Source organism: Flavobacterium sp. T12S277 (assembly GCF_048514875.1).
Taxonomy (GTDB): Bacteria; Bacteroidota; Bacteroidia; order Flavobacteriales; family Flavobacteriaceae; genus Flavobacterium.
This window is the reverse complement of record NZ_JBLYEG010000009.1, coordinates 1-57,671: the sequence shown is the minus strand read 5'-3', so window position 1 is coordinate 57,671 and position 57,671 is coordinate 1. Positions and strand designations below refer to the sequence as shown.

The following is a 57,671-nucleotide window of genomic DNA, read 5'->3' as shown; positions in this document are numbered from 1 at the left end:
CATTTCTGTCGACCTTGGCCACTTTTGCCGCCGGATTTGTTGTACGTCCTTTTGGTGCATTATTTTTTGGACGACTTGGTGACATCATTGGGCGTAAATATACTTTTATGGCTACTTTGTTATTAATGGGTGGTTCTACTTTTTTAATAGGCTGTATTCCGGATTATGATACTATTGGCTTTCTGGCTCCTCTGTTGGTTTTAATCCTTCGCTTACTGCAAGGTCTAGCTCTTGGAGGAGAATATGGCGGAGCGGCTACTTATGTTGCAGAACATGCTCCTGCTAATCAAAAAGGATATTGGACTTCCTGGATTCAAACAACAGCAACCGTTGGTTTGTTTATTTCATTAATGGTGATATTAGCGACAAAAAACATTCTCTCGCCCGAAGATTTTGATTCGTGGGGATGGCGTGTTCCGTTTTGGGTTTCTATTGTTATGGTAGGAATTTCGTATCTGATTCGTAAAAATATGGACGAATCTCCTGTCTTTGCCAAAGCCAAAAAAGAAGGAACAACAAGCGCCAATCCGCTGAAAGAAAGTTTTGGAAACCGATACAACCTGAAGTTTGTTTTACTCGCTTTGTTTGGCGCTACCATGGGCCAAGGGGTAGTTTGGTATACCGGACAGTTTTATGCGATGAGCTTTATGAAAACGGTAATGAATGTTGACTCTTCTCAGGTGGATGAATTATTGGGAATTGCCTTATTACTTGGAACTCCGTTTTTTATATTTTTTGGATGGCTGAGCGATAAAATTGGAAGGAAACATATTATGATGGGCGGAATGCTGCTTGCCATTTTATTTTACAGACCCATCTATAAAACGATGTACAATACTACTGATCTGAGCCACAAAACCGAACTCATTTCCAAAACCACGCAATCGATTGAAATAACAAAAAGTAGAGACTCGATTTACACTACTTCTAAAGAATATAGCGACGGCACTACCTCGCTGGAAAAGAATACTCATTTTAAAAACAAAAAAGAAGCTCAAATCAATACCACGGTTACGATTAATTCTGATGACAAATGGACTTTAATTTTTTTCGTTTTCATCCAGGTTTTATTTGTTACGATGGTGTATGGCCCAATTGCAGCCTTTTTGGTAGAAATGTTTCCCACTAAAATCAGATATACTTCGATGTCGCTGCCTTATCACGTAGGAAACGGAATTTTTGGGGGCTTACTGCCTGCGATTTCCACTTATTTTGTCACACACGCTAAGGAGGCCGGCAAACCGGATTTTTATCTTGACGGACTCTGGTATCCTATTATCATTGCCTCTGTCTGCTTTGTCATTGGAATGATTTACATCGATAATAAAAACAAAACGAATCACCTTTAATATTATAACTATGAATACGATCAAACAAATTTTAGGTGTTTTATGGATTATCCTTGCTATTGCAGCGGCCTATTTTTGCATTTTTGAATTTGGATTACCCAAGCTGCTTTCGGACAAACAGGATGACTTGGTCTTTGGGACCATCATTCTTTTTATCCTCACCCCGTTAATTGTTTTAGGACTGGGAACTTTTGGCTACTTCTCTGTAATCGGAGAGTACAATAAAGGAAAATAAGGGGTGAAAAAGGAAAGGGCTGTCTAAAAACAGACAGCCCTTTCGCACCACTAACAAAACCAAAATCTTTTACTTGTCAGGTATGTTCTTCGTTTATATCGATAAAATTATTTCTTAATGAGTTTCATTACCTGAGTTGCCCCCTTCTGGTCAACCGCTTTTACAAGGTATAAACCTGTTTTCAGATCGCTTACGCCAAACTGAAAATCGGGATTTCCATTGGTAGTAAAACTTTTTACCAATTGTCCTGAAATCGCATAAATCTGAACTTTTGAGGTTGACACATTTAAGGTAAAATAATTCGAAACCGGATTTGGATACAATCGTACCGAGTTTTCTTTTTCAAAATCGGCTATGGCTAAACTTGCGGGTTTGTTGCCATAAATTCTGAATTCTCCCGCCGGAAGATTTAAGGGCGCATTGACATCGGTAACAGTAATAGTTGTGTTGTCCATTAAATTGTACCAGGCACCGGCATATTGAAAACCTGTTGGAACATTTTGGGCCGTAACATCAAAATTAGCTACGATCAAAACATCTTTTAACTCGGTTGAGGATAAAGCACTATTGGTAATCTTTATATTTACAGACAGTGAATTGGCGTTTGCAATTACAGGATCTCCCAAAAACACAGGTTCTTTTATTTTTAGTGCAATCATCTTCGCCCAATCGTTGTAAATTTTATTTCGACCTGAATTGCCCAACCAATTGTTTACCCATTGCGGCTGTGGTTTTGTATCTAATTTACAATCGCCCGCAACGCCATCAAAATCGGTATTGACCGAATTATCATTACAGGTAAAAATAGAGTTCTCCCATCCTAATTCTCCAAAATGCCAAATCATTTTTGGCCCCGGAACCAATAGCGAAACCGCTCCAATTGCTGACATTCTGGACAAAGCTGTATCCAGTGTTTTTACATTGTAACCTCCGCCAGAGTTTCCGTATTGTATGTTTTTATACATCAAACGTTCTTCATCGTGACTTTCGGCATATCCCATTAATCGGTTGGCTGTAAAACCGTGGTTGCTGCTGGCCATTCTCGAAATGTTACTCTCATTTGCATACCCCATTGATAACTGATTGTATGCCCCTGTCATTTTTCCCCACATCATTACTCCTTTAGACGGTGTTTCGGCAATTCTGTAATTGGCCCATTCCTTCTCCTCGGTATCTGACCCCAGGTGCTCAAAAATAGTATAATGTGTAGGATCGAGACTCCACGAATAATCAGCATATTTCTTTAATACATCTACTCGGTCTTGCTGGTACGCATCTGTACATGCGCCATCAGAAGCGGTACAATTTTGTGTAAAACCTTTAGTCAAATCCCAACGAAAACCGTCAATTTTATATTCTTCGATCCATTGTTTAACCACACGTTCGACATAATTTTGTGTTTTTAAGGCCTGATGGTTAAAATCTTCTCCCACATTGTACGCATGTTTGGCAACTGTATTAAAATAAGGATTTTCGGCGGTTGGTGAACCAAAACCGTCTCCGTCAGGATCGTTCATCCACATTCTCACCATAGGATTTCTTCCGAAAGCATGGTTTAAAGCAACATCCAAAATCACAGCAATTCCGTTTTGGTGACACAAATCAATAAATTCCTTCAACTTGTCTGAAGTACCGTAAAATTTATCCAGTGCCATATGAAACGAGCTGTTGTAGCCCCAGCTTTCATTGCCTTCGAACTCCATTACGGGCATTAATTCGATCGCATTTATCTTAAGGTTTTTAAAATAATCGATACGGTCTATTAAACTTTGGTAATTTCTGGCCGCATCAAAATCGCGAACCAAAACCTCATAAACGACTAATTTCTCTTTTTGTGGTTTTACAAAATTGGTCACCTGCCAATTGTATGGGGTTTGTCCGGTTTTCAAAACGGTCACTTCAAATTGCTGTCCTGCCGGATAAACGGGCATATTAGGGTAAGAAGCTGCAGGAATGGAAGGATCATCGTAAGGCGACAATACTAAAGTAGAATACGGATCGGCCGTTTTTACTAAAGCCGGAGAGTTAGCCAGCGGCGTAGTATCTACCACCCAATATTGATAGGTATAAGTAACTCCCGAAACCAATCCGGTTAATTCCAGCCAGAATTTTCCCGAAGCAGGATCTTTTTTCATGGTATAAGCCAAAGTGGGCTGCCAGTTATTGAAGCTTCCGGCAACGTAAACAAAATCTTTTAAGGGAGCATCTAAAACCAAAGTCGCTTTTGTAACATCAGCTGAATTGTAATTAATTCCATCAACCAATCCTGCCGGCATAACCTGCGAAACGGTATTTGGGTTTATGACAACCGAAAACTTTTTTACAATCGTGGTCCCGGCCTGAGTGATGCTCAATTCGTAACTCTGATTGCTGGTCACACCAACATGGGAATACGAATAGCTTGCTGTACTTGAATTGGTATGGATAACTGCCCCGTTTGCCTTTAAGGAATAACTTGCCGCTCCATTTGTATTGGTAGCTGCAATATCAAAATTAGCTCCCGATGCTATAATTGACGCACTGTTTTCTATCGGTGAAGTCAGAGCGACCTGAAAGCTGCCCACTTCTACTAAAATATCCTGCGATTTTTTATTGCCTGTTCCGTTTTTGGCTTTTACCAAAAAACCAATTCTTCCAATGCCTGTGGTATTGTAATAAACTGTTGGCGTAATGGTTTTAGTATAGGTATCTGTACCCGAATTATAGGTAAACTTGCTCGCCTCGCTTGAGGCATCCCAGGAACCATTATCCGGAGTTCCTTTTTGAGAAGTGTCGTTGGTATCAAAAGCCCAAGCCCACATATACAAGGAATGGTCGGTAATTCCCCAGCTATTTTCATCAACGCTTGTACCGTTAATGGTGATGGTAATGGGTGTAGTCTCTTCAAAAGTTGACGGACTTACGGAGTGGCTTATGGTTTGCGATTGGGCAAAAGTAGCCACAGACCACAAAAATGTGATCCATAGTAAAGTTTTTTTCATAATGTGGTTGATTGGTTGGTTAGTTAGTCTGACTAAAAAAAGGGCTATCTTCTAACAGATAGCCCTTTTGATTTCAGTAAAAAATTATTCCTGATTTGGAATCATTAAATAGCTTCCGTCTAAGTCATTAAAATAAATAACATATTTAGATTTTGCTACTGGTATGTTGTCACCGGAACCCCCTCCTGAGAATGGAGTATTTCCTCCCCATGAAACGTCCCATTTATCATCAGCTCTAAATTTAAGTCCGCCATCTTTCAATGCCGTTACTCCCAAAGTCCAGATATGATCGTTGAACGTAGATTTTTTCATAGCTGTCGATGTATTCCAGCCTCCTGGTGTACTGTCGCCAATGATACCAACTGTTCCATACGTTTTAGCAGCAGACGCATCATACGGAGTTAGTTTGTACGTTAGTTTTTGCACATCGATTTTAAAGGTGTAATACCCCTGAGTTGCAATTACAAAACTAGCCGGATCAGCGTCAGATTCTTTTCCTCTGTACACTAAAACATCACCTGCACCACCATACATTGGAGCCCAGCTGCCTAAAGTACTAATGGTTTTAAAAGCACCCGCTTTAAAGAATCCTGTAAAAGTATATTCGTTAGGATTTTTTGGATTTCTGAATAAAATTTGGTTTCCTTTATTATTATCCCATCCTGAAACTGTTGCATCACCAACTAAGTACCATTCTGTAAATTTGTAATCTACTTTTCCGGTATAAGGCGTTACACTAATTGTGATTATTGTTTTAGAAACCTGTGGAACTCCGCCTGAAACACTTGAAGCTATTTTTACATCAAATAAAGAGGCTACTTCTGTTGGAGCTCCAAGATCAATTGCTGCCTGGTTCAAATCTTTTGCAAGTACTGCAACCTCGGCTATATTTGTGGTTCTTTCAAGCGTAACTGCTTTCGAAAAATCACCTCCTTTTTTATCAATCAACAAGGTATAACTTACTACTACAGGAGCAGAATAGGTTGCTTTAGACCATGTAAATTTGGCCACTTCCTGTGAAGGTTTATCCACATCTAAAACAAATGCTTTTCCTGTTGCAGGTGCCGTAATTTCAGGTGTTGCAACAGCATCAACAATTTGTCTGTTCTCTACATCATCGGCATTACACGAAACAGCTAAAACACCAATAAATGCGATTAAAATTTTATATATATTTTTCATTTTAATGTTTTATAAAGTTAATACCCAGGATTTTGTTTCAATGTTGGATTGGCTTGGATATTTCTTGCAGGAATTGGCATTAAATCTCTGAAAGATGCAGTTGCTGCTCCCGCCATAATTCCGCCTTTCCATTGCCAGATTTTAGATCCTCCGCTAAATTTACCAAAACGAATCAAATCGGTTCTTCTGTGACATTCCCAAAACAATTCTCTTCCTCTTTCATCTAAGATAAAATCAAGTGTTAACTGTGGAAGTGTAATTGCCGGTGCACCCGCTCTGCCTCTAATTTGGTTTATATATCCTAAAGCTGTATTAAGATTACCGCTGGTAGCTCCTCTAAGAGTAGCCTCAGCATACATTAAATAAGCATCTGTTAATCTGAACATTGGGAAATCAATATCCGGAATATCATTTCTTTGTGCTGCAGAACCATCAGCATTTTTATTGATGTATTTTGTTACCGCATAACCATCTGTAAAGGTCGATACATTATTGATGTCTAACGATTGTCCATCGGTATAGAATGTCCCTCTTTTATCTCCTGTTGCCGTTGCATCAGGAAAAAGAGCTACAAACTCTTTACGAGTTCTAATCCCTTGCCATCCACCATCCATTCCTCTGGATGCTGCATCCATGCTACCTCCGATAGAAGCGTGCATGATAAAACTCATTCCTCCACCAGTTGCTCTAATGGCATTACCATCACTAACAATTGGGAAAATAACTTCTGACTGAGCGCCATTTCTATTATTATCTGCAGAGAATAAGTATCTGTACGGAACATTTGCGAAAGTATAACCTGAACCCGTAATAATTTCATTACACAATGTTGCAGCTTCATTGTTCTTGTCTACACCAATGTATACTTTTGCGTTCAAATAAACCTGAGCCAATAAAAATTTAGCAGCCGTTTTATCTACTCTTCCATATTCATTTGCTTTTGCAGCAACTAAACTATTGTCTAAGTCCTTCAATTCAGATTCAACAAAAGCAAAAACTTCTGCTCTTGTTTTTTGTTCCGGGTAAAAGAATCCAACTGGGTCTTTTTCTGTTGTAATTGGCACATTCCCGAACAAATCCATTAAGTTGTAATAAGAGAAAGCTCTTAAGAAACGAGCCTCAGCTCTAAAGTTAGCGATATCAGCTTTCAGCTTGGCATCAACATTTCTTGACGCTAATTTCTCTTCTGTTGTTTGTCTTAAAAACTCATTCGCAACACTGATGTGGTAAAATGCTCTTGAAAAAGTTCCTTCCAAAAACTCATTTGCAGGAGACCATGTCTGTGCATTCAAAGTTGGTAAGGTACCATCAGCCCAGGCAATAATGGCTTCATCTGTGGTAAATTCCTGTGTTACAAAAAGTAATCTTAAGTAACTGCTAAAGTCACCCCCAAGTCCAGCGATATCAGGGCTTTTTCCAGGTATAGCCGCGTCACCATCACCATCATTACCTCCAACATACAAACCTGCGTATAATTTAGCTAAAACTTGTTTGTACGATGCCGGATCTTTAAAAAAGGTTTCTGATAAAAATTCATCATCATCCTTTGGCGTCACGTTTAAGTCGTCCGTACACGAAGTAAGCGTCATACTTAATCCTAAAACGAATAGGAAAAAATAAGATATATATTTAAATGATATTTTCATTTTGTTTGTTTTTAAATTTGTGATTTTCAGTCTACTATTAGAAATTCGCATTTACACCAAACAAGAATGTTCTTGCTCTTGGATAAACGTTATTATCAATTCCGTTGAATTTCTCAGGATCTAAACCATTGTATTTTGTTAGAATGAAAACATTCTGAACTCCAGCTGTAAATCGTAAAGAAGCACCTTTAATGACCGTTTTATCAAAAGTATATCCAAGTGTTACGTTGTCTAATTTGATAAAAGAAGCATCTTTCACAAAATAGTCAGACAAGTAACGTGATGTACCATTGTCTTCAAAAGTGAAACCAGTATTGTAGTAATCTGAACTTACGTTAGACAAATCTGTTTGTCTTCTTAATCCCGCGTCAGAATAACCTAAATTAGAACTTACGTTATCAAAAATCTTATTGCCTACACTTGCTCTCCAGTTCATTGTAAAGTCAAACTTTTTGTAGTTTATGGTAGAGAACAATCCAAAAGTATAATCCGGTGCAGCTTTTCCAGCTCTGTAACGGTCAGCCGTATCAATTTTTCCGTCTCCGTTTCTGTCTACATAAGCCCCTGCAATTGGTCTTTTGTTTGCATCGTATAATTGCTCGTATACAAAAAATGAATTTGGCGCATAACCTACTGAATTAATCAGGATTTTATTTCCGTTTCCTCCGGCGATGTTATCTCCCGTTAAGTACCCTTGAAAACCAGGAACTGTAATTCCTAATTCCGAAATATTCTGATCAATATAAGTCGTATTAAAAGCTACATTCCAAGTCAGATTATCGTTTTTAATAATATCAGAGGCAATACTAAATTCAACCCCTTTTGTTCTTACACTTCCAATATTAAAGAAACCTTGATTTCTAATATTAGCACCATCAGGAACTGCAATATCCGCTAACAAATCAGATGATTTTTTATCAAAATAGTTGATAGATCCTGTAATTCTGTCATTGAAGAATCCGTAATCGATACCGATGTTAGATTCTGCCAATTCTTCCCATTTGATATTTTCGTTATATCCTTCTGGTCTTGCAGTTGGATAGATGGTATTACCAAAAATGTATTGTGAGTTAATTGTCCCCAAAGTTACCCTTTGTAAATAATCATACTGAGCAGAGATATCCTGTTGCCCTGTTGTTCCGTAACCCACTCTTAATTTTAAACTGGAAACCGTTGAATTCCCTTTTAAGAAAGCTTCTTCAGCAACATTCCATGCAAAAGCACCTCCTGCGAAATTCCCCCATCTGTTGTCTTTAGAAAAACGGGAAGTTCCGTCTCTTCTATAATTTAAAGTCAGTAAATATCTGCTGTCATACCCTAAATTCAAACGTCCGAAGAACGATTGTAAGTTCACATCCGGATCTGTAGCTACGTCCTCATTAGGATTTGGCTGTCTTGTTTCTCCAGATGAATATTTTTCTTTTTGAAACAATTGGTAGTTATAACCTGCCGTTGCATCAATTTTAATTTTTCCTAAATCTTTAGTATAATTAAAATAAGCATTTAAGTTTTTATTTTGAAGTGCATCCGTATATCTTGAATAGTTTCCAAGATTTACATAACCCGGATCGCTAAATGCTTTTGGCTGAAATCCTAAAATACTTTGTGTACTTACTTCGGTAAATCCGCTACTGTCAAATCTATCGATACCTGCTTCCGCAACAACTCTTAAATCTTCAAAGAAGTGAAGTTTATAATCTACTCTAACATTCCCCCATTTTCTGGTTGAAGTTGCTCTTCTGTTGTCCTGATTTAATCTTGCTACAGGGTTTCTTGCTGGTAACAACGGTAAATTTCCGTTTGGCTCCAACCATTCAAAGTATCCTCCATAACGAGAACCTGTCTTATAAACCGGTTGCGTAGGATCAAATCCGATCGCACTTCCGATAACTCCACCTTCATCCTGAAATTGATTTTTACCGAAAGCTAAATTTCCGCTAATATCGATTTTTAAATGATTGTCAAACAATACCGGATTTAACGATATCGATGTCGTAGTTCTTTCAAAAGAAGTGTTTCTTAAGATTCCAGGATTATCCACATTTCCAACAGATAAACGTACCGGTAATTTATCAAATAAAGAACCGCTTACAGAGATATTATTGTTGGTTGTCAAGGCTGTATGAAAAATTTCATCCTGCCAGTTTGTATTTGCATTCCCTAGTAAAGCCTGTTGTGCAGGAGTACCTTTGGTTTTTACCAATTCTCTGTATTGATCAGCACTCATTACATCCACTGTATTGGCTACTGTATTAATACCAACCTGAGAGCTGAAGTTCACTTTTACACCACCTTTTGCTCCTTTTTTAGTTGTAATTACGATTACACCATTTGCAGCTCTTGATCCGTAGATTGCAGCAGCAGATGCATCTTTAAGTACTGTAAAAGATTCAATATCATTAGGATCAATTGTAGATAAAATACTGGTAGAACCGCTTGGAACCGCATTGCTTAACGGAAGTCCGTCTAAAACAATTAACGGCTCATTTGAAGCATTTAAAGAAGATCCTCCACGGATTCTGATATCCGCTTTAGCTCCCGGTGCTCCACCTCCTGTTACATTCACACCTGAGATACGACCGCTAATTAAACTCTCCGGAGTAACGTTAATTCCTTTGTTAAAGTCTTTTGCTGCAATTTGGGATACAGAACCTGTAGCATCCTTTTTCTTAACAGTACCATAACCTACTTGTACCACAACTTCTTTAAGCTGGTTCGTATCTTCTTCCAGAGAAACGTTTAGTGTTTTTTGACCATTATAAATCACAGTTGACGTTTTATATCCAATAAATGAAACCAAAATTTTGTCCCCATTTTTTACGTTAGATAACTGAAATTTACCGTCAAAATCTGTTGATGTTCCACCCGGAGCACCCTGTACATTTACATTTACTCCCGGGATTGGTTGTCCCGTTGCCAGGTCGGCAACTGTTCCGGTTAAAGTGCTTTGAGCTAGCACCGTAAACGGCAACAAGAGGAATAAAAATAACAACTTTTTGTAAATTGTTTTCATACTTTTTGTTTAAATTAGTTTGAGTTTTTGATTGTTAGTTAAGTTTTTAATTTTACTTCGAATTTCAAAATTAGGAATTAATTAACATGCTCAACCAGTTGCCTTTTTTATAGGTTTACGAAAACGTGGTAGTGTTGAAAACTTTCTATTTTTTGTAATCTTTTAAGTCAAAAATTGTTGATTATAAAAATATAAGATACCTTTATTAACAATTAGATTTTTTTCAAATAACAACTATGAAACGTAAAATAACCCTAAAGCAGATCGCAAAGGAACTTGACGTCTCTATCTCAACTGTCTCAAAATCACTCAGAGACAGTCTCGAAATAGGAGAAGAAACCCGTGCAAAAGTGCAGGCATTTGCAAAGTTTTACAACTACAAGCCCAACAATATTGCCCTTAGTTTAAAAAATCGAAAAACCAAAAGTATTGGTATTATCATTCCGGAAATTGTACATCATTTTTTCTCTACCGTGATCAACGGAATCGAGCAGGTAGCCAACGAAAATGGTTATAGTGTTGTCATCTGTTTGTCTGATGATTCCTTCGATAAAGAAGTACTGAATATGGAGATGCTGGCCAACGGAAGTATCGATGGTTTTATCATGTCGCTCTCTAAAGAAACGCAATACAAAGGTGACTTTCACCACATTACCGAAGTCATCAATCAGGGAATGCCGGTGGTCATGTTCGATCGTGTCACCAATGACATCCTGTGCGACAAAGTAATTATTGATGATAAAGCTGCTGCCTATGAAGCTGTACAAAGTTTGATAGACAATGGCCGCAGAAAGATTGCTCTGGTCACTACCGTAGACTACGTAAGTGTGGGAAAACTCAGAACCGACGGTTACGAAAAAGCGCTTCTCGACAACGGATTGCCTTTTAATGAGGATTTAATCATTAAAATCGAAGATGTAGACACTTGCGAAATCACCATCAGCCAGCTTTTACACGACCGTGCCTTTGATGCCGTTTTTGCTGTAAATGAGCTTTTTGCCGTAACCATTATCAAAACAGCCAGCAAAATGGGGCTAAAAGTTCCCGAAGATCTAGCCGTAATTGCCTTTACTGACGGAATTATTTCCAAATACTCCACTCCGACTATTACAACCGTAAGCCAGAGCGGTGAAAAAATGGGGAATAAAGCCGCTAAAATGCTGATCGAAAGACTCGAAGCCGAACACGATGACGACGAAGAAGAAAACGAAAATTACACCACAGAAGTCATTGAAACACATCTTATAAAACGAGAATCTACTGACTAAAAACCTAAAAATCAACATTTTCTAAAGTCTTAAATAACATTTATGACTTTTTTGTTAGCGTATTTAAAAAAATAATTAATACTTTTACGCCTGCTCAAAGCTTTTACTTTTACTTCGAAATAATAAGTAAGTTTTGATAAGCAAAGCGCTTATCGTCTAATTAATTTTTTAATTACGATAATGGAAAAGCGTAAATTAAGTTTCTGGGAAATTTGGAACATGAGTTTCGGTTTCTTGGGAATACAGTTTGGTTTTGCACTGCAAAACGCAAATACTTCAAGAATTTTTGAAACTCTGGGTGCTAAAATTGACGAAATTCCAATTTTATGGATTGCGGCTCCGGTTTCAGGATTAATCATCCAACCCGTAATTGGTTATTTTAGCGATAGAACCTGGACTCGTTTAGGCCGACGCCGCCCCTATTTTTTAATTGGAGCCATCTTGTCTTCTATTGCCCTATTCATCATGCCCAACTCTCCAACTTTATGGATAGCTGCAGGTACTTTATGGATCATGGATGCCTCGATTAATGTTTCGATGGAACCTTTTCGCGCTTTTGTTGGCGACAATTTACCCGAAAAACAACGTACTTTAGGTTTTGCCATGCAAAGTTTCTTTATCGGAACCGGTGCGGTTGTAGGTTCTGTTTTGCCTTATCTTTTTACCAATGTTTTTGGCGTAAGCAATACTGCCGCGGAAGGAATTATCCCGGACTCTGTTAAATGGTCCTTTTATATTGGTGGAATTGTTTTCCTGCTTTCTGTTTTATGGACTGTTTTTAAAACAACCGAATATACACCCGAAGAGCTTCATGCTTTTGAAGTTCAAAGCAAAAAAGACAAGGAAGATCTTATTCTCAATCCCGAAACAGACTCTGAAAGCAACATTAAAAGACAATTGTTTTTAGGAGTATTATTGACCGTAATTGGAGCATTGGTTTCCTTTTTAATTTTTGAAAACAGTCTGGCGAAAGAACTTTACATTCTTTTTATCGGTTTGGTTTTCATGGGGGTTTTATTCATGATTGCTTCCCAATTACGAACTTCTAAAGTTCACAATGGCTTTACGATAATCATGACCGATTTATTGAACATGCCAGCCACTATGAAAAAACTGGCCTGGGTTCAGTTCTTCTCCTGGTTTGCCTTATTCTCCATGTGGATTTATACTACACAAGCGGTTACACAACATATTTTTGGCACAACAGACACTACTTCTAAAGTATACAATGATGCCGCCGACTGGGTTTCGGTTTTGTTTACCGTTTATAACGGAATTGCCGCAGCAGTTGCTTTTTTATTGCCGGTCATTGCCAAAAAAGTAGGCGTCAGAGCAACACATTTATTGGCTTTATGTGCCGGTGGTGTTGGTTTAATCTCTATTTATTTTATTGGCGACAAACAAATGCTGATCCTTCCTATGTTAGGCGTTGGTATTGCCTGGGCAAGTATACTGTCGATGCCTTATGCCATGTTATCCGGAGCTTTACCGGCAGCAAAAATGGGGTATTACATGGGAGTTTTCAACTTCTTTGTTGTGATACCGCAAATTGTAGCCGCCACTATCTTAGGATTTGTTATCAAACAATTCTTTCACAACGAACCCATATACGCCTTAATTATCGGAGGAGTATCTATGATATTTGCCGGATTACTTACCCTTAGAGTAAATAGCAGAACTAAAATTGAAATTCATGAATAACAAAAAAGCATTCATCTTCGATCTTGATGGAGTGATCGTTGATACCGCTAAATACCACTTTTTAGCCTGGCAGAAAATTGCAAAGGCCTTAAACATAAATTTTACACACGAACACAACGAATTACTGAAAGGAGTAAGCCGCGTGCGTTCGTTAGACATAATTCTCGAGCTGGGAAATGTTCAGGCCTCGCAGGAAGACAAAGACAAATGGCTCATTCAAAAAAACGAAGATTACTTATCTTATTTGGTTGACATGAATGAAAGTGAAATTCTTCCCGGAGTTTTTAAAATTCTGCAACTCTTAAAAGAAAAAAATCAGGGAATTGCCCTGGGTTCTGCCAGTAAAAACGCCCGTCCAATTCTGGAGAAAACCGGAATTCTTTCGTACTTCGATGTTATTGTAGACGGAAACGACGTTACCAACGCCAAGCCGGATCCCGAAGTTTTCTTAAAAGCAGCGCAATTGCTGCAGATTAGTCCCGAAGATGCTATTGTTTTTGAAGATTCAGTTGCCGGAGTTCAGGCCGCTAATATTGGAAAAATGACCAGTATCGGAATTGGTTCAAAAACAATCCTGCACGAGGCACAGTATATCTTTGAGGACTTCACCTTAATAGATACCCCTTTTATCGAATCATTAATTAGCAAATAAGATCAATCAATCACAAAATGAATCAAGATTACATTAAACCAGACAATTGGTCCATCATCGAAGAAGGCTTTGATTCTGAAAGAGTAAAATCATCGGAAAGTCTTTTTAGCATCGGAAACGGCGCTATGGGGCAGCGTGCCAATTTTGAAGAAACCTATTCAGGCGAAACTTTTCAGGGAAGTTACATCGCCGGAATTTATTATCCGGACAAAACAAAAGTAGGCTGGTGGAAAAACGGATACCCTAAATATTTTGCCAAAGTACTAAACGCTCCAAACTGGATTGGAATTGACATTCAGATCAACGAAGAAAACTTAGACTTGAACCAGTGCACTGCCGTGAAAAATTTCCGCAGAGAGTTGAATATGAAAGAAGGCTGGTACAATCGTTCTTTTGAAGCGACCTTAAAAAACGGAACCGAAATTGCCGTAAACATTCGTCGTTTTCTCTCTTTAGATTTGGACGAAACCGGAATTATCAAGTACGAAATCACCCCTTTAAACAAAGATGCTAAAATTGTTTACAAACCTTATATTGATGCAGGTGTAACCAATGAAGATGCCAACTGGGACGAGAAGTTCTGGGAACCTCTTGAAGTGAAAAAGGGAGCAAATGAAGCTTTTGTCACTGCACAAACGTTTAAAACGCATTTTAAAGTAACGACTTTTATGCACAATACGATTTTTGCAAACGGAGAAAACGTAAACATTTCGCCTTCAACAATCGATTCAACTGCCGATAAAATTCAGTTTACATACGGAACCATAATCGCAAAAGGGCAAACCTCATCGATCCAAAAAATTGGTGGGTATACCGTTTCTTTAAACCACGAAAATACGTTAACGGCAGCCGAAAAATGTATTAAAACTGCTGTAGCACTGGGTTATGATACATTACTTCAGAACCAAATCGAGGCCTGGAGCAAAATCTGGGAAATGTCAGACATCACCATTGATGGAGACGTAAAAGCACAACAGGGAATTCGCTTTAACATCTTCCAGTTAAATCAAACCTATTTAGGAAAAGACAGCCGTTTAAACATTGGCCCTAAAGGTTTCACCGGAGAAAAATACGGCGGATCTACTTATTGGGATACTGAGGCTTACTGCATTCCGTTTTACATGGCCACTAAAGATCAGCAGGTGGCCCGTAACTTACTGACTTACCGTTTCAACCAACTGGATAAAGCAATTGAAAACGCCAAAGACAATTTAGGTTTCAAAAACGGTGCTGCTTTGTACCCAATGGTAACTATGAATGGCGAAGAATGCCACAACGAATGGGAAATCACTCACGAAGAAATCCACAGAAATGGAGCGATTGCCTTTGCCATTTACAACTACCATCGTTTCACCGGAGACTACTCTTATATTCCTGAAAAAGGTTTAGAAGTACTGATCGGGATTGCGCGTTTCTGGCATCAGAGAGCTTCATTTTCTAAAGAAAAAAATCAATACGTTATTCTGGGCGTTACAGGGCCAAATGAATACGAGAACAATATCAACAATAATTTCTACACCAATTATATTGCAAAATGGTGTATTGATTATGCGGAAGAACAAATTAAAAAAGTAGCTGCTGAATACCCATCAGACCACAAACGAATCATCGAAAAAGTAACGCTTTCGGCAGCTGAAATTGCGGAATGGAAAAAAGTAGCCGGTAATATGTATTTCCCAACTTCTGAAGAATTGGGCATTTACCTGCAGCAGGACGGTTTCTTAGACAAAGATTTAGTTCCGGTAAAAGACTTAGACCGCTCGCAGCGTCCGATCAATCAAAAATGGTCGTGGGATCGCGTTTTACGTTCGCCTTATATCAAACAAGCCGACGTTTTACAATGTTTCTATTTCTTTGAAGATCATTTTTCTAAAGAAGAATTAAAACGTAATTTTGAGTTTTACGAGTCTTTTACGGTTCATGAAAGTTCATTATCGCCATGCGTACACTCTATTCAGGCGGCTGTTTTAGACAAAATGGATATGGCTTATACTTTCTATTTAAGAACCTCCCGTTTGGATCTTGATGACTATAACAAAGAAGTGGAAGAAGGTTGTCACATTACCTCAATGGCCGGAACGTGGATGAGTATCGTGGAAGGTTTTGGCGGAATGCGTGTGAAAAACGATCAGCTTCATTTTGCTCCAAAAATCCCAAAAGAATGGAAAGGCTATTCTTTTAAAATTAATTTCAGAAATCAAATTTTAAAAGTAGCTGTAAATCATAACGAAACAACTTTTACGGTAGACGGTGATCAGGATTTGACTATTGTAGTCAATGGAAATCCGGTAACTGCTGATAAATTGTTTCAAACCAATTAATACAACACACTTAAACACTCAAAAACATGAAAAACTTATTTTTCGCAAGTTTAATCCTGTTGGCTTTTAGCTCGATAGCAAAAGCACAACAATTAAAATCACCCGAAGGAAAGTTCGTAATGGAATTTTCGCTTCAAAACGACGGAACTCCAACGTACAATTTAAAATACAAAAATAAAGAGGTTGTAAAAACCAGTAAATTAGGCCTTGAGCTTAAAGACGATAAAAAATCTTTATTGAATGATTTTACGGTTGTCGATACCAAAACAACCACTTTTGATGAGAGTTGGAAACCGGTTTGGGGCGAAGTTGACAATATCAGAAACCATTACAATGAACTGGCTGTTACTTTAAATCAAAAAGGAACAGAAAGACAAATCGTGATCCGTTTCCGTTTGTTTGATGACGGTTTAGGATTCCGATATGAATTCCCGACTCAAAAGAACCTTACCTATTTTGTAATTAAAGAAGAAAGAACCCAATTTGCAATGGCGGGTGACCACACTGCATTCTGGATTCCGGGAGATTATGACACTCAGGAATACGATTACACCAAATCGAAATTGTCTGAAATCAGAGGTCTTTCTGAAAAAGCGTATACGGCAAATGTTTCGCAAAAATCGTTCTCTCCAACAGGAGTTCAGACTTCTTTGATGTTAAAAACAAACGACGGTATCTACATCAATTTACACGAAGCTGCTTTGATTAACTATTCTTGCATGCACCTGAATTTAGATGATAAAAACATGATTTTCCAATCGTGGTTAACACCGGATGCAAAAGGAGACAAAGGATACATGCAGGCGCCAAGCCACTCGCCATGGAGAACTATTATGGTAAGCGATGATGCGAGAGAAATCTTAGCTTCAAAAATGACTTTAAACTTAAATGATCCGTCTAAAATTGACGATACTTCATGGATTAAACCTGTAAAATACATTGGTGTTTGGTGGGAAATGATTACCGGAAAAAGCTCATGGTCTTATACCAACGATTTTCCAACCGTACAATTGGGTGTTTCTGATTTCTCAAAAGCCAAACCAAATGGAACGCATGGCGCAAATAATGCCAACGTAAAAAAATACATTGATTTTGCTGCTGCAAATGGTTTCGATGCCGTTTTAGTAGAAGGATGGAACGAAGGCTGGGAAGACTGGTTCGGACACTCTAAAGATTATGTTTTTGATTTTGTAACCCCTTACCCGGATTTTGACGTAAAAGGTTTGCATGCCTATGCAAAATCAAAAGGAGTGAAAATCATCATGCACCATGAAACTTCAGGTTCAGTTCGCAACTACGAGCGTCATATGGACAAGGCCTACCAATTCATGAAAGACAATGGCTACGATGCTGTAAAAAGCGGATACGTTGGAGACATCCTTCCTCGTGGTGAAAACCATTACGATCAGTGGATTGTAAACCACTATCAATATGCCATTGAAAAAGCAGCCGATTATAAGATTATGGTGAACGCTCACGAAGCAGTTCGTCCAACAGGAATTTGCAGAACCTACCCAAACTTAATTGGAAATGAAGCGGCAAGAGGAACAGAATACCAGGCTTTTGGAGGTTCTAAACCAAACCACGTAACCGTTTTACCTTTCACCCGTTTGATTGGAGGCCCAATGGATTACACTCCGGGAATCTTCGAAATGGATATCAGCAAAATGAATCCGGATAACAAATCTCATGTAAACAGTACATTGGCCAACCAACTGGCGTTATACGTTACCATGTACAGCCCATTGCAAATGGCGGCTGACACTCCTGAAAACTACAACCGTTTTCCGGATGCCTTCCAATTCATTAAAGATGTAGCGGTAGACTGGTCTGAAAGCAAATATATTGAAGCTGAGCCGGGTGATTTTATCACGGTTGCTCGTAAAGCAAAAGGAACAAACAACTGGTTCGTTGGAAATGTAAATGGAGAAACTTCACGTACCTCAAACATCGATTTCAGTTTCCTTGAGAAAGGAAAAAAATACACCGCAACAATTTATGCTGATGCAAAAGACGCGCATTACAAAACCAATCCGCAAGCTTACACCATCAAAAAAATTGCTGTAACCAATAAATCAAAATTATCACAGTTATCTGCTCCTGGCGGAGGTTATGCGATCAGTATAATCGAAACGAAGTAATTTTTTCAAAGACAAGTAATTCACCCCAAGATTACTTGTCTTTTTTTTAAAATTAATTAAGATATCAACAAGGTTTGAGAACTTTACCGGAAAATGTAAATTGCGTTAATCAAATTAATCCAAAATGAAAAACATAACCGGTTTCTTTCTAAGTCTTTTATTAATCTCTTGTCAACAAAAAAACGAAACAACTCTTAAAACAAATATTGCACCAGCAAAATCAGACACTTTAGATAAAATTGATATAGACACAACACTATTTTGTGTTTACGATTTATCAAAAACAACAACAGCAATTGTAGTAAATCTGAACGATCAGAATACCGGCGACGGAACTGCGTTTGATAAAGTTTTTAACGAGATAAGTTCCAAAGATTCTCTATACAATGTTGTGGAAGCCCCAAAAAGCAACAGAAGTCGAAACTTTGAATATTATGATACTTTAGGAAGCTATAAGCTTATAAGAAGTAAAACATTAGAAGACCAGATTAAAAAAATTGCAGAGAAGAGTTACTACGTTTATGGCACAAAAGGTTTTTCAAAAATAACAATCAATAAAGTTGTTTGTGGACTCGACGAGTGTCGTACCAATATTATTGCTTTTCCAATTGAAAATTTTGACACAGCCAAGAATGGAAAACCTATTTTTTGTTCTAAACAATTACTCAAAATTAACTATCAGGAAAGCTATTTTGATATTCAGAAAAAAGTACGTGATTATGATGAAGAAAAAAGCAAAGATTACGACTACAAAGACGATATCAAAACTAAAATATTTGCCAATATTGGAAATGCTTATTTTGCCTATAGTGATGATTTTATCTGGGGAAGAGATCCTGAAAACAGTAAATGTTCATTTCCTTCCAGAGCAATATATATTGTAAAAAAGAACAAGCCTGTAAAAAGATTCTGGATTGAAGGTTTAGATTTATTTGGAATTCCTTGTGACTAAACGTCATCTGCAATTCAGTTTTTCAGGTTTTGTTTTTTACTCTGTCTCAAATCAAAAAAATTAACAATTAAAAATCTTCATCGATTTAAACCACAAAATATGAAAAATTGCAAAACACACTCGGAAAGACATAATCTCTATAAATTAATCCTATTCATTCTATTATTTTCCGCTTCCGCGAAAGCGCAAATCCAAAAAACAGAACCGCCATTTTGGTATGCCGGCATGAAAAATCCGGAATTGCAGATTATGTTCTACGGAAAAGACATTTCACAATACGAGACTTCTGTTTCAAATAATGTGGTGATTAAAAGCGTTGAAAAAACAGAAAATCCAAACTACCTTTTTGTTACCATCGATACACAAAACCTGAAAGCTTCCGAATTGGTTTTCTCCTTCAAAACCAAAAACAAAGTCGCTTTTACTCAAAAATATACGCTTAAAGAAAGAAGAGCCAACTCGGCAGACCGAAAAAGCTACGATGCATCAGATGTAATGTACCTTATCATGCCGGATCGTTTTGCAAACGGAAATCCAAAAAACGACAGCAATGCCGCTTTAACCGAAAAAGGGAACCGTCAGGATCCAAGTGGCCGTCATGGCGGAGACATCGAGGGAATCATTAAAAACCTCGATTATATCTCATCTCTTGGTGCAACCACAATTTGGAATACGCCTCTTTGTGAAGACAACGACAAACAGCACTCCTACCATACTTATGCACAATCAGACGTGTACAAAATAGATCCGCGTTACGGAACGAATGAAGATTATGTTCGTCTGTCTGCAGAAATGCATAAAAAAAACATGAAACTGGTTATGGATTATGTGACCAATCACTGGGGAATTACCCATTGGATGATGAAAGATATTCCGACCAAAACATGGTTCAATCAATTTGAAACTTTTACACAAACACACCACAGACGTGAAGTAATTACCGATATTCACGCTTCAAAAATAGATCAGGAAGTCTGTGTTGATGGCTGGTTTGTGCCTACAATGCCCGACTTGAACTTAAGAAATCCTCTTGTTGCCAAATACCTGACTCAAAATGCGATCTGGTGGATTGAATATGCCAATCTTGACGGATTCAGAGTTGACACTTACAATTACTCTGATCAAACTGCAATGGCCAATTGGGCAAAAGCAGTGACGAACGAATACCCTAATTTCAATATCGTTGGAGAAATATGGATGCACAATCAGGCGAATTTAGCCTATTGGCAAAAAGACAGTAAAATTGGAGCTATCGAAAATTACAATTCCAACTTACCAAGTGTGATGGATTTTACACTTCAAAGTCAGATTAGTTCAGCCTTCAACGAAAATGAACCAAGCTGGGATAATGGATTGATTAAATTCTACAACAATTTTGCAATGGATTATTTGTATCCAAACACCAATAACATTTTAGTTTTTGCCGAAAATCACGACACCGACCGTATCAATCATAATTTTAAATATGATTTGGCAAAATACAAACTAGCAATGACTTTACTGGCTACAATTCGTGGAATTCCGCAAGTGTATTACGGTTCAGAAATTGGAATGGGCGGTGACAAAAGCAAAGGAGATGCCGACATTCGTCAGGATTTCCCGGGTGGCTGGGCTGGCGACAAAAACAATGCTTTCACCAAAGAAGGCAGAACCGCGGAGCAGGCTGCTTACTTTGATTTCACCTCTAAATTATTCAACTGGAGAAAATCAAACGAAGCCGTTCATTTCGGAAAGATGACACATTACATTCCGGAAAACAACACTTATGTTTATTTCAGATATACGGATGCTAAAACCGTCATGGTTGTTTTCAATAACAATGCGAAGGAGCAAATTGTAAAAACAAACCGTTTTAAAGAGAACCTCAAAAACTTTAAAAAAGGTAAAGATGTCATCACCGGAAAAACATTCGATTTGTCTTCTGAAATTACTTTAGAATCAAAATCAGCTTTGGTTTTAGAATTGGAATAAAACTTAACCGCAAAGTTCGCAATATTTTTTTGCCACAGATTAAAAGATTATTACAGATTTAAAAAAATCATTTTTATTCTTTTAATCTGTGGCTATTTTTTTCAACATAATCCATGTCTAAAAAAATCCTAAATAATGAAAAAATACATTTTCCTTTTTTTACCTTTAGTATCCTTAATCATGAGTTGTTCTGGCTCAAAATCAGTTACAATGAATAACGATACTTCAAAAATACCTTTCGTTTGGGAAGGAGCCAATGTTTATTTTTTACTTACCGATCGCTTTTATAACGGAGATACTTCTAACGACCTCAATTTCAATCGGACCAAAACTCCGGGAAAATTACGTGGATTTGAAGGTGGCGATATTATTGGAATCACCAAAAAAATCGAATCCGGTTATTTTACTCAATTAGGAATCAATGCGATCTGGTTAACTCCCGTTGTCGAGCAAATACATGGTGGCGTTGACGAGGGAACGGGACTTAGCTATGGTTTTCATGGCTATTGGGCAAAAGACTGGACGGCACTGGATCCAAATTTCGGAACCAAGGAAGACTTAGCCAATTTAGTCAAAAAAGCACATGCAAAAGGCATCCGAATTATTCTGGACGGTGTTATCAACCACACAGGTCCGGTAACCCCGGAAGATCCTGTTTGGCCTTCAGACTGGGTGCGAACAGGAGTAGTTTGTGATTACAAATCATTTGAAAACACAACCATGTGCACCTTAGTGGACAACCTTCCGGATGTAAAAACAGAAAGTACACAGGATGTCGAATTACCCCTTCTTTTAATTGAAAAGTGGAAGAAAGAAGGCCGTTATGAAAAAGAAATCGCTTCGCTCGATGAATTCTTCAAAAGAACAGGATATCCAAGAAGTCCAAAATATTATATCATAAAATGGCTCACCGATTATATTACAGCATTCGGAATTGACGGTTATAGAGGTGATACAGTAAAACATACCGAAGAAAGTGTCTGGGCCGATTTTAAAAAAGAATGCGACTATGCTTTCGAAGTCTGGAAAAAACAGCATCCTCTGGAAGTCTTAGATCAAAACCCCTTTTATACGATTGCCGAAGTTTACGGATACGGAATAAGCGGTGGTCAGGAATATGATTTTGGAGATCGAAAAGTAAATTATTTCCAAAACGGTTTCAACAGCATGATTAATTTTGAATTCAAGTGGAATGCCGCTCAAAACGACTATGAAGGTTTGTTTTCAAAATATTCCAATCATCTTACTAATGAACTAAAAGGATATTCGGTTTTAAACTATATGTCATCGCATGACGATGGTCAGCCTTTTGATCCCAACCGAACCAAAAGCATAGAGAGCGGAACTAAATTATTACTTTCACCGGGAATGTCACAGGTATATTATGGTGATGAATCGGCGCGGCCTTTGGTCATTGAAGGCACACAAGGTGATGCAACGCTGCGCTCGAATATGAATTGGGACGAGATTCAAAACAATCCCGAAACACAAAAAACACTATTGCACTGGCAAAAATTAGGTCAGTTTAGGCGAAACCATCCCGCTGTTGGTGCCGGAATTCATTCGCAGATTAGCGCACAACCTTATGTTTTTTCAAGAACTTTCACAAAAGATGCCTATACCGATAAAGTTGTAATTGGCTTGGATTTACCCAAAGGCAAAAAAGAACTTCCAGTTGGTGCTATCTTCCCAAACGGAACAAAATTAAAAGACACCTACTCCAACCAAAACACCGAAGTAATTGATGGAAAAGTAACTATTGATAGTGATTTCGATATTGTTTTATTGGAAAAAGAATAGCGATTTTACCCCCGAAAAACACGAAGATTCACAGCATTTTTTAGCCACAGATTAAAGGATTAGAATGATTTTAAAAAATCTGCTATAATCCTTTAATCTACGGCTGTTATTTTTCCTTTGCACCTTTGTACCTTTGCACCTCTGATCCTTCATAAAATGAACAAAATGCTAAAAATAGCACACAGAGGCGCAAAAGCTTACGAACCCGAAAATACACTGCAAGCTTTTCAGAAGGCGTTAGATCTAAATGCTGACGGAATCGAACTTGATGTTCACTTGAGCGCTGACGATCATATTATAGTAATTCACGATGAAACGATAGACAGAACAACTAACGGAAAAGGTTTCGTAAATACTTTTTCTTTAGCTGCTTTAAAATCGTTTCTGATTGATGGGAAATACCAAATCCCTATTTTAAACGAGGTTTTTGATTTAGTTGACAAAAAGTGTCTAATCAATATCGAATTAAAAGGTTTAGGAACTCCCGGTAAAGTTGTCGCGTTAATTGAACACTATATCGCAGAAAAAAACTGGCATTACGATCATTTTATCGTTTCCAGTTTCGATTGGAATATGCTACAGGAAACATCCAATTTAAATCCAAAAATTCCAATTGGTGTTTTAACAGAAGAAAATCTTGATACTGCTTTGGCTTTTGCCGAAACGATAAAAGCAAAAGCAATTCATCCTGATTTTCAATTATTGAATACAAATAATGTAAAAGAAATTCAGGAAAAAGGATTCTTAGTTTTGCCTTGGACGGTAAATTCAGAAGAAGACATACAAAAAGTAAAAAGTTATAACGTGAACGGAATTATCTCTGACAATCCAGATAAAATATAAGTTTAAAATAGCCACGAATTCCCGAATTATTATTATTTAGAATCTCTGAGAATAAAAATTTGGGAATTTGGGGCAACCAAAAAAGCATGATCAAAAATTTCGACATAATCATTGTTGGCGGAGGCGCCGCAGGTTTTTTTACCGCGATTAATATTGCAGAGAAAAATCCCAAACTGAAAATTGCCATTTTAGAAAGAGGAAAGGAAGTACTTTCTAAAGTTCGCATTTCCGGCGGTGGAAGATGCAACGTAACCCACGCCTGTTTTGAACCAAATGAATTGGTCAAATTTTATCCGCGTGGCGAAAAAGAGCTTCGTGGTCCTTTTCATCAATTCTGTTCCGGAGATACCATCGAATGGTTCGAAAAACATGGCGTTGAGCTTAAAATCGAAGAAGATGGCAGAATGTTTCCCGTTTCCAATTCCTCACAAACCATTATAGATTGCTTTTTAAACGCTACTGAAAAACTAGGCATAAAAGTACTGACAGGACAAAGTGTACAATCGATTTTTAAAAAGGACGATTGCTGGAAAATTGATACTCAAAGTGAAAATTTTGCTGCCGAAAAATTAGTAATGGCCACCGGAAGCAATCCTAAAATCTGGGAAATGCTGCAAAATCAAGGACACGCGGTTGTAAGCCCTGTTCCTTCCCTTTTTACTTTTAATATTAAAGATCCCCGAATAAAAGAATTACCCGGTGTTGCAGCACAAGTTACCGTTACCGTAAAAGATACCAAACTTGAATCGACCGGACCTTTGTTAATCACACATTGGGGAATGAGCGGCCCGGCCATTCTGAAACTTTCGGCTTGGGGAGCCCGTACCCTGTTCGATAAAAATTATCAGTTTACTATTTTCGTCAATTGGTTAAATGATGTTGACGCGGAAGATGCTGAAAAAAAGCTGAAAGAATTAAAACAGGAGCATGCGAAGAAAGCCGTTTCGAAAAAATCACCTTTCGACTTTCCAAATCGTTTGTGGGAAAGTCTGGTTCTGGCTTCAGGCATTGACACCGAAACCAAGTGGGCCGATTTGTCTAAAAATCAATTACAGCAGCTCGTTTCTCAACTTACAAAGGCAACCTTTCAGGTCAATGGAAAAAGTACTTTTAAAGAAGAATTTGTTACGGCAGGCGGAATCGATTTAAAAGAAATCAACTTCAAAACAATGGAAAGCAAATTGCACAAAAACCTTTATTTTGCAGGCGAAATTGTCAATGTTGATGCCATTACAGGTGGTTTTAATTTTCAGAATGCCTGGACAAGTGGTTTTATTTTGGCGAACGCTATTTAAAATTAGTGTACAGTCGCAGTTTTCGGTCACAGTTAATCCGAGACTAAAAACTGCGATTTATCAATTAACAAGAATTTACAGGTTTACTAAGTTTTCGTTAAGACTATTCTAATAATTTTACTTTCAACTAAATACCATTAGATGAAAGTAAAACTACTTACCACAATTTCTTTTTTTACCTATCAAATATCTATCTCTCAAACCGAAAAACTTCTTAAAGGAAAAGTACAATCCGAAACAATCTTACTTAAAAATATAGAAGTAATCAATAAAACTGCGCAAACCAGTACAACAACAAATCATTTAGGAGAGTTTTCCATACTTGCAAAAGCCCAGGACAGCCTTATCTTTTTCTCTAAAAATTTTTTGTTCAAAAGAGTCAAGCTTACCTCCAAAGATATAGGAAGTAACATGATCATTATCAACATGATCCCAATAACCGAAGAATTAGACAACATCGTTATCATAAACAACAAACTTCCCAAAATCACTTATAATACAGAAGCTGCAAACCAAGTCAAAAACGAAAAACAGGCCAATGACTTAATTCAGCGCTATCTAAATATTAATGACGGAAGAATCAAAAATGCACTTAACTACAATATAGCTCTTCCAACTAGGAAAAAGAAAAAGATTGAAAATGACGAGCGTTTTAAAAAACTAGTCGCTGCTTCCTGTCCTCCCGGATTTTTTACCAACGATTTAAAGCTAAAACCTGAAGAAAAAGAGATTTTTATTAAATTCTGCGATGTTGATCCGAAATCTAAAACGCTTTTACAAGATCCAAATATACTAACCACAATGGATTTTTTATATACCAAAAATATCGAATTCCAGAAACTGAAAATAGAATCTAAAAACTAAAAAAAGACTTAATAAATTTCTACAAATGAAAGTAAAACTACTTACCACAATTTCTTTTTTTACCTATCAATTAAGCATTTCTCAAACCGAAAAATTACTTCACGGAAAAGTGATGTCCAATAACAATCCGCTTACTAAAGTTGAAGTCATAAACAAAACAGCCAAAACAAGTACACGTACTAATAATTTGGGGGAGTTTTCTATTTTAGTCAAAAGTAGGGACAGCTTATTGTTTTTTTCCAAAGATTACTTTTTCACGAGACTAAAAATAACTCAGGAAAACATAGACCAAAACAACATCATGGTAAAAATGGTTGTAAAACCTGAAGAATTAAAGGAAGTACTTGTTACTACTATCAAATTTGATCCGGTAAAAATCTCTCAACAAGATATAGACGCTACAAAACTAACTAAAGAGGCAAATTCTTTACAAAAATATACTGGTGTTTACGACGGAACCATCCCAAACGGTATCAATTTTGCAAGACTTGGAACAGGTTTAGCTCGTTTATTTCAATCAGATGACGATAAAGCTGTCAAAACTAAAACTCCCGAAACTAATTTCAAAAAACTGGTCGCAACATCAATTCCAGATGATTTTTTTACCAAAAATTTAAAACTAAAACCCGAAGAGAAAAATCTTTTTATTGAATTTTGTGACGCTGATCCCAACTCTAAAAAGCTTCTGGAAAACAGCAACATTCTCACTACCATGGATTTTATGTATGCCAAAAATGAGATGTTCAAAAAGCTAAAAACGGAGAGTAAGAATTAAGCATCCGTTTTTGAATCATTCAGAAAAATGTAATCTCTTAAACTCTTCCATTTAGTATAAAGAACGACCAAAGCAATTATTAAAATTGCCAAAACAATAGATAAAATAATTAAAAGTATTTCGATTTGATTTACATAATCTCTATCGATACCATTCATTTTATCTCTTAAGTCACGATTAGCATCATAAAGTCTTAAATTTCGATCTTCACAATAGTCAATCTCGAATTTGTAGCAATATTGCAGTCTTTTATTAATCAATTCATCATCTAATCCATACTCTTTTGCTTGTTCATATATTTTAATTGCTGTTTTATTCTTCTCAATTATTTTGACAATATTAGCCAATTCGAAAAGCAAGATCGAAATTATTCTGTCCTTTGGTTTTATAAAGGTTATGCGTTCATTCAACTGATAATAAATAGATTTACTTAATCTCTCTAATTCAGATTTTGACAAATTACTTTTAGGGATTTCATCTGTACCAAAACTTGTACCTATTAAAAATTCCCCCGAAACATTCTTTAAATTCTTAATTTTAGTCTCTAAAATTTTTAAATGTATCCATTCTGATCCTTCATGAGATTCGGAATTGATTTGAATTGATTTCTTAATCCAATCATAAGCTTTCTCATTTTCTCCCATTAATTCGTAAAGCGTTCCAAGATTTGATGCTGTAGAATATCGATTTGGCTTAATCTTTTCAATATTGAGATATAATTTTAATGCTTCTTCATACTTTTTTAAAACAATTAAAACATACCCTTTGTCAGACAAATAATCTATATCCTTTGTCTTTTTATAAATACTATCAAGTTCAAAAAGCAACTGGGAAGAAACTCCTGCGTCAAAATTATGACCACGAGGAACAATTCCTCTGTAATCAATGTAAATTACATATCCGTTTTTTAATGTTTTAGTCTCACCATTCAAGCAGGCAAAACACTTAAATGAGATTAAAAACAAAACTACTAAAGAGAGCTTAAATTTATTCATAAAGCAGATTTATCATAGAATTAACTTGAAACAAAAAAACTACTTATTCAACCACCAGATACTGGCATTTAAAACTCCGGCAAACGCTACCCATGCCATATACGGAATCAATAAATACCCGGCGATTTTATTAATTTTTATAAATTTCAAATGCGTTTCATAAATCATCAGCCATAATAATACAATTTCGATTAGGGCTAGCATCGGGTTCTTCAACTCAAAAAACAAATACGACCAGATTGCGTTTAAGGTTAACTGAATCAAAAAGAAACCTAGGGCAATTTTCACTGTCTCTTTTTGTTCTTTTATTTTATCCCAAACCAATCCAGCTGCCACCGCCATTAAAATATAAAGCAAAGTCCAAACTGGCATAAATATCCAATTGGGCGGATTAAAAACAGGCTTTATAAGAGTCGGGTACCACGTTTCAACACTTGGCCTTGTTACCACACTTGCAGAATATCCCACCATTAAACAAATAACTAATGCAATTGCGATTTTGACGATCTTGTTCATTTTGCTTTGATTTTTGTCCAAAAATAATCAAAAACAAAGAGTAAATCCTATAAGTACGCTTAAGTTCATTTTAGTTGGAACCTGCTTTATATTTTCTGATATAACTTACATGACGAAATAGTTTAAAAACTATCTTTGCCAAAATTTTATATTTCATGTTTACAGCAGCTGATTTTATTCCTAAAACCTATACTTCATCCATCGAAAACGGAAATTTTGAGTGGAGCGCACCCAGCAATATTGCATTAGTAAAATACTGGGGCAAAAAAGACAATCAAATTCCGGCAAATCCATCGGTGAGTTTTACTTTAAACAATTGCAAAACGATTACGAAATTAGGATTCGCAAAGAAAGAAAATCAGGATTCTTTTTCTTTTGATTTACTTTTTGAAGGCAAACCAAAAGAAGATTTTAAACCCAAAATTCAGAAGTTTTTAGAACGAGTTCACATTTATTTACCTTTCCTGCAAGACTATCATTTTACAATTGATACTCAGAATACATTTCCGCACAGCTCCGGAATTGCTTCCTCGGCATCAGGAATGGCTGCTTTGGCGATGAATTTTATGAGTTTAGAAAAAGTATTAAATCCTCAAATGAGCGAGGAATACTTTTATCAAAAAGCTTCTTTTTTAGCCCGTCTGGGATCTGGAAGCGCCTGCCGAAGTGTAAAAGGTAACGTGGTTGTTTGGGGAAACCAGGCCAACATTGAAGGAAGTTCGGATTTGTTTGGCGTAGAATTCCCATACACTTTACATGAGAATTTCAACAACTATCAGGATACTATTTTACTGGTTGATAAAGGCGAAAAACAGGTTTCGAGTACCGTTGGACACGATTTGATGCACGACCATCCCTACGCCGAAAGACGTTTTGCTCAGGCACATGAAAATCTGGATCAGTTAATTGCCATTTTTGAAAGTGGTAATTTAAATGAATTCATTAAAGTTGTAGAGAGCGAAGCACTGACTTTGCACTCGATGATGATGACATCAATGCCTTATTTCATTTTAATGAAACCTAACACGCTGCAAATCATCAATGCCATCTGGAAGTTCAGAAACGAAACACAAATACCAGTTTGCTTTACACTCGATGCAGGAGCGAATGTTCACGTTTTATATCCCGAAAATGTTACCGACAAAGTACTACAATTTATTCAGGACGAATTAGTTGTATTTTGTCAGAATGGTCAGTACATTTGCGACAAAATTGGAGCGGGCGCGATTGCATTATAATTTTGCGTACCTTTAATTAAAATTTTGATTATGGACATTCAATTAGAAAAACTTGAGTTAATAAAACTATTAGCAGAGACAGAAAATCCATCTATCTTGAAATCAATTCGAAAAATCTTTAAGAAGGAGCAGAAAGACTGGTGGGATGATTTGACGGAAGAACAAAAAGCGGACATAGCTCAAAGTGAATTAGAGTTTGAACGAGGTGAATTTAGTAGTTTTGAAGATGTTATGAAAAAATACAGATAGTGAATCTTAAAGTAAATTTTTCAAAAACTGCTGAACGAAATTTAGATGATATTTTAAAATTCATCGAAGCCAGATGGTCGGAAAAATCGAAAAAGTTGTTTATTATTAAATTTGAAAAAGCAATTTCGATAGTAAGTATGAATCCTGAGATTTTCCCAAAATCATCCGTAAATAAAAAATATCGAAAATGTGTTATAACCAAACAATCGAGTTTATTATATAGTTATAGTGCTAATGAGATTCGGATTCACACTATTTTCGACACCAGACAAGACCCAAATAAAATAAAAAAAGACATAAAATAAACATGAAAGGACCCTTATTTTACTCAAAAATATTACTCTTTGGAGAATACGGAATCATCCGTGACTCTAAAGGACTTTCTATTCCTTATAATTTTTACAACGGAGCTTTAAAGAAAACCGAAGATCCTTCGGCAGAAGCGATGGCATCCAATGCAAGTTTAAAGCGTTTTGCATCTTACCTTGAATCGTTACAAACCGAACAACCGGACCTGGTTGCTTTTGATTTGGCTACTTTAAAAAATGATGTTGAAACCGGAATGTATTTTGATTCCAGTATTCCGCAAGGATACGGAGTTGGAAGCAGTGGTGCACTTGTTGCTGCTATTTACGATAAATACGCTACAGATAAAATAACCGTTTTAGAGAATCTGACTCGTGAAAAACTGTTGCAGTTAAAAAACATATTTGCTCAAATGGAGAGTTTCTTCCACGGAAAAAGCTCTGGTTTAGATCCTTTAAACAGTTATTTAAGCATTCCTATTTTAATCAACTCTAAAGATAACATTGAAGCAACCGGAATTCCGACTCAAAGTTTTGACGGAAAAGGTGCTGTATTTTTATTGGATTCAGGAATTGTAGGTGAAACTGCTCCAATGGTCAACATTTTTATGGAAAGCCTGAAAGACAAAGGTTTCCGTACCATGCTTAAAAACCAATTTGTAAAATATACCGACGCTTGTGTAGAAAACTTTTTACATGGTGACATGAAATCGTTGTTTACCAATACTAAAAAGCTATCAAAAGTCGTTTTAAACAACTTCAAGCCAATGATTCCGGAACAATTTCATGGCATCTGGCAGAACGGAATTGATACAAATGACTATTATTTAAAACTTTGCGGTTCAGGCGGAGGTGGTTATATTCTGGGTTTTACTGAGGATCTTGAACGCGCCAAAGCATCTTTAAAAGATTATAAGTTAGAGGTAGTTTACCAGTTTTAAAGCCAACCTCTAAAAACCGGTCTTATTTGGATAGTCTTTAAAAGAACCTTACAAGTTATTGAATATGAATAGTATTTTAAAGATTATCAAAATGCCTTTTTTTGGAGGAATTCAATTTTTAGCCCCTTTAATTTTATTATTGGTACTTTTTGAAAAAAACTTTAGTAGTACTGTTCAATCCACAAAAGTAAAGTTTTCAGGACTGGTTATTGAAGAGATTGCTGTCTTTATCTGCTCTGCAACTGGATCAAAACTTTTCGTTTTCGACTCCTGAAGCTCCAAATTCACAAGGAGCCCTTCTATGTTTTGCAGAAAGAGAACCTATAAACAAGTCTAGAATTAAAATCCGAAACCAAAATCAAAAAATGTTAAGCAGACAGCACAAACTTTTAGTCATGAAAATTGTTAGTTTGTTCTCCGTAGTGAGAGGCTATAACATTCCGATTATTGTTTTGGCGCAATACTTATCAGCCATTTTTATACTGGCACCTGAAAAAAGAGCGCTCGACATTTTACTGGATTTTAATCTGTTTCTAATCGTTTTTGCCTCCGCGATTACTATTGCTTCGGGGTATATCATTAACAATTTTTACGACAGCCAAAAAGACCTAATCAACAGACCTAATAAATCAATGCTGGACCGATTAGTGAGTCAAAAAACAAAGCTATCGGTTTATTTCACGCTCAATTTTATTGCCGCTTTAATGGCTCTTATTGTTTCCGGGCGTGCTTTCCTGTTTTTCTCGGTATATATTTTCCTAATCTGGTTTTATTCTCATAAAATAAAAAAGTACCCCATTGTAGGCAATCTTACTGCGGCTTTTTTGGCAGTAGTTCCGTTTTTTGCTATTCTTTTGTATTTCTACAACAAGATTTCATTTGAAGAAATCGAAGACCATATGAGTCATTTTATGGTCATCTCCTCTCATGCCGTTTTCCTCTTTTTATTATTACTGATTCGGGAAATGATAAAAGATTTAGAGAATCTGAAAGGCGATTTGGCAAACAATTACAGAACCATCCCGATTCTTTACAATGAAAAAGTTTCGAAACAGATCATTACCATCCTGACGCTCCTAACCGTGGTTCCGGTTTACATCCTAATCAACATTTATGATGTGGGTTATATGGACATTTACTTTTACATCTGTTTTGCCGTATTGCTTTTTTTCCTGATTTATTTATGGAAATCAAATTCTAAAGAGCAATTTTTATTACTTCACAATGTCCTTAAATTTTTGATCGTTTCGGGTGTTTTCTGCATCGTACTCATTAACCCTAGTGTTTTATGGCATGGGAAAAATTTACTACTGAAGTCATAAAAGACTGTATGCACACCGGTGAGGCTGATTTTGACAAGTTTTCACAGCTCTTTTTATACTTTGTGCCTACTATACTTTTTAAAACACAACTTGTCTCAAAATACGTAAAAGAAGCCGATTGTTACCCTTCGGCAACTCTAAAAAACAACAGCTATTAATCTAAGAACAATGAACTTAGGATTATTTAGCAAGAATAAACTATCTTTGCACAAATTACAGAATTTATGAACAATAAGGAAGGCAATAATAAAAGAGGCGGATCGAGACCAAATAGCTCTAGGCCAAACTCTAACAAGCCAAAACCTCCTATGGCGAAACGTGCTCAAGGGCCGAAAAAAGTGAACCCTGCTGTGAAAGCTGCCGAAGAAGCAAAGGCGGAAAAAGTTAAAAAACAGAATCAGGCTCCAAAAAGACAAAAAGCTGCAGACGAAATTCGTTTGAACAAATACATCTCTAATTCAGGTGTTTGTTCACGTCGTGATGCCGATATATACATTCAGTCCGGAAATGTTAAAGTAAATGGTGTTCCGGTAACTGAGATGGGTTATTTAGTAAAATTAAATGATGTTGTAAATTTTGACGGTGTTACTTTAACTCCTGAAAAGAAAGAATACATTTTATTAAACAAACCTAAAAACTTTACAACTGCTCTTGACGAAGGTCAGGAATACCGTAATGTTTTAGAATTAGTTCGTGGTTCTACAACGTCAAAAATTGCTCCGATTGGAAGAATGGACAAAAATACAACTGGTTTGTTGTTGTTTACGAACGATACTGATATGATTCGTAAGTTTACTTTACCCAATCAGAAATCATCTAAAATCTACCAGGTTTCTTTAGATAAAAACCTAAAATTTGAGGATTTAGAAAAAATAAGCAAAGGCTTGGTTCTTGACGGACACCGCGTTTTTGTTGAAGAAATCAGTTATATTGAAAAAGAAGCGAAAAGTGAAGTAGGTCTTAAATTACGTTCTTCGAATGTAAAAGTGGTACGTGCTATTTTCGAGAACTTTGATTATGATGTGTTGCGTATTGACCGTGTATCATTTGCAGGTTTAACCAAGAAGAATTTACCAAGAGGTAACTGGCGTTTTTTAACTGACCAGGAAATCATCAACTTGAAAAACGTTTAAGGAAACCAATCAAATTGGTGAAGATATAGATCCTGTTTTACTTTTGTAAGACGGGATTTTTTATTTAGAAGCTAAAAAAGTTATGTCCGAATAATGTAAAAATAGATCTTCCTATAGATTGGTTTTTTTCTTCTACCGATTCGTAACATGAAAATCCAAGGATAATTTTGATTCCGGGCGGAATACTGTTTAAGATATCTCTCTTTTGATCTTCTAAGAGTAGTTTTAAACTCTCTACGATTTGGATATTATTCTTAAGATAAGAGACGACTAATAAGGCTGAAAAGTTAAGAATCTCTCTGGCTGTCTCACTTTTGATTCCGACTTCGTTAGAAATCATTTCAGAAATCCTGCCTTTTTTATTGGTAAAAATTTCTTTCAGCAAACCATTTCCTTCTAATCGGTAACAATCATCAACGGATAAAATACGACCCGATGCAAAATCAACTTCCTGGTAAAAGGTCGAATCGTCCTTTAGTAATGAAGTTATGCCTTTGTAAAAATCTGACTCCTCGGCCCTGTTGTACAACCCCATTAAAACTGTACCTATCGAAACATCGATTCCCTTAATTAAAAGCGCATCATTTTCAAAATAAAACTTGTTTAACTTTGAAACAACATTAGAAGAAATAAAACGTCTAAGTTCGATTTGTAGGTTTGGAGTCATACTTAACTTGTTTAAAATTATTTAAATCCATTCAAAATAATCGACAAAGTGAGGCTTTTTATCGTTTATCAGGATAAAAATATAAAATATTCTAACATTTCCAAAAAATAAGTTAAATAGTGAATTGTGGCTTTAACAATTGTTAAACCTAAAAATCCCGAAGTTCCAGTAAACATAACCCATTCGTAATCAAAACAAATAAAAATTGCTTAGAAAAAAATACTGGTTTTTTTAATAAAAAATGAAAAAATAAGAAAAAGCTTAAGGATAAATACCCGATTTAAAACAGTAATAGGCGATTTTGCCAAACAATGCTAATAAAAATACCCAGGTAGATAATGCAGCATAAAAAATTCACAAAACTGGAGGCCAGAAAACCCAAAACAGAACCTGTCGCTGCTTTTAATGCGCGCTGATGATTGGTCGAATCATAGATCAATTCTCCAACAAGAGCCCCGATAAAAGGCCCGATAATCACTCCAAAAGGAATAGGAGCAATAATACCAACGATTAAACCAATGTTCGTTCCCCAGACTCCATACGAACTCCCGCCAAACTTCTTTGTCCCTTTTGCCGGAATCACATAATCGAGAATTGTAATTGCAATGGTAAACACTAGTGTAATTCCTAAAACCCAATAATTATTCTCAACAGCTTTTGTCAGATACAACAACAATAGCCCCACCCAACAAGATGACAATCCGGGTAACACAGGTAAAAAACTACCAAAAATCCCAACAATCATGCATACAAAACCAAGTAATAACAATAGTAAATCCATATCTTTTTTTGTAAATTTGAGGTACAAACTTTCTAAAGGAACAAATTAATGCGTCAATTTTTGCAATTTATCTCCTGTAGTTTTCTGATCCTTGCCATCAACTGCAATTTGTGTGCCCAAACTAAAAAACTATCAGTTGACGATCAGCTGTTGCAGGACAGTATTTATAAAAGTAATAAGAAAAAAGTACTTAACTTTTCGATGAAAGATTTTGATGCGCTGTTCTTCGAATATTTCAATCGCAAAAATAATCCAAATATTGTACTAACTAAAACCGAGTTCTACAATTACACCGTCCAGATAGCTACTTTTTCTGATCGGCTTGCTTCTTTATATCCTGAACAAAAAGAAGTTGCAGCACAAAACAAAGAAAAATGGTTTTCAGAAAACTATGAAGATTATTTGCAATTCAAAGCTTCCCAAAAAAAATAATCGTATTTTTATATTCTAATTTGTTCATTCAATCCAACATCAAAATCTTGAAGCAGCCTTTCTTTTTAGTACTTGTTTTATTTTTCAATTCTTGTCAATATTTTGAGAAGCAGGTTCCGTCTGAAAAAGAATTACTTCAAAAGGAATTAAAATCCATTAACTGGAAAGAGGTTGATGAATTTCCATCTGTAGCCAATTGCGAAAAAATAGCTGACAAAAAGCAACGTCAGCAATGTTTTTTTGAAGTAATGGCACAGCTTATTCAGGAGAAACTGGATATTGACACCCTTTCTATACTGTATCCTGAACTGGATACTATCGAAGTGAAAGTGACGGTTTTTCCTAATGCAACAATGAAATTTGAACCACAATTTCCCAAAGATTCCGTTGCCTACGATACGATTAAAATCGATAGTATTCTACATGCCCGTTTGGTCGATTTTCCTAAAATAAATCCGGCACTTAAACGCGGAATTCCGGTAAAAACTCAGTTTATCCTGCCTGTTATTCTTAAGGCAAAAGAAAAAAAATAGTTTATTTTGTAAACTTTCTCCCCTTCCATTCATAAGAACCAAACAAACTGTACAGCGCCACAGCAGAGCTAAAAAAAGGATACAACAGGCTACTTAAAAACAAACTTTTTATACGGTTATTTGTCAAAAATTGATTGGTACAACTGAGTAAAATAAAATCGATTGTAAATTTAAAAAAGGCAAAACAAACGAAAAAATAATAGGGCCAGATCAAAAAGAGTACTCCAAAAAAACCTGTTAAAAAACTCAGGTTTCCCAAGAAAACAATTACCCCTAAAATCTTTCCAAAGCTACTTTGATACGAGCTTGTTTTGGCCGCCCAACGCACTCTCTGATAAAATAAGGTTTTCCAGTCTTCCGTTGGTTTTGTTGTAACAATTGCTTCTGTTGCTTTTAAATAGTGTACTTCATCAGGGAATTTTGCAACCGCTTTTTGCAGTAAAAAAACATCATCACCGCTGGCAATTTTATCATTCCCCTCAAATCCGTTTAAATTTTCGAATACTGATTTAGTATAGGCAAAATTAGCGCCGTTGCACATAAAGGCTCTTTTAAGTCCAAAGCTTCCAATTGTTGCTCCTTGTAAACTTGTCAGATCCAATTGCTGGAAATGATGCAAAAAGGAGTGTTCACTAGCATAGGTCACCACTCCTGCCAGCATAGAAACCTTATTTTGCTGAATGTAATTATCGAAGGTTAACAGCCAGTTCTGGTGCACCAGACAATCGGCATCAGTAGTAATGACCCATTGGTTTTTTACCTGTTGCATGGCCGTCAAAATAGCATCTTTTTTGGGAGAATTTGAAACCCGAATATTGTCAATTTGGGAAATTTGAAATTTGAAATTTGAAATTTGAAATTTCTCCTTAGAATTATCATCTACCAAAATAACTTCAAACAAATCATTCGGGTAATTCAGTTTTGAAAAACTCGCTAAAAGCTTAGGTAAATTCTCCTCTTCATCCCGAAACGGAACTATAATGGTAAAACTAGTTTGAGGTTTTAAATCTGTACTTTGATACTTTTTCACTTTAGCAAAACCATAAACAAGCCAACCAATAGCAAACATGTAAATGCCTAATACGACATACAATCCCAAAATCATTCTGCAGTTCTGGTTTTAAAATTCAACACATAATAAGCCCCAATAACAACAGGTAAAACCACGTTAAGAAACCACATCAGAGTGCTGATAAAAACTACAATCCATTCGTTTACACCTAAAATTCCGAAGAAATAAATAGCAACACTTCCTTTTACAGCAAAATCCAGAAATTGAAAAGTAGGTAGTGACGAAGCCAAAAAGTAAACCACAGCAATGGTTGCAATTAAGGTGAAATACGGCAAATCGACATCAAAAGCCAAAAACAAAAAGTAGTACTGATGCGAAAAAACCAAATAACGCAAAACCCCTAAAAGAATATTTTTGCGGTGAATTGGTTTTGGAATTTCATTGATCTTATGTACTAATTTCTCAATCGAATATCCTTTAATTTTTATTTTCTTCAGCGAAAACAAAACAACAAAAAGCAATACAAAAATTCCAAACAAAACGGCCACCGTTTGCGTTGTAATGATCTCATGCTTGGCATTAAAATACAACAACCCAAAAATCCCGAAAATCACCGTTAAAATCATCTGGATTCCGTTGCAGATCAGGTTTAAGAAAATTACTTTTTTAGCCTCTGATTTCGAATAATACAATGCTTTTCCCGCATACTCTCCTACTCCATTTGGCGTAAAAATTCCCGCTGTTAAAGCTGCCAGCACTTGTTTAGCCGCTTCTCCCAAAGAAATTTCATGGATTACCTTTGCCAGATTCTGCCATTTCAGAATTTCGAAATAACGATTCAAAACACTCAAAAGCAAGATAAAACCAATTCCTACTACCGACTGATTTTTACGAAACAGCACGATGAACTTTTGCCAGTCAAGTTTATCATTGTGCGCCAACTGATTATAAATAAAGTAAAATGCACCACCTACAATCAAAAGTTTGATTAGAAGAACAAGGAATTGCTTAGCTTTGTGAGGAATTGAAATCATGTTGCAAAAGTAATCAATTTGAAAATGTGGCAATTTGAAAATGAGTAAATGAATTATCTTAATTTTCAAAAACCTGAAACTTGAAACAGCAAACCTGAAACAAAAAAATTGACAAAAGAACGCATCATATTAGGTATTGACCCCGGAACCACAATTATGGGTTTCGGATTAATTAAAGTCATTAATAAAAAAATGGAATTTCTGCAGCTTAACGAATTGCAGCTTTCCAAATACGACAATCATTACCAAAAATTAAAAATCATATTTGAACGTACGATCGAATTAATAGAAACGCACCATCCCGACGAAATTGCGATTGAGGCTCCTTTCTTTGGAAAAAACGTGCAGTCGATGCTAAAGCTAGGTCGTGCACAGGGTGTCGCAATGGCAGCGGGACTTTCGAGAGACATTCCGATCACAGAATACGAACCCAAAAAGATTAAAATGGCCATTACCGGAAACGGAAACGCCAGTAAAGAACAAGTCGCCAAAATGCTGCAACAACTTTTAGGCCTGAAAGAATTACCTAAAAACCTCGATTCAACAGATGGTTTAGCAGCTGCTGTTTGTCACTTTTTCAATTCCGGAAAAGTGGTTGCCGGTAAAAGTTATTCGGGCTGGGATGCTTTTGTGAAACAAAATGAAGAACGAATTAAAAAATAGTTTTCAGTCGCAGTCACAGTTTACAACTAAAAAATACTGAGACTGAAAACCGGGACTGAAAACTGAGACTACAATCATGAGCGGTATTTACATCCATATCCCTTTTTGCAAGCAGGCTTGTCACTATTGCGACTTTCATTTTTCAACTTCAATGAAAAAGAAAGACGAGATGGTTTTGGCATTAGCCAAAGAAATCGTCATGCGAAAAGAGGAGTTTAAACTTCTTGACTCTGCTCAAAATGACAACCAGATTGAAACTATTTATTTTGGCGGTGGGACTCCCTCGGTTTTGAATAATGACGAGATAAACTTTTTAATCGATACCGTTTACAACAATTATAAGGTAGCAGAAAATCCGGAAATAACGCTCGAAGCAAATCCTGATGATTTGTCTCCGGAACGTATCCTGGAATTATCAAAAAGTCCTATAAACCGCTTAAGCATTGGGATCCAGTCGTTCTATGAAGCGGATTTAAAAATGATGAACCGCGCTCATAATGCGGCAGAGGCCCTAAATTGTTTAAAAGAAGCCACCAGGTATTTCGACAATATTTCACTCGATTTGATCTACGGAATTCCCGGTCTGACTGATGAAATGTGGAAAAAGAATATTGAAACAGCTCTGTCCTTTGGCATTCCGCACATTTCAAGTTATGCCCTGACGGTAGAACCCAAAACGGCTCTAAAAAAACTGATCGACACCGGTAAAATTGCAGAACCACAAGACGAAGCCGCTTCCAATCATTTTATAATTCTGGTTGATACCCTTGAAAAAAATGGGTTTATTCATTACGAATTATCCAATTTCGGAAAGGAGAATTATTTCTCCAAAAACAATTCGGCTTACTGGCTGGGTAAAAAATACATCGGAATTGGCCCTTCGGCACACAGCTATGATGGCGAAAAAAGAGGTTGGAATGTAGCGAATAATTCCCTTTATATCAAATCAATTCAGAATGAAGAACTTCCCCTAGAAACTGAAATCCTGTCTAAATCTGATCGTTATAACGAATATATTATGACGGGTTTAAGAACCATTTGGGGCGTTTCCTTAGATCGGATTGAAGCTGAATTTGGCTCAGATTATCTGGATTATCTCCAAAAACAATCTCAGAAATTCCTGAACGACGATTTACTTTTTATCGAAAACAACATTCTAAGACCAACCGCAAAAGGAAAATTTTTAACGGATGGAATTGCAAGTGATCTCTTTTACTTAAATTTGGAAGAATAAAAATCGAACGCTGATAAAACGGATGCAAGCAACGCTGATAAAAATCCGTAAAAATCCGCGCTAGAATATCTGCAAAATCCGTGTTCCATTATGCTAGCACTTATTGACAACAAATATCAAATCGACTTATCAAAACCCATTGATATTTCAATTCCGTTAACGAATACAGACGAAAACCCGATTGCCTGGTACATCGAAAAACCCGTTATTGAACCGGTCGTTTTTGGCGATTGGATCGGGAAAGTTTCAGAAGGAAAATCATCTACCAATTTTAATAATATTTTCTTCAATCCGCATGGGCATGGAACGCACACAGAATGTTTGGGGCATATCACAAATGACTTTTATAGTATCAATGAATGTTTAAAACAGTTTTTCTTTTTGGCTCAACTGATTACGGTTGAACCTGAAAAGATTGGTGATGATCTGGTGATTACAAAAGATCACATTTCGACTTCGCTCAATGGGACAAATGATTCGTCTTCGCCCACCAAAACAATTGAAGCTTTAATTATTAGGACACTTCCAAACCAAAAAGATAAAAAGTCAAGGAAATACTCGAATACAAATCCGCCGTATTTATCTGAGGAAGCCGCTATTTTCATCCGTGAAAGCGGGATTCAGCATTTGTTAATTGACTTGCCAAGTGTAGACAAAGAACATGACGAGGGAAAATTGCTGGCTCATAAAGCTTTTTGGAATGTAAAAGATACGCTTCATTTAAACGCTGATGCGAGATTAAACGCAACGATTACCGAAATGATTTTTGTTTCGGATGAAATCAAAGATGGCGACTACATACTAAATCTCCAGATTGCTTCGTTTGAAAACGATGCAAGTCCAAGTAAACCATTGTTATTTGAGATTTCAGGTTGTTGATTTCAAATCTTACCATCTAAAGTCTAAAATCTAAAATCTAAAACAAATACTCTAAAATGATAACCGTTTCGACCGATAAAACTAAACTTGATGTTCCGTTTATACAAAATTTCCTGAAGGATATTTACTGGGCTGCGGGAAGGACTATTGAAGAAGTTCAGACCACAATTGATGCCTCGGTTTGTTTCGGAATTTACCTCAATGACAAACAAATTGGCTTTGCGAGGGTTATTACAGACTATGTCGTTTTTGGATATGTAATGGATGTTTTTATTACCGAAGAACAGCGTGGTAAAGGATATTCGTCTGTTTTAATAGAAGCGATGATGAATGAACCTGTTCTAAAAAACATTCAAATATGGAGGTTGGCGACTACTGATGCTCATTTTTTATATGAAAAATTTGGTTTTACAGCCTTGCAGCATCCCGAAAAAATGATGGAAAAGAAAATAACATGAAAACAATAATTAAACTTGAAGAATTAGGAATGTTGCTGCTCGGAATCTATTTATTTAGCCTTCTAAACTATCAATGGTGGTGGTTTTTAGTCTTCATTTTGGCTCCGGACCTTTCGATGATAGCTTATGTATTTAATCCTAAAATTGGTGCTTTTTTGTACAATATATTCCATCATAAAGGGCTCGCGATCTTAGTTTATATAGTGGGTTGTTATTTAAAAACGGAACCCATTCAGCTTATCGGAATTATTCTATTCTCGCACGCTGCAATGGATCGTTTCTTCGGTTATGGGTTAAAATATCAAAAAGGTTTTAAGTATACACATTTAGGTGAAATTGGTAAATAAAAAATAATATGAATCTGGAAACGTACTACGAATATTGTCTTTCGAAAAAGGGTGTTAGCGAACATTTTCCTTTTGATGAAGACACTTTGGTTTTTAAAGTTGGCGGAAAAATGTTTGCATTATCCTCCTTATCGCAATGGGAAAAAAATGAGCCTTCGGTTAATTTAAAATGTGATCCGGAACGCGCTCAGGAACTAAGAGCCGAGTATGACGAGATCAAACCCGGATTTCACATGAGCAAAGTACATTGGAATACGATTGCCCTCAACGGAAACTTACCGACCTCTTTCGTCAAAGAATTGATTGATCACTCGTATGAATTGGTTTTCAAAAGTTTGACAAAGAAAATTCAGAATGAAATTATCGAATTAGAAAATTAGGCATTACATTTGCAGCATAAGACAAAAAACTTAGCAACTCAGTTACAGTGTAACTTAGCAACTTATCAATCATGAAAGAACAATTTAAAAAATTTCTGAACGAAGAACAAGACCCTAAAGCGATTGAAAAAATCACTTCGAAACTCAATGATTTATTGATGAAAAACGAAGAAGTTGGGTACATCGCGGTTCAAAAAAAACCAGCAATTACTGTTTTTCCGGATAGCATAATCTTAACAAATAAACGTATCATTATTTGCAAACCTAAAAACTTAGGTCTTTCAATGGATTTTACAGATTATACCTGGGATGATATTGCCAGTACTTTTGTAAAAGAGAATATTTTAGGTTCTGAATTTTCATTTGGCACCAAAACGGATCTGGCCATTTCGATCGATTATATCCCAAAAACTCAGGCAAGAAAAATTTATACTTATGCTAAAGAGCAATTGGATTTGTTGAAAAATCCTGTTGTAACAGAAGCCCCTGCAGCAGAACCAACACCAATCGTTGAAGATGATTTTGAGGAAGTTGAAGAAGTTGAAACGGAAGAAGTTACCAGTTTTGCCGAAATTTTACCTGCAACAACTCCTTATGAAACTTTTGAGCCTATACAACCGACTCAAACTCATGCCGGAGAACGTAAATTGAGCGACCTATCCAAAGAGGAACTTTTTGACAAACTGCAGAATTATAAAAAATTGCTTGACAATGGTTTAATTATGCAGGGAGAATATGATACCTATAAAAAAGAGATTTTAAGCTATATGTAGCTTGTAAAATGTAAAATGTGATTGGTGAAATGACTTCTTACATCTTACTAAAAATAAAAAAGTCTTAAGCTCTAATTGAACTTAAGACTTTTTTTTATTTGATCGATCTCGTTTTAAAGATCATTTCACTTTTTACAAGCTACATTTTAGAAATCACATTTCACATCTCACAATGTTGCTTTCTGCTTCTCCACAAAACTATTCGATTGTAATTCAAGTAATTCCTTTGCATTTTTACGCTGCAAATCATAGAGGCCTCTATCTCCGGCAATATCGGCATAAACTTTATCGTGCATTTCGGCACTCGTTTTAACCAATAATTCGCGCTGGTATTTGTTTTGCTCCAAAGTGGCTTTCATCGCCGTTTCGGCTTCTTCCTGTTTAAAATCAAACTCACCTTTCGGAGCTAATAATTTGGCTATAATCGGAGAAGTTTCAATGGCTAAAAACAACAACATTATAAAAAAAGACGGCAGCCACGGCAATTTATTCAATGCATTGATACGTGCCATTAAACCGTCAAAACCTTCAATGATGGGCTGTGTTTGTGTGACTTTTTTATCTAAATCGGCCTGTAATTGTTTTCCTGTTTTTTCTTTCTCGGCAATTTTGGCTTCATTAGTGGTCTTTAATGCTGCTAAGTCTTTTAGAGCTGCATCGTGTTTCTCTCGTTTTTCTTTATAAACCGGTCCTTTTCCAAGTTTTTTGGTTCCTGAAGTTCCTTCGGCTTCTGTGATATAAGTCGAATACAAATCATTTACCTCTTTTTCTTTTTTCAGAACATCATTTTTCAAAGCTGCAATCTCAGCCTTATTTTTATCTAAATCTGATTTGAAATAATTGCCAACCTGCTTTTTGTTCGCTAATTCCATTTCATTTTTTTCCTTTAATAAAACCGTATTGATTTCTTTTTCGAAAATTTTAATCTCCAAAGGTTTTGAAATTACGATTGCAATAATAATTGCCAATATGATTCTGGGGGTCGCCTGAATAAACTCATCCATAAAACGATCTCTTTTTTTAATCGTCGAAACGATAAATCGATCCAGATTAAAAATGAGCAAACTCCAGACAAATCCAAAAATTAAAGCCGGATAAATAGAATCAAAAACGGTAAAAAGCGCATAAGCACTGGCCAGAAAAGCCATAACTGCAGTAAAAAATACGGTGGCACCAATACCAACGTATTTGGTTTGCTCGCCATTTGAACAGCCCTCGAGCAGATCACGATCGGCTCCCGAGCAGAGAATAAAAAATTGTTTTAACATGATTGATGATTTTTGATTGATGATTATTTTATCAACTCGCCTTTCGGGCTCATATGATAGGGCAAATTTAGCGCCAAAAAATCAAATTCTAAGTTAAATAGTTCATTTGTTTTAAGTTGGCTTCTTAAAAAACATTTCAATAATAAATGTTATTTTAACATTAATCTATTTTTAATGTTGAATAGGAATCATAACACTATGTTAATTTTTTTGAAGTCCTTTAATAACATTTACGTTCTAGTTTCGCAGCAAATCAAACTAAAACACAAATGAAAAAATTTTATTTACTAGTAACATTCCTGTTTTTGGCCTTTTCAGGTTATGCCCAAAAGGCTATAATCTCAGGAAAAGTGATGGATACTGACGATAAACTTCCTTTACCGGGAGCAATGATTCAGATTGTAGGCGAAAACAAATATACCGTTTCAGATTACAATGGTCGTTTTGAATTGCTTAATATAAATGCAGGAACCTATCAGCTACAGGTAAAATATATTGGATACACTGCCATTACAAAAGAAATTACAGTGGAACAGGGTAAAAATAATGTAGTTGATTTTGCACTTAAAACATCGGGAACTGAACTGAACGAAGTAGTCGTAGGAGACATTTTAAAAGGACAGGCAAAAGCGTTAAACCAGCAGAAAAACAATAAAAACATCGGAAACGTAATCTCGTCTGATCAAATGGGCCGTTTTCCGGATGCCAACGTTGGAGATGCTTTAAAGCGTGTTCCGGGAATCACCATGCAAAACGATCAGGGTGAAGCCCGTAACATCATCATTCGTGGTCTTGCTCCATCATTAAACTCGGTTACTTTGAATGGAGACCGAATTCCATCAGCAGAAGGAGACAACAGAAATGTACAAATGGATTTGATTCCATCAGATATGATCTCAACAATTGAAGTCAACAAAACCCTGACTCCGGATATGGATGCAGATGCCATTGGAGGTTCTGTAAATCTAATTACAAGAGCTACGCCAAATGGAGAGCGAATCTCGGCAACCCTGGCCGGAGGTTATTTACCAATTCGCGAGCACGCTTCTTATACTGCGGGACTGGTTTATGGAAATCGTTTTTTCGACAATAAATTAGGAGCTGTTTTTAGCGGATCGTATAACAATGTCGATTATGGATCTGATAATATTGAAAACGAATGGGTAAAAGATAAATTCGGGAATGAATATTTACAGGCATCAGAGGTTAGAAAGTACGATGTACAGCGTATTCGCCGCAGCGGATCTGTAGCATTGGATTATAAATTTGATGAAAACAATACCATTTTTGCCAACGCTATTTACAACTGGAGAGACGATAGAGAAAACCGTTTCAGAACTACTTACGATGATATTGAACCGATTTATAACGGTCAGCAAATTACAGCATTTAAAGGGCGTGTAAAACGTCAGACAAAAGGTGGAATAGACAATGATCGCAACAAAAACAGAAGATTAGAAGATCAGCGTGTTCAGAATTATTCGATTCGCGGAGAACATTTAATCAACTCTAAACTTGATTTAGACTGGTCTGCCAATTATGCAAAAGCCAGAGAATACCGTCCGGAAGAGCGTTATATCGAATACCGTCAAAAAGGTCTGGATATGACTCAGGATTTATCAGACATTCGATTTCCGTTACTCACAACAACCGGAGAGGCCTTAAACAAATTCAAATTTCAAACGGCTACTGAAAATACAGATGAAACCAGCGAAAGTGAATTTGGAGCAAAAATTAATATCCGTTTTCCTTTTACCATTATTCCGTCTGAAAAAGGAAGATTGAGAACAGGAGTTAGGCTTCGATTGAAAGAAAAAGAGAGAAACAACAATTTCTTTGCTTATACGCCGATCAACACCGATATGGCTTTATTGTCGCAAATTTCAAATAGCAATTACGACGGTCAAAACTTTAATCCGGGAAGCAAATATGTACCGGGAAGTTTTGCTTCGGCTAACTTTTTAGGAAGTTTAGATTTAAACAATGCTACGTTATTTAACAAAAAAGCAGATCCTGCAGAGTTTCTGGCGGTAAATTATAATGCCAAAGAAAACATTTATGCGGCTTACGTAAGATGGGATCAGGATTTTAACGATAAGTTATCTATGGTTTTAGGTTTTCGTGTAGAAAACACTCGTATTGATTATACCGGAAACCGCGTACTGGATGAAGAAAAATTAGAGAGTCAGATCAATACGACCAACTCTTATACAAATTTATTACCAAGTATCTCTTTGCAATACAACGCGACCAAAGATTTAGTTTTAAGAGCGGCTGCTACAACAGCTTTGGCAAGACCAAACTATTATGCCCTGGCTCCTTTTGTAAACAATATTGCTGCCGAAAAAGAAATTATGGCCGGAAATCCGGATCTTGACGCCACTTACTCCTACAATTATGATTTTATGGCCGAAAACTATTTCAAGTCGGTTGGATTAATTTCAGGAGGGGTTTTCTATAAAAAATTGGAAAACTTTATTTACAACTACAGCGACAACCAATACACTGCTGCAAAATTTGCTGCTGATTTCCCAAATCAGGTAAATCCAATTCCAACGGGTGAAAACTGGTCATTTTTACAATCCAGAAATGGCGAAACTGTTGATGTTTATGGTTTTGAAGTTGCTTTTCAACGTCAGTTAGATTTCCTTCCGGGTAAATTTCTTAAAGGATTTGGTATCTATCTTAATTACACTTATACCAAATCTAAAGCAAAAGGAATTGCGGATGAAGATGGAAACGAAAGAAATAACATCAGTCTTCCGGGAACCACTCCGCACATGTTTAACGGCTCTTTATCCTGGGAAAACAAACGTTTTTCTGCGAGAGTATCGACCAATTTCACTTCTGATTATTTAGATGAGTTGGGTTCAGAGTCTTACAAAGACAGTTATTACGACAAACAATTTTTCCTGGATGCCAATGCTTCTTTCAAAATTACCCCTAAACTTCGTCTTTTTGCTGAAGCAAATAATTTAACCAATCAGCCATTGCGCTACTATCAGGGTGTTGAAGCGCATACTAAACAGGTTGAGTACTATCAGGCCCGATACAATTTTGGCTTGAAGCTTGACTTGTAATACGCTATATAAAAAATCCTTACATTGGACAGAACTTAACGGTTCTGTCTAATTTTATTAAAATAAATATCTAATGAAAAATAAAACGATACTAGCCTTTTTGCTTTTAAGCACTTTATTTATCGCCTGTAAAGAGGATAAACTGGCACCCGTTGCTGCAAATGCTGTAAAACCAACCGTTGTTACCGAAGCCTTACCTCACGACACGGACGATCCTTCGATCTGGATTCATCCAACCGACGCTTCTAAAAGCATCATTGTCGGAACCGATAAGGATACCGATGGTGCTTTGTATGCTTTTGATTTAAAGGGAAAAATCATTGCAAAATCTGAAGTTTTAAAACGCCCGAACAATGTTGATATCGCTTATGGTTTGATCATCGATGGAAAAAAAATTGATATTGCAGTCACTACAGAAAGAGAATCAAACAAAATAAGAATCTTTAGCCTACCTGATTTAAAAGCAATTGATAATGGGGGAATTTCCGTTTTTGAAGGGGAAACTTTACGCGATCCAATGGGAGTTGCATTGTATACCCGAAAAAGCGACGGTAAAATTTTTGCTATTGTAGGCAGAAAATCAGGGCCTTCAGGAAGTTACTTATGGCAATATGAACTTTCCGGAAATGGAAAATCAGCTACAGCAAAAGTCGTTCGAAAATTTGGCGCTTACAGCGGAAAGAAAGAGATCGAAGCTATTGCAGTTGACAATGAGTTAGGAACTATCTTATATTGTGACGAACAATTCGGAATCAGAAAATACAAAGCCGATCCTGCTTTAAAAGACAATAAAGAACTTGCCATTTTTGGAAAAACAGGTTTTAAAGCAGATAATGAAGGAATCGCGATTTACAAAAAAACAGATTCTACCGGATACATCTTGGTTTCAAACCAGCAAGCAAATACATTCATGGTCTATCCGAGAGAAGGAGCAAATGGAAACCCGAATAACTATCCTCTATTAGCAGAAATCCCAACATCGACTGTAGAATGTGATGGTGCCGATGTGACCAGCATAAATTTAGGTGGAGATTTTAAAAACGGGCTGTTTGTAGCCATGAGCAACGGAATGACTTTTCACTACTACGCCTGGGATTTGATCCAGAAACGTATTGATGACAGGAAATAAGTTTGCAGTCGCGGTCGCAGTTTTCAGTTTCTTAACTATGCCTGAAAACTGTGACTGAGACTGAAGACTGAGACTGAGAAAGAATACCAAACAAAAAAGCTGTTCATAACGAACAGCTTTTTTTAGTTTGAATTAGTAATCTTCCTTATTCTATGATCGGTGCGCCAGCCAAAATTTCGGCATTGGCAAATTCTTCAAATTTGGCAAAATTAGCTTTAAATTTCTGAGCCAATTCAACTGCTTTTTTATCGTACAACTCAGGATCTTCCCAAGTATTTCTCGGATCTAAGATTTCATTTGGAACGTTTGGACAAGTTTCAGGCTGTGCAATTCCAAATACCTTATGATTTTTAAAGGCAACGTTATCCAATTCTCCGTTTAAAGCAGCGGTAATCATGGCACGTGTGTATTTTAATTTCATACGGCTTCCTGTTCCGTAAGGACCTCCTGTCCAACCTGTATTGATCAACCAAACTGTTACGTTAGCTTCTTCCATTTTTTTAGTTAGCATTTCTGCGTAACGTGTTGGATGTAATGGCATAAATGGTGCACCAAAACAAGCTGAGAAATTAGGTTGTGGTTCTGTAACTCCTGCTTCAGTTCCTGCAACTTTAGCTGTATATCCTGAGATAAAATAGTAAGCAGCCTGTCCTGGAGTTAATTTTGAGATTGGAGGCAAAATTCCGAAAGAATCAGCCGTTAAGAAAAAGATATTCTTAGGATTGTGTCCAATAGAACCTGGCTGAATGTTGTCGATATGAGTGATTGGGTAACTTACACGAGTATTTTGAGTGATGGAAACATCATCATAATCTACCTCGTTTGTTCCCGGTTTGAAAACCACATTTTCTAAAAGCGCTCCTTTTTTGATTGCTCTAAAAATATCCGGTTCATTTTCTTCTGTAAGGTTAATTACTTTTGCATAACAACCGCCTTCAAAGTTGAAAACAGTATTTTCTGCAGTCCATCCGTGTTCATCGTCTCCGATTAACTTACGTTGCGGATCTGCTGATAAAGTTGTTTTTCCTGTTCCTGATAATCCGAAGAAAATTGCAGTATCTCCTGCTTCACCAACATTGGCACTACAGTGCATTGGTAATGTATTTTTGAAAACCGGAAGAATGAAGTTTAAAGCAGAGAAAATTCCCTTTTTCATTTCTCCAGTATAACCTGTTCCTCCAATAAGTGCGATCTTTTTAGTAAAATCTAAAATAGCAAAATTAGACTGACGTGTTCCGTCTACAGCAGGATCTGCCATAAAACTTGGAGCACAAACTACAGTCCATTCCGGAGTAAAATTAGCTAATTCTGACTCCTCTGGTCTTAAAAACATGTTGTAGCAAAACAAATTCGACCATGCTGTTTCAGTAACAACACGAACATTTAGTCTATAATTAGCATCAGAGCAAACGTAAGAATCACGAACAAAAACTTCTTTATTCGATAAAAACTGCGTTACCTTGTTGTATAATCTTTCAAAAGCATCCGGTTCAAAAGAAATGTTTACATTTCCCCACCAAACCTGATCTCCGGTAATACCATCTTTTACGATGTAACGATCCTGAGGAGAACGTCCTGTAAATTCGCCCGTATTAATTGCTAATGCTCCCGTGGAGTTCTCAACACCTTGACCTGATTGCAAAGTGATCGCATGCAATTCATCTGCAGATAGTTGATAGCGAACTTTTGCATTTTCAATTCCTAATTCTTTCAGCGAAATCGATTGCGTGAAAACTGTGTGACTGTCCATAAATTTTTAGTTGTGTGTGATGTTTAAGAGAATGCAAAATTATATAATTTATTATTAAACCTTTAAAAAAATTTAAATTTCACTTTTATTTATATTAATTAAGTAAAATTTAACCTTCTGAAATGAATAAAACAAAAAAATAAATGCCTCTAATTCATTTTTCTATAACCCTATAAATGAATTTGTTATAATATTTTTACATTAAAGTAAAAAGCAATAGAAACTCACATAATCAAGATCATATGTTATTTATGTGACAAAATTAAAGATTAATTTTTAGATAATTTTTTTTATTCGGTATTTTATGATTTTCTCCTCAAAATCGTAACAAATAACAGCGCCCAGGCAATAATTAATAAAAAACCACCCAAAGGAGTTGCGAATACGATAATTTTAAAATCAAAAACAGTCATGCTTTTTGTCGCTAACAAATAGATAGATCCGCTAAAAAGAAGTACCCCGGCAACCACTAAATTATAGATTGCTTTAACGGTTTTTTCGGCAATATCTTTTCTGGTCGAAAGAAAAAGTAAAAATAAAGCATGATACATTTGGTAACGAACTCCAACTTCAAAAGTGTTTAATTCTTCTACTGATAAGTATTTCTTCAGTAAATGTGCACCAAAAGCGCCCAAAATGATCGCTAACATTCCCATAAAAGTTCCTGCCAAAACAATTCTTCTTTTCATATTTTCTATACTTTCGATTCTCACACAAAAATACTTCAATCGTACTTAAAAAGCATTTTACTTTTGAAAAATATTTTTCAGAAAAAAGAATCCCCCTTTTTTTGGCATTAAAAAAAAATATCCAACATTTTTCCGAAATTAAAATTGTTATATATTTAACAATTTAATATATTTGTGTTATAAATATAAAATATGAGAAGCATTTTAATCATTGGAGCCGGTAGATCTGCATCGTCCTTAATACGTTATTTACTAGCAAAATCAGAAAGCGAAAACCTACATCTTGTTGTAGCCGACCTTTCTTTGGCCTTAGCCGAAAAAAAGACACAAGAACATCCTAATGCGACTCCAATTGCTTTAAATATTTTTGATACCGAAGAAAGAAAAGCAGCAATCGAAAAAGCGTCTATCGTAATCTCGATGCTGCCTGCCCATTTACATATCGAAATCGCCAAAGACTGTCTACAGTTTAAAAAACATCTGGTTACAGCTTCCTATATAAGCGATGCTATGCAGGCACTGGACGAAGAAGCCCGAAAAAACAATTTAGTTTTCATGAACGAGATTGGCCTTGATCCCGGAATCGATCATATGAGTGCCATGAAAGTCATTGATGAAATCAGAGCCAAAGGCGGCAAAATGCTGCTTTTTGAATCCTTTTGTGGTGGCTTAGTAGCTCCCGAATCCGATAATAATTTATGGAATTATAAATTTACCTGGGCTCCTCGAAATGTCGTTCTGGCGGGACAAGGAGGCGCAGCAAAATTTATTCAGGAAGGTACTTATAAATACATTCCGTACAGCGCTTTATTTCGTCGTACCGAATTTCTGGAAGTAGAAGGTTACGGGAAATTTGAGGCTTATTCCAATCGCGATTCCCTTAAATACAAATCGGTTTACGGCTTAGACAATGTACTAACGCTGTACAGAGGAACCATCAGAAGAGTAGGTTTCTCGAAAGCATGGAATATGTTTGTACAACTGGGCATGACAGACGACAGCTACATCATGGAAGATTCTGAAAACATGAGCTACCGTCAATTTGTGAATTCCTTTTTACCGTACCATCCAACCGATTCTGTAGAAATCAAAACCCGACTGATCTTAAAAATTGATCAGGACGATATTATGTGGGACAAGCTTCTGGAACTGGATTTATTTAATCCCAACAAGAAAATAAACCTACCCAATGCCACTCCTGCGCAGATCTTAGAAAAAATATTAACCGACAGCTGGTCGCTAGAACCGGATGACAAAGACATGATTGTCATGTATCATAAGTTTGGCTATGAACTCAATGGAGAAAAAAAGCAAATTGACTCCAAAATGGTTTGTATTGGAGACGACCAAACCTATACTGCAATGGCAAAAACCGTTGGACTACCGGTTGCGATGGCAACGCTGTTAATTTTAAATGGAAAAATCACAACTCCGGGCGTACAGCTTCCGATAAAAAAAGAAGTATACCTGCCTATTTTAAAGGAGTTAGAAGAATATGGGGTTATTTTTAACGAGCAAAAAATGCCTTATTTTGGATATAATCCGGATTTGTTCTAAGATCCGGGTTGTTGTTTTTTAGAATTTTTTTTTTAGTTTTTTATTTAATCCGCTTCCAGGTTCTGGAAGCGGATTTTTTTTGAAAAGATGCGGAGGTACAAAAAACCAAAATTTGAATCCTGAGCTGATTTGGCTAAAGCCATTCACCTCATCATTTAAACCTCTCCAGCTAAAGCTGGAGGCTATTCAAAAGGAAATCTTTGACTCCTTTGCCCCTCTGCAACTTTGAACCTTTGCACCTTTAAAAATCTATTTCTCTGGCTGAACCGTAATTGGCAAACTGTAAATTACTCTAACCGCTTTTCCCTGTTGTGTTGCGGCAGTCCATTTTGGAGAAAGCTTCAGGACACGGATAACCTCATTCCCTATTCCATAACCGGAGTCTTTAATTGTTTTAATATCGGATAAGCTTCCATCTTTTTCAATGGTGAATTGCATGTATGTTTTTCCTTCAATTTTATTTTTCCCAACTGCTGCCGGCATTTTGAAATTCTTCCCAATAAACTTATAAAACGCTGTCATACCACCAGGATATTCAGGCAATTTCTCGACCTCTTCCAGCACATAAAGATCTTTGTCTTTCATTTCTCCTTTAGCGGGCGGTTTTTGAGCAATTGCTTCAGTACTAAAAACAAACAAAAGCAAGGCATAAAGGCTACCCACTGTAAATACTTTCAATACAATTTTAATCGGAGATTCTTTTTTAGTCATCATAAGTAAACGTTTTTTAGTTATTAAATAATTGATATTACTCGCCAGAGCAACCGTATTTTTATTGGAGGCAAAATCAAGCAATAAATGCTGATAGCTTCTAATGGCACCAAACTGCACATTTACGGCTTCATCGGCCAAAAATTCATGATTGAGTTTAATGGATTTTTTATAAAGAAAAAGCAACGGATTGAACCAGAAAACAATCTGCAACACCTCAACAAAAAGAATATCCAAAGTATGCCTCTGTTTCAAGTGTGCTTTCTCGTGAGCTATTAATTCTGATGGAATTTTACCATTTTCGAATTCTGTTTTATTGATAAAAATAGATGTCCAAAAAGAGTATGGCAAACCAGACTCCTGAAGCAACACTATTTTTTGCCCATTTTCAAACCGAATTTCACTGCGCTGTATTCTTTTATAAAACGAATTAAGCCCCAGAACAAACCTGAATGTCAACACTAAAACTACGGCGCTGTAAACTGCAACAATCAAAACCAGCAAAAAGTCATTTACCGAAATGGTATTGAGCTGCTCACTGCTTTTCTGAAGTACGATTTCATTCAATTGAACCAACCCAATTTTAGCAGACACAAACGATCCAAACGAGATAAGCTGCAGCGGAATTACAAAACTAAAAACCAAACTCGCCAGTAAATAAGCGCGATTAAAGCGAAACATTTTTTCGTTTTCCAACAGCAATTTGTATACTGCATAAAAAACAAAAAGCAGTATTCCTGATTTTAAAAGATAGTTTATCATTTTTTCTTCTTTTGAATTTCCGAATCGATTATTTTTCTGAGTTCTTCCAGTTCGGTCGTACTTAAATTCGTTTCGGTCGTAAAAAAAGAAGCGAATTGTGATGCCGAATTATTAAAGAAACTACTAATTAACCCATTAACATGTTTAGAGAAATAGTCAGTTTTTTTGACCAAAGGGTAATACTCTCTTGAATTCCCAAATTCATTGTAAGCAACGAATTTTTTATCGATCATTCGTTTCAAAAGCGTTGCAACGGTTGTTGTTGCCGGTTTTGGCTCCGGATACGCTTCAAGCAAATCTTTCATAAAAGCTTTTTCAAGCTTCCAGAGATGCTCCATTAATTGTTCTTCTGAGTTTGATAATTGCATTTTTTAAAGGTTCTAAGGTTTTGAGTTACTAAGTTGCTAAGTTTTTTTTGCCGCAGATTAAAATGATTTTTATGATTTCTTCTGTATGCTACACTAATTCTATATTCTATAATCTTTATTCTTTGCTCTTTCTTCTATTCTCTTTATTCTTTCTTCTACACCCTCCCCTACTCCACTATTCGTTCCGAAATCAACTCACCGTTATCGTATTTCTTAACTTCAATTAATTTCCCTTTATCCGAGTAAAACTCCCAATCGCCAAAATAAAACCAGTGCGTTTCTACCGAATTGACTTCGATCTTTGTTTTTCCCTTCGATTGTAGTTTTCCGTTTTCGTAATAATATTTCACAAAGCAGATTCCGTTTTTATATTTTTCTGTTTTATAGATTTTCCCATCTATATACGATTTCCACTTTTTTATGGGTTCGCCGTGTTTGTAATACTCAAACGATTTGTAAACCGTACTGTCCTGTTTGTAATTGTCAATCCAGACACCTTCTCTTTTCTTATCCACAATCTGATTGATCGGTTTGCTTTTGCATCCTAAAAGAACCAATCCACAAAATAACAAGATTACCAGCTGTCTCATTTGACTATTTTAATTCTACAATTATAGATGTTGCTCTACAAATGTAGAGTTATTTTTTTAATATGCAAGAATTTTTTTTTGAAAGGTGTTGAGATTCTCTTTTTGAGGTGCAAAGTGGCAAAGGTACAGAGGTGCAAAGGTAAAAAGAAACAACATCTGAATTCCCTCCAACTTCAGCTGGAGGCTGGAGAAATAAAGGCATTTATTGGCTTTAGCCTAATTTCATGCAAAGATTTTCAAAATTCAAATCTGGAATTTATTTGGCTGAAGCCAATTATTTAATTCCTTTAAACCTACCTACAGCTGAAGCTGTAGGCTATTCAACAAAAATTTCAATTTTCCCGTTCCTCTGTACCTTTGAACCTCTGCCACTTTGAACCTCTTTTCCGCGTTAGGGATAGAGGCGGTATCTCCCGATTTAGAAAAACAAGGCTTTTTAGCCGTAGTTTTTGTTAATTGGGAATATAGCCGAAAGCCCGACCGAAGGGAACGCCCATAAAAAAATCCGCTCATTTCTGAACGGATTCCTTATTTATTTTAAATCTTTCTTTTTAGAAAACTACTTTGAAAGCTCTACAAAATACTTATAGAACAACGGAATAGTTTCGATTCCTTTTAAGTAATTGAAGATTCCAAAATGCTCATTTGGCGAGTGAATTGCATCACTGTCTAAACCGAAGCCCATCAAGATCGTTTTGCTTTTTAACTCTTTTTCAAACAAAGCCACAATTGGAATACTTCCTCCTGAACGAACCGGAATTGCCGGAACTCCAAAAGTTTCTGTATACGCTTTGTTTGCCGCCTGATATCCAATACTGTCAATTGGCGTTACATAACCCTGACCTCCATGGTGTGGCGTTACTTTTACTGTAACTCCCGCCGGGGCAATGTTTGTGAAATGTTTTGCAAAAAGCTCTGTGATTTCTTCCCAATCCTGATTAGGCACCAAACGCATCGAAATTTTAGCAAATGCTTTGCTTGCAATAACCGTTTTTGCACCTTCTCCAGTATATCCACCCCAGATTCCGTTGACATCTAAGGTTGGACGAATAGAATTACGCTCGTTAGTTACATATCCTTTTTCACCATAAACATCATTTAAGTCTAAGGCTTTTTTATATTTTTCTAAGCTAAAAGGCGCTTTTGCCATTTCGGCTCTTTCTTCAAGAGACAATTCCTGTACTTTATCGTAGAAACCTGGAATCGTAATATGATTGTCTTCGTCATGAAGCGAAGCGATCATTTTTGCCAGAATATTTATTGGGTTCGCCACTGCTCCTCCGTATAAACCAGAATGTAAATCGCGGTTTGGACCTGTAACTTCTACCTCAACATAACTCAAACCTCTTAAACCTGTCGTGATCGACGGCTGTTGGTTAGAAATCATTCCGGTATCTGAAATTAAGATGACATCGTTTTTCAGTTTTTCCTGATTGCGCTCTACGAACCACGCTAAACTTGCCGAACCTACTTCTTCTTCTCCTTCGATCATGAATTTTACGTTACATGGCAAAACATTGTTCTGAACCATGTACTCCAACGCTTTTACGTGCATGTACATCTGACCTTTGTCGTCGCAGGCACCACGAGCGAAGATTGCACCTTCCGGGTGAATATCCGTCGTTTTGATTACAGGTTCGAATGGAGGCGAAGTCCATAACTCTAAAGGATCTGGTGGCTGAACATCATAATGTCCGTAAACAAGAACAGTTGGTAAATTTGGGTCGATTATTTTCTCTCCATATATGATTGGGTAACCCGGAGTGTCGCAAATTTCGACAAAATCGCAACCTGCTTTTGATAAACTTTCCTTTACTGCTTCGGCAGTATCGATAACATCTTGCGAGTATGCAGTGTCGGCACTAACCGACGGAATCTTTAATAATTCGATCAACTCGTTGATAAAGCGATCCTTATGTTCTTGAACGTAAGACTTTATATTTTCCATTTAAATTATTTTTATAGAAATCCAAAAGTACAAAAAAGAGAATTAATATTTTTTTTCAATTTTTTCGTTTTTTTTCTTTGAATATTCGAAGTTATGTCTATCTTTGCACCCACAATTGCCGCGGATATGGTGAAATTGGTAGACATGCCAGACTTAGGATCTGGTGCCGCAAGGCGTGTAGGTTCGAGTCCTATTATCCGCACTTTAAAAACCCTTTAAACGTTGATTCACAACGATTAAAGGGTTTTTTATTTCTCATTTCCCCCGTATTTCCCCCAAAACATTTTTAGAATCAACAAAAAACAACACTAAAATTGTATAGCAACAATAATTTGGGTGAAGTGTGAAAATTTTTTACTTTATTCCCACTTGACACCACCAAAAAAAAATAGTACCTTTGTATTAACTTTTGAAAGTCATACTATTACAGGTGTCGATAGTATAAATATCTTCTTAGTGACCCGCTTCGGCAAATAAAAGAGCACCTATACAATACCTTAATTAAAGAGGACAAAAAGAAGTCCTTACATCAACAGATGTTATGCCAATACTATGTATTTGTCAAAAGACATCACTAAAATAGAGAGCAAAGAAACCATGTTTATAGATTTTAGATTCTATATCATTTAACGTTATTATCCAAAAAAACGTTTGGGTCTCTAATAAAGCTCGAAGTTAAAAATCAAAATTAAATTTTAGAAAACAACAATCTGTAATCTTACGGGTTAGGCTTTTTCACGTCCTAAATATTTAGGATTTACAATATAAACTGGTCGTTTATGATTGTAAAAAAAATATTTTATGTCCGAAGGTGCAAATTCCGGTTATATTGATCACCCCATTCCGTTTTAAAGTGAGCACCTGATTCCAGTTCAAAATGACCACCTAATTCCGGAGCAAAATGACCACCTCCGTTTTGATTAAAAACTATATTTTTT

At 36.4% G+C, this 57,671-nt stretch carries 50 protein-coding genes and 1 tRNA gene (1 of these 51 running past the window's edge); 34 read left to right on the top strand and 17 right to left on the bottom strand.

Annotation, left to right across the window (positions count from 1 at the left end):
• On the top strand, positions 1 to 1,349 hold the 3' portion of the coding sequence (locus tag ACN1CN_RS13935) for an MFS transporter (protein ID WP_419136098.1). Its footprint begins 148 nt before the window's first position; only the last 1,349 of its 1,497 coding nucleotides appear in the window; its start codon lies off the left edge, out of view; the stop codon is at positions 1,347 to 1,349.
• A gap of 10 nt (positions 1,350 to 1,359) precedes the next feature.
• Positions 1,360 to 1,584, top strand: a complete 225-nt coding sequence (locus tag ACN1CN_RS13930; RefSeq protein ID WP_173967121.1) for a DUF6814 family protein — start codon at positions 1,360 to 1,362, stop codon at positions 1,582 to 1,584.
• A 107-nt stretch (positions 1,585 to 1,691) separates the two neighbouring features.
• Here ACN1CN_RS13930 and ACN1CN_RS13925 read toward each other — a convergent pair whose 3' ends face one another.
• From ACN1CN_RS13925 to ACN1CN_RS13910, 4 genes are all read right to left on the bottom strand, one after another.
• Positions 1,692 to 4,565 (bottom strand): alpha-amylase family glycosyl hydrolase, encoded by a 2,874-nt coding sequence (locus ACN1CN_RS13925; protein ID WP_419136097.1) that lies wholly within the window; start codon positions 4,563 to 4,565, stop codon positions 1,692 to 1,694.
• Positions 4,566 to 4,649: 84 nt separating this feature from the next.
• Entirely contained in the window at positions 4,650 to 5,747 is a 1,098-nt protein-coding gene (locus ACN1CN_RS13920; RefSeq protein ID WP_419136096.1) for a SusE domain-containing protein, read from the bottom strand.
• A 17-nt stretch (positions 5,748 to 5,764) separates the two neighbouring features.
• Positions 5,765 to 7,393: a RagB/SusD family nutrient uptake outer membrane protein gene (locus tag ACN1CN_RS13915; RefSeq protein WP_419136095.1), complete on the bottom strand. Its 1,629-nt coding sequence runs from the start codon at positions 7,391 to 7,393 to the stop codon at positions 5,765 to 5,767.
• A gap of 37 nt (positions 7,394 to 7,430) precedes the next feature.
• Positions 7,431 to 10,406: a SusC/RagA family TonB-linked outer membrane protein gene (locus tag ACN1CN_RS13910; protein WP_419136094.1), complete on the bottom strand. Its 2,976-nt coding sequence runs from the start codon at positions 10,404 to 10,406 to the stop codon at positions 7,431 to 7,433.
• Between the two features lie 236 nt (positions 10,407 to 10,642).
• On the opposite strand from ACN1CN_RS13910, the gene ACN1CN_RS13905 reads away from it, so the two are divergent.
• From ACN1CN_RS13905 to ACN1CN_RS13850, 12 genes are all read left to right on the top strand, one after another.
• Positions 10,643 to 11,674, top strand: a complete 1,032-nt coding sequence (locus tag ACN1CN_RS13905) for a LacI family DNA-binding transcriptional regulator (RefSeq protein WP_264526115.1) — start codon at positions 10,643 to 10,645, stop codon at positions 11,672 to 11,674.
• A gap of 180 nt (positions 11,675 to 11,854) precedes the next feature.
• Entirely contained in the window at positions 11,855 to 13,375 is a 1,521-nt protein-coding gene (locus ACN1CN_RS13900; protein WP_264526114.1) for an MFS transporter, read from the top strand.
• Positions 13,368 to 14,027: a beta-phosphoglucomutase gene (gene pgmB / locus ACN1CN_RS13895; protein WP_264526113.1), complete on the top strand. Its 660-nt coding sequence runs from the start codon at positions 13,368 to 13,370 to the stop codon at positions 14,025 to 14,027. Before ACN1CN_RS13900 ends, pgmB begins: the two co-directional genes overlap by 8 nt.
• Positions 14,028 to 14,044: 17 nt before the next feature.
• Entirely contained in the window at positions 14,045 to 16,348 is a 2,304-nt protein-coding gene (locus ACN1CN_RS13890) for a glycoside hydrolase family 65 protein (RefSeq protein ID WP_419136093.1), read from the top strand.
• 26 nt (positions 16,349 to 16,374) lie between these two features.
• Entirely contained in the window at positions 16,375 to 18,489 is a 2,115-nt protein-coding gene (locus tag ACN1CN_RS13885; protein ID WP_419136092.1) for a glycoside hydrolase family 97 protein, read from the top strand.
• Between the two features lie 124 nt (positions 18,490 to 18,613).
• A complete protein-coding gene (locus tag ACN1CN_RS13880) occupies positions 18,614 to 19,441 on the top strand; it encodes a hypothetical protein (protein ID WP_419136091.1) in 828 nt (275 codons plus the stop codon).
• A 99-nt stretch (positions 19,442 to 19,540) separates the two neighbouring features.
• Positions 19,541 to 21,412 carry a glycoside hydrolase family 13 protein gene (locus tag ACN1CN_RS13875; protein WP_419136090.1) on the top strand — a complete coding sequence of 624 codons (1,872 nt, stop codon included), beginning with the start codon at positions 19,541 to 19,543 and terminating at the stop codon, positions 21,410 to 21,412.
• Between the two features lie 135 nt (positions 21,413 to 21,547).
• The gene (locus ACN1CN_RS13870; RefSeq protein ID WP_419136089.1) at positions 21,548 to 23,212 is read left to right on the top strand and encodes an alpha-amylase family glycosyl hydrolase; all 1,665 of its coding nucleotides are present in this window, start codon (positions 21,548 to 21,550) and stop codon (positions 23,210 to 23,212) included.
• 156 nt (positions 23,213 to 23,368) lie between these two features.
• Positions 23,369 to 24,055 carry a glycerophosphodiester phosphodiesterase gene (locus ACN1CN_RS13865; RefSeq protein WP_419136088.1) on the top strand — a complete coding sequence of 229 codons (687 nt, stop codon included), beginning with the start codon at positions 23,369 to 23,371 and terminating at the stop codon, positions 24,053 to 24,055.
• Between the two features lie 86 nt (positions 24,056 to 24,141).
• Positions 24,142 to 25,350: an NAD(P)/FAD-dependent oxidoreductase gene (locus tag ACN1CN_RS13860; protein WP_419136087.1), complete on the top strand. Its 1,209-nt coding sequence runs from the start codon at positions 24,142 to 24,144 to the stop codon at positions 25,348 to 25,350.
• Positions 25,351 to 25,491: 141 nt separating this feature from the next.
• Positions 25,492 to 26,214, top strand: a complete 723-nt coding sequence (locus ACN1CN_RS13855; RefSeq protein ID WP_419136086.1) for a hypothetical protein — start codon at positions 25,492 to 25,494, stop codon at positions 26,212 to 26,214.
• Between the two features lie 25 nt (positions 26,215 to 26,239).
• Positions 26,240 to 26,989: a hypothetical protein gene (locus ACN1CN_RS13850; RefSeq protein ID WP_419136085.1), complete on the top strand. Its 750-nt coding sequence runs from the start codon at positions 26,240 to 26,242 to the stop codon at positions 26,987 to 26,989.
• Here ACN1CN_RS13850 and ACN1CN_RS13845 read toward each other — a convergent pair.
• Positions 26,986 to 27,984 (bottom strand): tetratricopeptide repeat protein, encoded by a 999-nt coding sequence (locus tag ACN1CN_RS13845; protein WP_419136084.1) that lies wholly within the window; start codon positions 27,982 to 27,984, stop codon positions 26,986 to 26,988. The two genes, ACN1CN_RS13850 and ACN1CN_RS13845, sit on opposite strands and share 4 nt — an antisense overlap.
• Positions 27,985 to 28,023: 39 nt before the next feature.
• On the bottom strand, positions 28,024 to 28,500 hold the full coding sequence (locus tag ACN1CN_RS13840) for a TspO/MBR family protein (protein ID WP_419136083.1): 477 nt from the start codon (positions 28,498 to 28,500) through the stop codon (positions 28,024 to 28,026).
• 155 nt (positions 28,501 to 28,655) lie between these two features.
• Between ACN1CN_RS13840 and ACN1CN_RS13835 the strand changes: the two genes are divergently transcribed.
• From ACN1CN_RS13835 to ACN1CN_RS13805, 7 genes are all read left to right on the top strand, one after another.
• Positions 28,656 to 29,738, top strand: coding sequence for a diphosphomevalonate/mevalonate 3,5-bisphosphate decarboxylase family protein (locus ACN1CN_RS13835; protein WP_419136082.1), 1,083 nt, complete (start codon positions 28,656 to 28,658; stop codon positions 29,736 to 29,738).
• A 30-nt stretch (positions 29,739 to 29,768) separates the two neighbouring features.
• On the top strand, positions 29,769 to 29,987 hold the full coding sequence (locus ACN1CN_RS13830; RefSeq protein WP_419136081.1) for a hypothetical protein: 219 nt from the start codon (positions 29,769 to 29,771) through the stop codon (positions 29,985 to 29,987).
• A complete protein-coding gene (locus tag ACN1CN_RS13825; RefSeq protein ID WP_419136080.1) occupies positions 29,987 to 30,292 on the top strand; it encodes a type II toxin-antitoxin system RelE/ParE family toxin in 306 nt (101 codons plus the stop codon). Before ACN1CN_RS13830 ends, ACN1CN_RS13825 begins: the two co-directional genes overlap by 1 nt.
• Positions 30,293 to 30,294: 2 nt before the next feature.
• A complete protein-coding gene (locus ACN1CN_RS13820) occupies positions 30,295 to 31,233 on the top strand; it encodes a mevalonate kinase (protein ID WP_419136079.1) in 939 nt (312 codons plus the stop codon).
• Positions 31,234 to 31,598: 365 nt separating this feature from the next.
• The gene (locus tag ACN1CN_RS13815) at positions 31,599 to 32,555 is read left to right on the top strand and encodes a geranylgeranylglycerol-phosphate geranylgeranyltransferase (protein WP_264526099.1); all 957 of its coding nucleotides are present in this window, start codon (positions 31,599 to 31,601) and stop codon (positions 32,553 to 32,555) included.
• Positions 32,522 to 32,713: a hypothetical protein gene (locus ACN1CN_RS13810; protein WP_419136078.1), complete on the top strand. Its 192-nt coding sequence runs from the start codon at positions 32,522 to 32,524 to the stop codon at positions 32,711 to 32,713. The genes ACN1CN_RS13815 and ACN1CN_RS13810 overlap by 34 nt, the downstream gene beginning before the upstream one ends.
• A gap of 66 nt (positions 32,714 to 32,779) precedes the next feature.
• Positions 32,780 to 33,688 carry a pseudouridine synthase gene (locus ACN1CN_RS13805; RefSeq protein ID WP_264526098.1) on the top strand — a complete coding sequence of 303 codons (909 nt, stop codon included), beginning with the start codon at positions 32,780 to 32,782 and terminating at the stop codon, positions 33,686 to 33,688.
• 64 nt (positions 33,689 to 33,752) lie between these two features.
• Here ACN1CN_RS13805 and ACN1CN_RS13800 read toward each other — a convergent pair whose 3' ends face one another.
• Together ACN1CN_RS13800 and ACN1CN_RS13795 are read right to left on the bottom strand one after the other, a co-directional pair.
• Positions 33,753 to 34,355, bottom strand: a complete 603-nt coding sequence (locus tag ACN1CN_RS13800; protein WP_264526097.1) for a DUF937 domain-containing protein — start codon at positions 34,353 to 34,355, stop codon at positions 33,753 to 33,755.
• A 280-nt stretch (positions 34,356 to 34,635) separates the two neighbouring features.
• Positions 34,636 to 35,136 carry a DUF456 domain-containing protein gene (locus ACN1CN_RS13795; RefSeq protein WP_419136077.1) on the bottom strand — a complete coding sequence of 167 codons (501 nt, stop codon included), beginning with the start codon at positions 35,134 to 35,136 and terminating at the stop codon, positions 34,636 to 34,638.
• Between the two features lie 48 nt (positions 35,137 to 35,184).
• On the opposite strand from ACN1CN_RS13795, the gene ACN1CN_RS13790 reads away from it, so the two are divergent.
• Both ACN1CN_RS13790 and ACN1CN_RS13785 read left to right on the top strand, forming a co-directional pair.
• Positions 35,185 to 35,568 carry a hypothetical protein gene (locus ACN1CN_RS13790; protein WP_291284843.1) on the top strand — a complete coding sequence of 128 codons (384 nt, stop codon included), beginning with the start codon at positions 35,185 to 35,187 and terminating at the stop codon, positions 35,566 to 35,568.
• Positions 35,569 to 35,615: 47 nt separating this feature from the next.
• Entirely contained in the window at positions 35,616 to 36,101 is a 486-nt protein-coding gene (locus ACN1CN_RS13785) for a hypothetical protein (protein ID WP_419136076.1), read from the top strand.
• Position 36,102: 1 nt separating this feature from the next.
• Here ACN1CN_RS13785 and ACN1CN_RS13780 read toward each other — a convergent pair whose 3' ends face one another.
• Together ACN1CN_RS13780 and ACN1CN_RS13775 are read right to left on the bottom strand one after the other, a co-directional pair.
• Entirely contained in the window at positions 36,103 to 37,206 is a 1,104-nt protein-coding gene (locus tag ACN1CN_RS13780) for a glycosyltransferase family 2 protein (protein ID WP_419136075.1), read from the bottom strand.
• Positions 37,203 to 38,147, bottom strand: a complete 945-nt coding sequence (locus tag ACN1CN_RS13775; RefSeq protein WP_419136074.1) for a hypothetical protein — start codon at positions 38,145 to 38,147, stop codon at positions 37,203 to 37,205. The genes ACN1CN_RS13780 and ACN1CN_RS13775 overlap by 4 nt, the downstream gene beginning before the upstream one ends.
• Before the next feature lie 108 nt (positions 38,148 to 38,255).
• Between ACN1CN_RS13775 and ruvC the strand changes: the two genes are divergently transcribed.
• From ruvC to ACN1CN_RS13740, 7 genes are all read left to right on the top strand, one after another.
• Positions 38,256 to 38,810, top strand: a complete 555-nt coding sequence (ruvC, locus tag ACN1CN_RS13770) for a crossover junction endodeoxyribonuclease RuvC (RefSeq protein WP_264526091.1) — start codon at positions 38,256 to 38,258, stop codon at positions 38,808 to 38,810.
• 76 nt (positions 38,811 to 38,886) lie between these two features.
• The gene (gene hemW, locus ACN1CN_RS13765) at positions 38,887 to 40,044 is read left to right on the top strand and encodes a radical SAM family heme chaperone HemW (RefSeq protein ID WP_419136073.1); all 1,158 of its coding nucleotides are present in this window, start codon (positions 38,887 to 38,889) and stop codon (positions 40,042 to 40,044) included.
• Positions 40,045 to 40,134: 90 nt separating this feature from the next.
• Positions 40,135 to 40,923 carry a cyclase family protein gene (locus tag ACN1CN_RS13760; RefSeq protein ID WP_419136072.1) on the top strand — a complete coding sequence of 263 codons (789 nt, stop codon included), beginning with the start codon at positions 40,135 to 40,137 and terminating at the stop codon, positions 40,921 to 40,923.
• A gap of 56 nt (positions 40,924 to 40,979) precedes the next feature.
• Positions 40,980 to 41,381 (top strand): GNAT family N-acetyltransferase, encoded by a 402-nt coding sequence (locus tag ACN1CN_RS13755; protein ID WP_419136071.1) that lies wholly within the window; start codon positions 40,980 to 40,982, stop codon positions 41,379 to 41,381.
• The gene (locus tag ACN1CN_RS13750) at positions 41,378 to 41,728 is read left to right on the top strand and encodes a DUF4260 domain-containing protein (protein WP_419136070.1); all 351 of its coding nucleotides are present in this window, start codon (positions 41,378 to 41,380) and stop codon (positions 41,726 to 41,728) included. Before ACN1CN_RS13755 ends, ACN1CN_RS13750 begins: the two co-directional genes overlap by 4 nt.
• 8 nt (positions 41,729 to 41,736) lie before the next feature.
• Positions 41,737 to 42,108 carry an MmcQ/YjbR family DNA-binding protein gene (locus tag ACN1CN_RS13745; RefSeq protein WP_264526086.1) on the top strand — a complete coding sequence of 124 codons (372 nt, stop codon included), beginning with the start codon at positions 41,737 to 41,739 and terminating at the stop codon, positions 42,106 to 42,108.
• 71 nt (positions 42,109 to 42,179) lie between these two features.
• A complete protein-coding gene (locus ACN1CN_RS13740; protein ID WP_419136069.1) occupies positions 42,180 to 42,881 on the top strand; it encodes a PH domain-containing protein in 702 nt (233 codons plus the stop codon).
• Between the two features lie 167 nt (positions 42,882 to 43,048).
• Here the strand turns inward: ACN1CN_RS13740 and ACN1CN_RS13735 are convergent, their stop codons facing one another.
• Positions 43,049 to 44,149, bottom strand: coding sequence for a DUF4407 domain-containing protein (locus tag ACN1CN_RS13735; RefSeq protein ID WP_419136068.1), 1,101 nt, complete (start codon positions 44,147 to 44,149; stop codon positions 43,049 to 43,051).
• 269 nt (positions 44,150 to 44,418) lie between these two features.
• Between ACN1CN_RS13735 and ACN1CN_RS13730 the strand changes: the two genes are divergently transcribed.
• Positions 44,419 to 47,229 (top strand): TonB-dependent receptor, encoded by a 2,811-nt coding sequence (locus tag ACN1CN_RS13730; protein WP_419136067.1) that lies wholly within the window; start codon positions 44,419 to 44,421, stop codon positions 47,227 to 47,229.
• A gap of 73 nt (positions 47,230 to 47,302) precedes the next feature.
• Complete coding sequence (locus ACN1CN_RS13725; protein WP_419136066.1) at positions 47,303 to 48,358, top strand: phytase; 1,056 nt, start codon at positions 47,303 to 47,305, stop codon at positions 48,356 to 48,358.
• A gap of 145 nt (positions 48,359 to 48,503) precedes the next feature.
• On the opposite strand, the gene pckA is transcribed toward ACN1CN_RS13725, so the two are convergent.
• Both pckA and ACN1CN_RS13715 read right to left on the bottom strand, forming a co-directional pair.
• Positions 48,504 to 50,108, bottom strand: coding sequence for a phosphoenolpyruvate carboxykinase (ATP) (gene pckA / locus ACN1CN_RS13720; protein WP_291284853.1), 1,605 nt, complete (start codon positions 50,106 to 50,108; stop codon positions 48,504 to 48,506).
• Between the two features lie 302 nt (positions 50,109 to 50,410).
• Positions 50,411 to 50,797: a DUF423 domain-containing protein gene (locus tag ACN1CN_RS13715; RefSeq protein WP_264526080.1), complete on the bottom strand. Its 387-nt coding sequence runs from the start codon at positions 50,795 to 50,797 to the stop codon at positions 50,411 to 50,413.
• A 192-nt stretch (positions 50,798 to 50,989) separates the two neighbouring features.
• Between ACN1CN_RS13715 and ACN1CN_RS13710 the strand changes: the two genes are divergently transcribed.
• On the top strand, positions 50,990 to 52,354 hold the full coding sequence (locus tag ACN1CN_RS13710) for a saccharopine dehydrogenase family protein (protein WP_419136065.1): 1,365 nt from the start codon (positions 50,990 to 50,992) through the stop codon (positions 52,352 to 52,354).
• A gap of 249 nt (positions 52,355 to 52,603) precedes the next feature.
• On the opposite strand, the gene ACN1CN_RS13705 is transcribed toward ACN1CN_RS13710, so the two are convergent.
• The 4 genes from ACN1CN_RS13705 to ACN1CN_RS13690 form a co-directional block, all read right to left on the bottom strand.
• A complete protein-coding gene (locus ACN1CN_RS13705) occupies positions 52,604 to 53,827 on the bottom strand; it encodes a M56 family metallopeptidase (RefSeq protein WP_419136064.1) in 1,224 nt (407 codons plus the stop codon).
• On the bottom strand, positions 53,824 to 54,195 hold the full coding sequence (locus tag ACN1CN_RS13700; RefSeq protein WP_419136063.1) for a BlaI/MecI/CopY family transcriptional regulator: 372 nt from the start codon (positions 54,193 to 54,195) through the stop codon (positions 53,824 to 53,826). Before ACN1CN_RS13700 ends, ACN1CN_RS13705 begins: the two co-directional genes overlap by 4 nt.
• A gap of 167 nt (positions 54,196 to 54,362) precedes the next feature.
• Complete coding sequence (locus ACN1CN_RS13695) at positions 54,363 to 54,785, bottom strand: hypothetical protein (RefSeq protein ID WP_419136062.1); 423 nt, start codon at positions 54,783 to 54,785, stop codon at positions 54,363 to 54,365.
• 559 nt (positions 54,786 to 55,344) lie between these two features.
• Complete coding sequence (locus tag ACN1CN_RS13690) at positions 55,345 to 56,733, bottom strand: dipeptidase (RefSeq protein WP_291284857.1); 1,389 nt, start codon at positions 56,731 to 56,733, stop codon at positions 55,345 to 55,347.
• 120 nt (positions 56,734 to 56,853) lie between these two features.
• Between ACN1CN_RS13690 and ACN1CN_RS13685 the strand changes: the two genes are divergently transcribed.
• Positions 56,854 to 56,935, top strand: a tRNA-Leu gene (locus ACN1CN_RS13685).
• Positions 56,936 to 57,671 lie beyond the last annotated feature (736 nt).

Bases quoted from the DNA above. Each gene is read 5' to 3' on its own strand.
- ACN1CN_RS13930 (WP_173967121.1), top strand. From the start codon at position 1,360: ATGAATACGATCAAACAAATTTTAGGTGTTTTATGGATTATCCTTGCT.
- ACN1CN_RS13925 (WP_419136097.1), bottom strand. From the start codon at position 4,565: ATGAAAAAAACTTTACTATGGATCACATTTTTGTGGTCTGTGGCTACT.
- ACN1CN_RS13920 (WP_419136096.1), bottom strand. From the start codon at position 5,747: ATGAAAAATATATATAAAATTTTAATCGCATTTATTGGTGTTTTAGCT.
- ACN1CN_RS13915 (WP_419136095.1), bottom strand. From the start codon at position 7,393: ATGAAAATATCATTTAAATATATATCTTATTTTTTCCTATTCGTTTTA.
- ACN1CN_RS13910 (WP_419136094.1), bottom strand. From the start codon at position 10,406: ATGAAAACAATTTACAAAAAGTTGTTATTTTTATTCCTCTTGTTGCCG.
- ACN1CN_RS13905 (WP_264526115.1), top strand. From the start codon at position 10,643: ATGAAACGTAAAATAACCCTAAAGCAGATCGCAAAGGAACTTGACGTC.
- ACN1CN_RS13900 (WP_264526114.1), top strand. From the start codon at position 11,855: ATGGAAAAGCGTAAATTAAGTTTCTGGGAAATTTGGAACATGAGTTTC.
- pgmB (WP_264526113.1), top strand. From the start codon at position 13,368: ATGAATAACAAAAAAGCATTCATCTTCGATCTTGATGGAGTGATCGTT.
- ACN1CN_RS13890 (WP_419136093.1), top strand. From the start codon at position 14,045: ATGAATCAAGATTACATTAAACCAGACAATTGGTCCATCATCGAAGAA.
- ACN1CN_RS13885 (WP_419136092.1), top strand. From the start codon at position 16,375: ATGAAAAACTTATTTTTCGCAAGTTTAATCCTGTTGGCTTTTAGCTCG.
- ACN1CN_RS13880 (WP_419136091.1), top strand. From the start codon at position 18,614: ATGAAAAACATAACCGGTTTCTTTCTAAGTCTTTTATTAATCTCTTGT.
- ACN1CN_RS13875 (WP_419136090.1), top strand. From the start codon at position 19,541: ATGAAAAATTGCAAAACACACTCGGAAAGACATAATCTCTATAAATTA.
- ACN1CN_RS13870 (WP_419136089.1), top strand. From the start codon at position 21,548: ATGAAAAAATACATTTTCCTTTTTTTACCTTTAGTATCCTTAATCATG.
- ACN1CN_RS13865 (WP_419136088.1), top strand. From the start codon at position 23,369: ATGAACAAAATGCTAAAAATAGCACACAGAGGCGCAAAAGCTTACGAA.
- ACN1CN_RS13860 (WP_419136087.1), top strand. From the start codon at position 24,142: ATGATCAAAAATTTCGACATAATCATTGTTGGCGGAGGCGCCGCAGGT.
- ACN1CN_RS13855 (WP_419136086.1), top strand. From the start codon at position 25,492: ATGAAAGTAAAACTACTTACCACAATTTCTTTTTTTACCTATCAAATA.
- ACN1CN_RS13850 (WP_419136085.1), top strand. From the start codon at position 26,240: ATGAAAGTAAAACTACTTACCACAATTTCTTTTTTTACCTATCAATTA.
- ACN1CN_RS13845 (WP_419136084.1), bottom strand. From the start codon at position 27,984: ATGAATAAATTTAAGCTCTCTTTAGTAGTTTTGTTTTTAATCTCATTT.
- ACN1CN_RS13840 (WP_419136083.1), bottom strand. From the start codon at position 28,500: ATGAACAAGATCGTCAAAATCGCAATTGCATTAGTTATTTGTTTAATG.
- ACN1CN_RS13835 (WP_419136082.1), top strand. From the start codon at position 28,656: ATGTTTACAGCAGCTGATTTTATTCCTAAAACCTATACTTCATCCATC.
- ACN1CN_RS13830 (WP_419136081.1), top strand. From the start codon at position 29,769: ATGGACATTCAATTAGAAAAACTTGAGTTAATAAAACTATTAGCAGAG.
- ACN1CN_RS13820 (WP_419136079.1), top strand. From the start codon at position 30,295: ATGAAAGGACCCTTATTTTACTCAAAAATATTACTCTTTGGAGAATAC.
- ACN1CN_RS13815 (WP_264526099.1), top strand. From the start codon at position 31,599: ATGTTAAGCAGACAGCACAAACTTTTAGTCATGAAAATTGTTAGTTTG.
- ACN1CN_RS13810 (WP_419136078.1), top strand. From the start codon at position 32,522: ATGGCATGGGAAAAATTTACTACTGAAGTCATAAAAGACTGTATGCAC.
- ACN1CN_RS13805 (WP_264526098.1), top strand. From the start codon at position 32,780: ATGAACAATAAGGAAGGCAATAATAAAAGAGGCGGATCGAGACCAAAT.
- ACN1CN_RS13800 (WP_264526097.1), bottom strand. From the start codon at position 34,355: ATGACTCCAAACCTACAAATCGAACTTAGACGTTTTATTTCTTCTAAT.
- ACN1CN_RS13795 (WP_419136077.1), bottom strand. From the start codon at position 35,136: ATGGATTTACTATTGTTATTACTTGGTTTTGTATGCATGATTGTTGGG.
- ACN1CN_RS13790 (WP_291284843.1), top strand. From the start codon at position 35,185: ATGCGTCAATTTTTGCAATTTATCTCCTGTAGTTTTCTGATCCTTGCC.
- ACN1CN_RS13780 (WP_419136075.1), bottom strand. From the start codon at position 37,206: ATGATTTTGGGATTGTATGTCGTATTAGGCATTTACATGTTTGCTATT.
- ACN1CN_RS13775 (WP_419136074.1), bottom strand. From the start codon at position 38,147: ATGATTTCAATTCCTCACAAAGCTAAGCAATTCCTTGTTCTTCTAATC.
- hemW (WP_419136073.1), top strand. From the start codon at position 38,887: ATGAGCGGTATTTACATCCATATCCCTTTTTGCAAGCAGGCTTGTCAC.
- ACN1CN_RS13760 (WP_419136072.1), top strand. From the start codon at position 40,135: ATGCTAGCACTTATTGACAACAAATATCAAATCGACTTATCAAAACCC.
- ACN1CN_RS13755 (WP_419136071.1), top strand. From the start codon at position 40,980: ATGATAACCGTTTCGACCGATAAAACTAAACTTGATGTTCCGTTTATA.
- ACN1CN_RS13750 (WP_419136070.1), top strand. From the start codon at position 41,378: ATGAAAACAATAATTAAACTTGAAGAATTAGGAATGTTGCTGCTCGGA.
- ACN1CN_RS13745 (WP_264526086.1), top strand. From the start codon at position 41,737: ATGAATCTGGAAACGTACTACGAATATTGTCTTTCGAAAAAGGGTGTT.
- ACN1CN_RS13740 (WP_419136069.1), top strand. From the start codon at position 42,180: ATGAAAGAACAATTTAAAAAATTTCTGAACGAAGAACAAGACCCTAAA.
- ACN1CN_RS13735 (WP_419136068.1), bottom strand. From the start codon at position 44,149: ATGTTAAAACAATTTTTTATTCTCTGCTCGGGAGCCGATCGTGATCTG.
- ACN1CN_RS13730 (WP_419136067.1), top strand. From the start codon at position 44,419: ATGAAAAAATTTTATTTACTAGTAACATTCCTGTTTTTGGCCTTTTCA.
- ACN1CN_RS13725 (WP_419136066.1), top strand. From the start codon at position 47,303: ATGAAAAATAAAACGATACTAGCCTTTTTGCTTTTAAGCACTTTATTT.
- pckA (WP_291284853.1), bottom strand. From the start codon at position 50,108: ATGGACAGTCACACAGTTTTCACGCAATCGATTTCGCTGAAAGAATTA.
- ACN1CN_RS13715 (WP_264526080.1), bottom strand. From the start codon at position 50,797: ATGAAAAGAAGAATTGTTTTGGCAGGAACTTTTATGGGAATGTTAGCG.
- ACN1CN_RS13710 (WP_419136065.1), top strand. From the start codon at position 50,990: ATGAGAAGCATTTTAATCATTGGAGCCGGTAGATCTGCATCGTCCTTA.
- ACN1CN_RS13705 (WP_419136064.1), bottom strand. From the start codon at position 53,827: ATGATAAACTATCTTTTAAAATCAGGAATACTGCTTTTTGTTTTTTAT.
- ACN1CN_RS13700 (WP_419136063.1), bottom strand. From the start codon at position 54,195: ATGCAATTATCAAACTCAGAAGAACAATTAATGGAGCATCTCTGGAAG.
- ACN1CN_RS13695 (WP_419136062.1), bottom strand. From the start codon at position 54,785: ATGAGACAGCTGGTAATCTTGTTATTTTGTGGATTGGTTCTTTTAGGA.
- ACN1CN_RS13690 (WP_291284857.1), bottom strand. From the start codon at position 56,733: ATGGAAAATATAAAGTCTTACGTTCAAGAACATAAGGATCGCTTTATC.